A 57671-nucleotide genomic window follows, 5' to 3' on the forward strand; every position below is an offset into this window, starting at 1 on the left:
CTCAGACCCACCACTTCTTCTTAATGCTTCGTTGTAAGCTTCGTTGTTTAGTAAACTAAACGGCCTCAACTTACGCCTTGTCTTAAAAAGAAGTCGGTATACAAACAGTAAGACCAGCATATGTGGGGCTATAGCTCAGCTGGGAGAGCGCCTGCCTTGCACGCAGGAGGTCAGCAGTTCGATCCTGCTTAGCTCCACCACTTTACTTCTTAAAAATAAATATTCTTTTATCGGGTAGCACAATCACCTGAGAATAGAGTGTGTTTAATTTTGAGAAGTTTTTGATTCTCTGCTCTTTAAAAATTTGGAAAAGCTGATAATAAAATTCGTATGAATACAGTGTATTTGTACAGAGTTTTCAAAAGTAAAAAAGAATGATAGCAGTATCATTCAGTGCCATTTAATGAACGTTTACGTTTATTGATTGGTATCTACTTTAGTATTCAATATTAACTTCTGGCGAAGTTAAACTGTCACAAAACAAAGACCCGTTTGGGTTGTATGGTTAAGTGACTAAGCGTACACGGTGGATGCCTTGGCAGTTGGAGGCGATGAAGGACGTATTAACTTGCGATAAGCCTAGTCAAGCTAGTAAAAAGCACTTGAGACTAGGATTTCCGAATGGGGAAACCCACCTGCTTGCAGGTATCGTTAACTGAATACATAGGTTAACGAGGCGAACGCGGAGAACTGAAACATCTAAGTACCCGTAGGAAAAGAAATCAACCGAGATTCCGATAGTAGCGGCGAGCGAAATCGGAACAGCCCTTAAGCTTATTATGTGTTAATGGAAGGCTCTGGAAAGTGCCACGATACAGGGTGATAGTCCCGTACATGAAAACGCATTTTAAGTGAAATCGAGTAGGTCGGAGCACGTGAAACTTTGACTGAATATAGGTGGACCATCATCTAAGGCTAAATACTCCCAACTGACCGATAGTGAACCAGTACCGTGAGGGAAAGGCGAAAAGAACCCCTGTGAGGGGAGTGAAATAGAACCTGAAACCGTGTACGTACAAGCAGTAGGAGCCCACTTGTTGGGTGACTGCGTACCTTTTGTATAATGGGTCAGCGACTTATATTTTGTAGCGAGGTTAACCGATTAGGGTAGCCGTAGGGAAACCGAGTCTTAACTGGGCGAATAGTTGCAAGGTATAGACCCGAAACCCGGTGATCTAGCCATGGGCAGGTTGAAGGTTGAGTAACATCAACTGGAGGACCGAACCCACTAACGTTGAAAAGTTAGGGGATGACCTGTGGTTAGGAGTGAAAGGCTAATCAAACCGGGAGATAGCTGGTTCTCCCCGAAATCTATTTAGGTAGAGCCTCGGACGAATACTTACGGGGGTAGAGCACTGTTAAGGCTAGGGGGTCATCCCGACTTACCAACCCTTTGCAAACTCCGAATACCGTAAAGTAATATCCGGGAGACACACGGCGGGTGCTAACGTCCGTCGTGAAGAGGGAAACAACCCAGACCGCCAGCTAAGGTCCCAAAGTCATAGTTAAGTGGGAAACGATGTGGAAAGGCCCAGACAGCCAGGAGGTTGGCTTAGAAGCAGCCATCCTTTAAAGAAAGCGTAATAGCTCACTGGTCGAGTCGGTCTGCGCGGAAGATGTAACGGGGCTAAACTATGCACCGAAGCTGCGGATTCAAAATTTATTTTGAGTGGTAGGGGAGCGTTCTGTAAGCGGTTGAAGGTGTACCGGGAGGTATGCTGGACGTATCAGAAGTGCGAATGCTGACATGAGTAACGATAATGCGGGTGAAAAACCCGCACGCCGGAAGACCAAGGGTTCCTATCCCATGTTAATCAGGGTAGGGTAAGTCGACCCCTAAGGCGAGGCCGAAAGGCGTAGTCGATGGGAAACGGATTAATATTTCCGTACTTGGTATAATTGCGATGGGGGGACGGAGCAGGCTAAGCAAGCATGGCGATGGTAGTCCATGTGAAAGTGTGTAGGCTAGCGACTTAGGTAAATCCGGGTTGCTGTTAGGCTGAGACACGAGACGAGTCACCAAGGTGATGAAGTTGCTGATGCCATACTTCCAGGAAAAGCCTCTAAGCTTCAGATTATACCGAATCGTACCCCAAACCGACACAGGTGGTCAGGTAGAGAATACTAAGGCGCTTGAGAGAACTCGGGTGAAGGAACTAGGCAAAATCGTACCGTAACTTCGGGAGAAGGTACGCTCCGATTGGTGATGAGACTTGCTCTTTAAGCTGATTGGAGCCGCAGTGACCAGGTGGCTGGGACTGTTTATTAAAAACACAGCACTGTGCAAAATCGCAAGATGACGTATACGGTGTGACACCTGCCCGGTGCCGGAAGGTTAATTGATGGGGTTATCTTCGGAGAAGCTCTTGATCGAAGCCCCGGTAAACGGCGGCCGTAACTATAACGGTCCTAAGGTAGCGAAATTCCTTGTCGGGTAAGTTCCGACCTGCACGAATGGTGTAACCATGGCCACGCTGTCTCCACCCGAGACTCAGTGAAATTGAAATCGCAGTGAAGATGCTGTGTACCCGCGGCTAGACGGAAAGACCCCGTGAACCTTTACTACAGCTTGGCACTGAACATTGAACCTACATGTGTAGGATAGGTGGGAGACTTAGAAGCAGAGACGCTAGTTTTTGTGGAGTCGTCCTTGAAATACCACCCTTGTAGTTTTGATGTTCTAACGTTGGCCCCTGAATCGGGGTTACGGACAGTGCCTGGTGGGTAGTTTGACTGGGGCGGTCTCCTCCCAAAGAGTAACGGAGGAGCACGAAGGTTGGCTAAGTACGGTCGGACATCGTACGGTTAGTGTAATGGTAGAAGCCAGCTTAACTGCGAGACAGACACGTCGAGCAGGTACGAAAGTAGGTCATAGTGATCCGGTGGTTCTGAATGGAAGGGCCATCGCTCAACGGATAAAAGGTACTCCGGGGATAACAGGCTGATACCGCCCAAGAGTTCATATCGACGGCGGTGTTTGGCACCTCGATGTCGGCTCATCACATCCTGGGGCTGAAGTCGGTCCCAAGGGTATGGCTGTTCGCCATTTAAAGTGGTACGCGAGCTGGGTTTAGAACGTCGTGAGACAGTTCGGTCCCTATCTGCCGTGGGCGTTTGAGAATTGAGAGGGGTTGCTCCTAGTACGAGAGGACCGGAGTGAACGAACCGCTGGTGTTCGGGTTGTCATGCCAATGGCATTGCCCGGTAGCTACGTTCGGAACTGATAAGCGCTGAAAGCATCTAAGCGCGAAGCAGGCCTCGAGATGAGTTCTCACTAGACTTTTAAAGTCTCTGAAGGGCCGTTGAAGACTACAACGTTGATAGGCAAGATGTGGAAGTGGTGTGAGCCATTAAGCTAACTTGTACTAATTACCCGTGAGGCTTAACCATACAACGCCAAACGCGTTTTATGTGATAGTTTAAGCGCAGAAGTTAATATAACTAAAGTAGATTTACGATACTCTTTATTATCAGAATTCCAAATTTTAGTAAGCTCGATTAAATCGACCTTACACCAAATTTGCTTGGTGACAATAGCGTTTTGGACCCACCTGACCCCATGCCGAACTCAGTAGTGAAACGAAACAGCGCCGATGATAGTGTAGCATTTGCTATGTGAAAGTAGGACATTACCAGGCTCCAAATAAGAGAAACCCGTTACAGCGATGTGACGGGTTTTTTTACGTCTGCAGGAAAGTGAAAACGCAGGTGAAAGGTAAAAGGCATCAGGTAAAAGGAAAATAATAAGCGCCTAATGCCGACTCTATACATTTGCTATATGGCTCTCTACCGCTGTGGGCACTACGACATCACCAGGCTCCAAATTGAGAAAGCCCGACTAGAAATAGTCGGGCTTTTTTACGTCTGCAGAAAAGTAAAAACGTAGGTGAAAGGTAAAAGGCATCAGGTAAAAGTAAAAGAATAAGCGCCTAAAGACTACTCTAACGCTTTGGACGACACCACGACATCTTGCAATAGAAGGCCTGAGAATAAAGGCATTATGAAAATATATCCGTTTGGGGTAATACCAATCTGCAATAATACTCAATCATTTTGCGGGGCTAAACGTGTCGCTATCTGTGTTAAAAAATTCTCATTTAGAACAACTAAATAGCGAATTTTTTGCCTAGCTATCAACCCGTTTTTCCTGCCTCAAAATAGACCGCTTAATTAAGCGAATTGGTATAAGTCTGGATGATGAAGTGAAAAGTAAAGTTTAAAAACCGACTATGCTTGTGCGTAGTTTGATTTATTACCTAACCAGCGGTGAATAAGTGGGTCTATATGCTGAGGATATTGCTTAAGCATTTGTTGTGCGATGGGTCTTACTTGATTGAGTGTTTGTTTATCGCGTGTTAAATCAGCGATTTTGAATTCGGCTAAACCTGTTTGTTTAGTTCCAAGTACTTCACCTGGGCCGCGTATTTCTAAATCACGTTCTGCGATAACAAATCCATCGTTACTATCGCGCAGTACTCCTAATCGCTTCTGTGCAGTATGAGAAAGTGGCGCATGGTATAAAAGAACGCAATGCGATGCGGTTGCCCCACGTCCTACACGGCCTCGTAATTGGTGAAGCTGTGCTAAACCTAAGCGCTCTGGGTTTTCAATAATAATTAGGCTCGCATTGGGGACATCAACACCGACCTCGATCACGGTTGTTGCGACAAGTACATGAATGTTCCCCGTTTTAAACTCACTCATAATGGCTTGCTTTTCAGTGGCTTTCATTCTCCCATGGACTAAACCAATATTAAGTTCAGGTAAGGCTTCTTTTAATTGTAAAGCACTGTCTTCCGCTGCTTGGCATTGTAATACTTCAGACTCGTCTATAAGAGTACATACCCAGTAAACTTGTCGACCTTGTTCATTACAGGCAAGTTTCACCCGACTAATGATGTCATCTCTGCGGGTATCAGGGATGGCAACAGTGGTAATTGGTGTTCTTCCTGGTGGTAATTCGTCGATCACTGAGGTTTCTAAATCTGCATAAGCAGTCATCGCAAGCGTACGTGGTATAGGTGTTGCTGTCATTACTAGTTGATGTGGATAACAATCACCAAAGCGCCCTTTTTCACGCAGTGATAAACGTTGATGAACCCCAAATCGATGTTGCTCATCAATAATGATAAGTACGAGATTGTTAAATTTTACTTCATCTTGAAATAAAGCATGGGTACCCACAATCATCTGCGCTTCACCAGAGGCGATCATTGCAAGGGTATTAACTCGCTCTTTTCCTTTTGTTTTACCGCCTAGCCAAGCAACCGATATTCCAAGGTTTTCAAACCAGCTGGAAAAGTTAATTCCGTGTTGCTCTGATAATATCTCTGTTGGCGCCATTAATGCGACCTGATAGCCTTGTGCTATCGCAGTTAAAGCGCTCAGGGCTGCGACTAATGTTTTACCAGAGCCTACATCCCCTTGGACAAGTCGCATCATAGGGTAAGCGTGTTGCATGTCTGTTTTAATTTCTGATACTACACGGCTTTGTGCATTGGTTGGCGCAAAGGGTAATTGTGCTAGAAATTGCGCTTCTAATGGATTAGTGGGCTCAAGGGCAATAGCTTTAACTTGTTGTCCTTGTTCTCTTACTTTTAATAAACTGAGATTTTGCGCCAGTAATTCTTCAAATACGAGCCGCTGCTGAGCTGGGTGAGTCCCTTGTTCAAGCGCACTTATATCAACATCATTAGGAGGGCGATGCAGTAATAATAACGCATCACTTAACGGTAGTTGCGATGGTTGCCATTGTTGGGGAAGTAGCTCTTCTACTGCATACTTTTGAAGTAATTCTATTACCTGTTCACTCAACGCCCTAATAGAGAGCTGCTTTAACCCCTCGGTTGTTGAATAGACTGGCGTAAGTGTTGATGATGTTGGTTGTTGTTCAAAAGTGTCGCTAATACTGTATTCAGGATGACTCATTTCAAAGCCAATACGTCCGCGACGTATTTCGCCAAAGCAACGAATTATTTTGCCTGTGCTAAATGCATTTTTTTGTGCTGCGGTAAAATTAAAAAATCGTAGTGTTAACCTACCTGTACCATCATTTATTTGGCAAACCAGCATGCGCCGCTTTCCAAAGGTTATTTGACTGGTTTCAATGGTTGCTTGAACAGTTACGTGGCTATGAGGGGTCAACTCACTAATTGTATAAATACGGGTTCTGTCTTCATACCTAAGCGGCAAATGAAATAGCATGTCCTGTACTGTACTAATACCTAGCTTTAAAAGCCGTTCAGCCATTTTAGGACCAACGCCTTTAAGTTCTGTGATTGGGTATTGGCTTAAGCTAGGTTTAGACAATGTAGGCTCAATTATTATTATTTAGTAAGTTAAGTGTACTGATACACTGTATATGCATCAAGTATGTTTTAACGCCTGCCAAAACTGTTCATCAGCAACAATTTCGCCGTTTTCATCAAGAGTAGGGTAAGGTAGGTTTTTTTGTTTGCATTGCCTTGCAATAATTGGGTGGCAGCCTTCAAAGTACATTGGGTGCTTAATTTCTTCACTCAGCATATTTCTATTGTATAAACCAGCTAGATCACGTTGACGTTGTGCTTCGAATAAGATTAATGCTGCTGCAACAGATACATTTAACGATTGCACCATGCCTTGCATTGGAATAATAATGTTTTGATCTGCATATTCGAGCGCTTTTTCTGAGATCCCCGTTTTTTCTTGGCCGACAATAATTGCAGTGGGTTTAGTGTAATCAATTTCTCTAAAATCGACGGCATCTTCACTTAAATGAGTTGCCAAAATTTGTACATCAGGGTTATGAGCACGGATACTGGCTGCGGCATCATCTATATTTTTGTGAAGGTGTGTGTCTAACCAGTTCTTACTGCCACCTGAGGTATTATTGGTTAGCCACTTTTGCTTTTCTGGCCAGACTGCATGCACATGATGGCAACCAACAGCATCGGCCGTTCTGACTATGGCAGATAAGTTATGGTGTTTATGTACGTCTTCTAAACACACGGTAAGATCGGTTTGACGACGTGAAAGTACACTTTCAATTCTTTGATAACGAGTTTTCTGCATGGGAGTCCTCTTTTTCGGCAAATTATACGAGATTTTTCACCTTAAGGCACCACTGTTCGGCTAATCGGGTTTTGTAATGAGATAAGGGTTTCGGTTGACTGAATAGCTTCTATTGCTTGTATTTTATTGATCAACACATCTTGTAGATGATCGATCGAGCGAGTCATTACTTTAATAAAAATACTGTAATTACCGGTGGTGTAATATGCTTCAACAACCTCTTCTAATGATTCAAGCTTAATCAGAGTTTGTGGGTAGTCTCTGGCATTATTTAAATTAATGCCGATAAAACAACATACATCGTAGCCAAGCTGTTTGGTATTAATGGTTAATTGGGTACCTGTAATGATCCCCGCTTGTTTCATTTTTTCAATCCGCACATGAATTGTTCCTGCACTGACACCGAAACGCTTTGCTAATTCAGCATAGGGTGTACGTGCATTATCCATTAATGCATGCAGAATCTGTTTGTCTAGATTATCGATTTGATAATTTTCCATAGGTTTAGTTGCTTTGTATTGTTGTATTTAATGTTTTTATACCATTTTTTTAATGATTTTAATATCTTAAAGCTATTTTTGTTATGGGTTATTGAATTAAACCGTTTAATTGTTACGATAACCATATTGAAGCGCTACTAAGCGCTGAGTCGCCAATACAATAACTGGGAATGAGGCCAATTATTATGAGTTCACACTATGTGCAGCAGCAGCAGCAAATAAGTAAAGTTAAACAGTTTTTTTCACAGCAATTAGAGCAAAAGTTAGGCTTAATTGAAGTACAGGCACCTATTTTAGCTAAAGTAGGTGACGGTACTCAGGATAACTTAAGTGGACACGAGAACGCTGTTGCGGTGAATGTTAAAGCCATTACAGATAGCCGTTATGAAGTCGTGCATTCGTTAGCAAAGTGGAAACGTAAAACTTTGGGCGAGTATGGTTTCTCTAAAGGTGAAGGAATTTACACGCAAATGAAAGCGTTGCGACCTGATGAAGATTCATTAAGTCCAATCCATTCTGTGTATGTTGATCAGTGGGATTGGGAACAAGTTATTTGTGAAAGTACGCAGCGTTCTTTATCTACTTTGAAGCAAACGGTTGAAACTATTTACCAAGGTATTAAAGCTACTGAGAAATATGTTAGTGACAGCTTTGGTTTAACACCATTTTTACCCACAGAGATTACTTTTGTACATAGTGAAGCATTACGTAAAATGTACCCAGATTTTACAGCCAAGCAGCGTGAAAAGGCGATTACTCAAGAATATGGCGCTGTATTTTTAATTGGTATTGGGGGAGCATTGAGTGATGGCAAAATTCATGATGTGAGAGCGCCAGATTACGACGATTGGTCAACCCCGACATGCGAGCAGTACATGGGATTAAATGGTGATATTTTAGTATGGAACCCAGTGCTTGAAGACGCTTTCGAAATCTCATCGATGGGAATTCGTGTAAGCCCTGAAGTATTGCAAACTCAATTAAGTATTACGGGAGACGAAGACCGTTTAGAGTTTGACTGGCATAAGGCATTGCTAGAAAGTAAGCTTCCACAGACAATTGGCGGTGGTATTGGTCAATCTCGTTTAGCGATGCTGTTATTACAAAAACAACATATAGGGCAAGTGCAGGTAGGTGTGTGGCCAGCGCAAACCTATACAAGTGTAGACGGTTTACTATAAAAAGTTGGGGCTGTTACTAACAGCCCCTTATTATTAAGTTTTAAATTCAATTTCTATTTTATTATTTTCTAACTTAACACTACTCGGTGGGAAGTTACGGGTCGTTTTAAGCAGTTTATTGAAGATATGGATCTCTACACCCGAATGTAAAACGCTATTCACAGTCAACATGGCTTCATCGAGTAACGTATTCAGTTTTTGCTCTAAACCTGCTACCTGCTTTTCTAATTGTTCTGCTTGCTGACTATGGTGTAGCTGCGTGGTGCCAATTTTATTTATGAGTTCATTTTTTTTATCTGCATCTTTAATTAAATCTGCTTTTTCTAAAGCCGCTTGTAAACTATCAACTTGTTCATTTGTTGCTGTTAGTTCACTAAAAGATTTATCAATCTCTTTGGTCATTTCAGTGGCTGAAGCCGCTAAATTAATTACCATTTTAGCACCAGATTCATTACCTATCTCGCCGGCAATCAGTTTAGTGGCATCTAGAATTTCACCCCCAAATAGCTTTCCTTTAGGTAACTCTGATTGACCAATTTGTATTGTACTCTTTGCTTTCATTGAGCTGTGGCTAGCTTGACGTTCAAGCAGAATGTTATTAGCTTCAATGTAACAATATTGAGAGTGTGAGGCATGGACATCGCCTGCGCATATTATTCTACAAGACAGTGATTTATCTTCAGGCTTTTGATGGCCAATTACCCCTTGTTTTACAGTTATATCGCCTCCTGCGGTTAATTCGCCAGATTCAACCGTACCAAAAACGGTAATGTCGCCCGTTGCATTAATACGCATTCCTGGCTCTACATTTTTACTCACTATCACACTGCCTTCAAAGTCGATATGCCCTGTTTTTACCGACACATCGTTGACAGTAAAAATATCGTCAACACGCATGCCATTATTTATTTCAACCGGCACGCCAGCAATCGTAGAGAGTAATTCCATCGGATTATTTTTTGAGATTTCAGTGCCCTCACCTGCAATTAGAGTATGAACCTCTCCGGGTTTTGCAGGTAATACATCGCCTAACACGGTAAACCCTTCTTGGCCTGGTGTAGCGGGTTGTTGCTGTACTAGTAATTCACCTGGTTTTACACTTGCTAACTTACCAAAGTCACGCATATCTACACTGCCATCTTCTTTTAATTTAGGGGCTTTGAGACGATCTTTAAGTGTTTGAACCATTGCGTTAAATTTAGTTGGTTTACCGTCTATAGGTAAGCGCCCTTTGGCGAGTGGACCACTGACTACGGAGCCAGGTGGGAGTTCAGATTGCTTTTGTAAAAGTTGCTCTAAAAATGCTTGTTTATAACCTCTTGCGACGTGCGCTTTAACTAATTCTTTTTTAGCTTCATCAAAACTCAGTGTTGCTCCCCCTTTAGCAAGAGTGAGCGTGCCCGTGGCTAGCATTTTATCATCACTTATCTCCACGCTTAAGGTGGCATCATGACGTGTTGCAACAACTAATATACGTTCAGGTGTTGCACTGCTGAAATAGTTATTTATGGCGTCATGATTGATTTCACACTCGCTGTAAGGCGATTGTTCAATTGCTTCAATGATAAAAGCAGCACTGGCGGGTGCAGATTTACTCGTATCGAGCAATACATTGCCATTATGAGCAAGCTTAAACACAAGTTATCCTTTTCTACTACTAAAGTAAGGTTTAATAAAATAACGTGATTACAGAGTGCTAGAATTTTAGTTTTGAGTCAAGAATTCATCAAAGTGTAGTTACAGATTGGAATAAAAGCTATGAGCGGCGCTCATAGCTTATAGAGGTTAGTTTGTTGAAGGAAGTTCCATAATGCCGTCTATTTCTACTTGTACACCTTTAGGTAGTGCACGAACGCCAATAGCAGCGCGAGCAGGATAAGGCTGTTTAAAATATTGGCTCATTACTTCGTTAACAATGGCAAAATTTGAAAGATCAGTAAGGTAAATATTTACTTTTACTAAATCTTGAATGGTGCCGCCAGCTTCTTCACAAACCGCACAAATATTTTTAAATACTTGGTGTGTTTGCTCGCTAAAGTCTTCAGATATAACGTCCATTGTTTCAGGGACAAGTGGAATTTGCCCAGATAAATAAACCGCTGTGCCCACTTTTACTGCTTGGCTGTATGTGCCAATCGCTGCAGGTGCTTTATCCGTTGATATAAATGCTTTATTCATGATGTTCCTATTTTATTTTTTACGATAGACTTTTTGTACATCCGGCATCACACGTATACGACGCATGATATTAGCGACATGGATACGGTTTTTAACTGTGATCCCTAAGTCTATCACGTATAAATTACTTTCTTTTTCATCGGTAGCTATTTCTACAATATTGGCCTGTGTCGTTGCGACCACATTGGTTAATTTAGCCAGCGCACCTTGGTGGTTAATAATTTCTACTCGTAAAGCCGCAATGTATTCTTTTTCTGGATTATCATCCCATTTTACGACTAGGTATTTTGAACGATCATTTTCCCAGCCACGAATGTTCTTACACTCTTGGCGATGAACCGTTAAACCTTTACCCTGGCTTACGTGAGCTGTAATAGCGTCTCCAGGCACTGGACGACAACATTTAGAATAATTAACTAACATGCCTTCTGTACCAATAATGGTCGCTTTTGCACGTTTAGCAATATCGTTTAAATCATCGTTATCGTTTTGTAATAAGCGTTTGGCAATCAGCATGCTCATTAAATTACCTGAGCCAATTTCTACCAGTAGCTCTAAGGTTGAAGAGAGTTCATGCTCCTCAAGCACTCGCGTAATATTTTCAGCTGGCAGGTTATCAAACTTGTTTTCACCTAGGGCTGAATCAAGTAAGCGACGACCTAATAATAATGCTTCTTCATGCTGTTGGCTTTTAAGGTAGTTACGTACGCCCAGTCGCGCTTTACCAGTAACAATAAAGTTAAGCCATGTTGCGTTAGGATGAGCGCCTGAGCTAGTAATAATTTCTATTGTTTGCCCAGTATCAATGGCTTTACTTAAAGGATAAGGTTTACGATTAACGCGTGCGCCTACACAAGTATTACCTACATCAGTATGAACGGCATAAGCAAAATCAACCGCCGTTGCACCCATAGGAAGTTCAATAATCCGACCATCTGGGGTAAAGACATAAATTTCTTCAGGGAAGAGTTCGGTTTTAACGTTTTCAACAAACTCAAATGATGATCCCGCACTTTGCTGTAACTCTAGTAAGCTTTGCATCCATTGGCGAGCACGCTGCTGCGCAGTGTGACCCGCATTGTCACCAGACTTTTTATACATCCAGTGAGCCGCGACTCCTTTGTCTGCCATGTGATCCATATCGTGAGTACGGATTTGAATTTCAACAGGAATACCATGCGGGCCAACCAAAGAAGTATGAAGTGATTGATAGCCATTAGTTTTTGGCACGGCAATATAGTCTTTAAAGCGGGTTTCAATTGGCTTATATAAGTTATGAGCAACGCCGAGTACGCGATAACAGGTGTCCATAGAATCTACCGCAATACGAAAAGCGTAAATATCCATGACTTCGTTAAATAGTAACTCTTTGTTGAGCATTTTTTTATAAATACTGTATAGATGCTTTTCACGGCCTGATACGGTGGCCTTTATGCCAGACTCCTCAAGGCGTGCTTCAATTTCTGTTTGAATATTTGAAATAACTTCTTTGCGATTTCCACGCGCTTTAGCCACTTCAGATTTAAGTGCACGATGACGCATTGGATACAGCGCTTGAAAACCTAAGTCTTCTAGCTCATTTTTTATATCGTGAATACCTAAACGATTAGCAATCGGCGCATAAATTTCTAGAGTTTCGCGAGCAATACGGCGGCGTTTATCAGGACGAAGTGCGCCTAATGTTCGCATGTTATGCGTTCTATCAGCCAACTTGATTAAAATAACCCGAATATCTTGGGTCATTGCCATAATCATTTTTCGATAGTTTTCAGCTTGAAACTCTTTTTTATCTTTAAAGCTTAACTTATCAAGCTTGCTCACACCTTCAACGAGTTCAGCCACCGTTTCACCAAATATTTCAGCTAAATCTTGTTGGCTAAAATCGGTATCTTCAATCACATCGTGCATCAATGCTGCCATGAGCGTTTCATGGTCAAGGTGCATGCTAGCTAGTATCTGAGTTACTTCAACGGGGTGAGTAATGTAAGGCTCGCCACTTGAGCGAGTTTGACCTTCATGGGCCTCTCGGGCTACCACATAGGCTTTTTGAACTAGCTCAACATCGTCTGCTGGCAAGTATTTTGAGATTTTCTTTTTAAGACCTTCAAAAAGATACATTCACACTCCAATGTTCTCGTGAAGCAAATAAGTTAGGATAAGTTACGAATATACGATGAAAACAAAGGATTGCCAACGGCTATAGTTGAAATACTATGCCGTTAGCTAAATCAAACCGGGCGGTTGATTATTGGTTGCCACCAACAATGGCAGCAACAGCAGCTAGTTCTGCCGCTTCTTGGTGTTGTTGTTCTTCACGGTCAATAACATCCATTGAAGAATTATCAACTAAACCAAGTTCGATTTCACGTAAAGCAACAACTGTTGGCTTATCGTTCTCAGGATCTACTAGTGGATCTTTACCACCAACAGCAATTTGGCGGGCACGACGGGCCGCAACTAAAATTAAGTCAAAACGATTACCAATTGCATCTACTGCATCTTCAACTGTTACGCGAGCCATCTTAGCACTCCAAAATAATTTAAAAGCAAAGGCGTAGTTTACTGCACGCAGCAGGTTTCGCCAATAGCCAGTGGTTAATTTTTATCTGTTTTAGGGCATGAACACCTAATTTATCTTAATTTAGATTATTTGAGTAGCTCATTAATTAAAGTTTGATGACGTGTTGTTTGCGCTTTTAGCGTTAATCGCTGTGCAATAACAATACTTTCTATCTCACTTAAAGCAGTATCAAAATCATCATTCACAACAACAAAGTCATACTCATCGTAATGAGAGGTTTCTGATTGAGCTTGTGCCATACGCCCGGCAATAATTTCAGCTGAGTCTTGGCCACGGTTATTTAAACGTTGCTCTAACTCTTGCTTTGACGGCGGTAAAATAAAGATAGTTTTTACGTCATCCATTATTTCTCGAACTTGGCGAGCGCCTTGCCAATCAATATCTAAAAACACATCAATGCCAGCGGCGAGTTGCTCTTCAATAGCTTGCTTAGAAGTACCGTAATAATTGTCAAATACTTGTGCCCATTCAAAAAAGTCATCTTTGGCAATTAGTGCCTTAAACTCATCAACCGATACAAAATGGTAGTGTTCCGCATCGTTTTCACCAGGGCGCGGTGCGCGGGTGGTGTGTGATACCGATACTTTCATATCAGCATGTTTTTTCAGTAATGCATTTATTAAGCTCGATTTACCCGCCCCAGAAGGCGCAGATAAAATAAATAAGTTTCCGCGAGAGTGTGCCATTATTTTCTCTATCTAAAAATAAACAGGCTCGAACTATAAACAGCTCAAGCCTTCAATTATTATATTGTACTTTATTTAGCTAATTATGCTCAAGTGAGTGGTAAAGCCAAAAAAAGTTACTCAATATTCTGGATCTGAATGTTGACTTGTATTTATTAATTTATATATATCAGATGTTTGAAGTGTGTTGTTGTGCGTAATGTTGATTGTTAACCACCGATTTAACCACCAGCTGGTTGATCCTTAATGTATAGAGGCGTTCACTAAAACAAACACACTAAGAAATCTACTAGTTTGAAATATACCAGCTTTATACTCTTTTCTCCATAAATGCTCTTATCTTATAATAAATGGATATTACTGTATCTAAATACCGATTTTTTAAACTATAATAGACACTACTGTATCCATGAGGTTGAGTATGAAATTTTCACTTTTAGATGACACTGATGTTAGCCAAGCTTTTGCAGCGCACCTTCGTGGTTTACGTGAGCAGGCTAAACTATCGCGAGAAGCGCTTGCCCAGCGTAGTTGTGTGCCTGCGCCTACCATTAAAAAATTCGAACTCACTGGGCAAATTTCTTTTCGCCAGTTACTACTCTTATGGCAGTCACTTGACTCACTCGATAGGCTTTATCGGCTAACCCAAGTAAGCACAGAGCGCAATGCTTTACCCGCTAGTATAGAAGAGGTCCTTAAAGATGAGTTTTAAATCAATTCAAAAGCTCAATGTGCAACGAACGCTTGCAACGGGTGAGACTGTGTCGGTGGGCGTGTTAGCTCAAAACCGCCAGGGAGTATTCTTTCAGTACTTTGATGAATACATTAGTAAATTTGGAAATTTATCCCCGTTTACTTTACAAGCTAATGGACAGCTTCAACAAGCACCTAAAGAGCCTCACCAGGGGATTCATGGCGTTTTTGGTGATAGTTTACCTGATGGCTGGGGGTTGTTACTCCAAGACCGAATATTTCGCCAGCAAGGCGTTTTACCTGCGCAAGTAACAGCAATGGATCGTTTAGCTTTTGTTGGCAGCCAAGGGGTGGGGGGATTGTCTTTTACGCCCGTCTCAGAGTTTTCACCTGAACAACATCAAAATATTGATATAGCAACACTTGGGTTAGAAGCACAAACCTTATTTGATCAATCTTTATCTGAAGAGTTAGATGGTAATACCCAACACGTTTTAGCAACCTTGGTTGCTGTGGGGAGCTCAGGTGGAGCAAGGCCTAAAGCACAAGTTTATATGCCTGCTGGTGATGCAAAGCAATGCCGGACGTTTGCACAGCCAGGAGATGAGGCATGGTTGGTTAAGTTTACGTCGAAGAATTTGGCTCTAGGTCATGAAGAGGGCTTATGTGAAGCCGTGTATCTACAAATGGCTGAGCAAGCTAAATGCCAGCCACCGGTTTGGCAGTTAATTGATGCGCCACCAAATAGTGGCGCAAAGGCTTGGCTAGCACTGAAACGTTTTGACTATTTACCCAAAGAACAAGGACTACCGGCAAATAAAGCCGATAGTGTACATCATGCAGGGCGTTTGCATATGCATAGTGCCTGTGGCTTATTAGATGCCGACTTTCGTACTCCTAGCTTAGACTATAGTGATCTTATTAAAGCCAGTCGTCAGCTGTGTAAGTCTCCTGCGGCAGGGCAACTTCAGTTCCGCCGTGCCATTTTTAATTTATTTGCAGCTAACCAAGATGACCACAGTAAAAACTGGGGCTTTTTACAAGGGGATGATGGTAACTGGCAGCTAGCCCCCTTTTACGACGTTACATTTAGCCCTCATCCCTTTAATGAGCATGCAACAGCCTTTGCAGGGCATGGAAAAGCGCCGCCACTCAAAGTAATGCAAAAGTTGGCAGCAAGTGCAGGTTTTGCTAATTGGAAAGAGGCCCAGCAATGTATTCATGAAGTCGTTGATGTGATTGATAACTTTACATCTTTGGCAACAAAACAAGCGGTTAGTAAAACAACTGTACAAGCAATTGCAGAGACACTCGCCCAGCGAAAGCAAGAGAACGCAGCGCTACTTATCTAGCCAGTAAGTTAAATAAATACAGATATATTTCATTTTCCTGGTTCAACTAATAATCAGGAAAAACTATGGAAATTATGCAATATCAAAATGAACGCTTTCTTCGTTTGAATGAAGTAACCAGCATAACAAGCTTGTGTAAAAGCAGTATCTATAACCTTATTAAAGCGGGTAACTTTCCGAGCAATATAACTGTTATGGGTAAGCGTAAAGCCTGGGTAGAAAGTGAAGTTCAAAACTGGTTACTGGCAAGAATAAACGAGTCTCGCCAGTGCTAATATCAACTCATGACGCTATCAACAATAAATGTTGCTAGCGTTTATTTTTGTTTTCAATAAAGGTCTGTGCTGTTTTTTTTGATTAGTTATTTAAAATATAACTCATTAGGTGTTTAGCAAACTATAGGAAGTCCACTTCTTAATTGACTTGTTAGTTGCCCTTAGTTAATCTGTGTGTACAGTTGTGATGACGAGGTTGTTATGGATACTAGAATTCAATTCCGAATAGACGAAGATGTGAAAAAATTGGCGCAACAGATGGCTGAAAGTCAGGGCAGAACAATCAGTGACGCTTGTCGAGAGTTAACTGAGCAATTAGCTGACCAGCAAAGATTGAAGGCGTCACATGAAACTTGGTTAAGTGAACAAGTAAACCAAGCATTCGAAAAAATGGAGATGGGTAACTCCAAGTTTATCGCGCATGAAGCCGCTAAGACTGCAATGGAAAAAAGAAAAGCCAAAATTAGGTTGCGAGATTAAAAGTGATTTACTGGGAAGAGCAGTCTTTAGACGATAGAGAGAAGATTTTTGAGTTTTTGTATGAGTTCAATGCTCTGGCAGCAGAGGCTACAGATAAAGTCATTGAAGAAAAAGTTGAAAACTTATTATATCAACCAGAGATGGGTGTCGAACGTGAAGGGGTAAATGGCCGACTACTAATTATTCCAGAGATCTCAATGATCGTGTCATATTACTTCGACGGTAAAAATATAAGAGTTATGAGAATACTTCATACAAAGCAGAAGTTTCCAAAATGACTCTGTTGCCAAGACTTTGCTCAGCTGTGAGCCGAACAGGCGACAACTATCCTGACACAGGGGGTAGCACTTATTTTTTTTTCAATAAAAGTCTGCGCGGGTTATATATTTTGATTAGTTCTTTACAAGAGTAATTATTGGTGAAATTATTGCTGCCTTTACTATGTACCTCTCTGTTTACTATAAGGATGTTTAGAGTGTTGAACAAAAAATCTATTCTATTAGTCGCAAGCATTTTAACTATTGGCGGTTGTGCTTCTCCTGGGCCAATGCAAACAACGACCGGCCCAATAAATACCTCTGCTTTTGAACCCGTAATTTTAGATACAGTAAAAGATGGCTCAAAAAAAGTTCACTTTAAAGAGTGGACAACTATGTATGAAAATAAAGAGCTACAGCAATGGGGTGTATTTTTTATTACAGACAAAGGTGCCTACATGGCTGAATGGGATATGAGGGGGTATGAATATAACCTGAGATATAAACTACCTATTAATGAGCTCAATACAGTTTCAGATGATATGGTGGTTCGCGATATGTGGGTAGATTCAAACCTGTTAATCCTTAAAGATAAAAGTGGTCATGAAGTTGGCTTTGCTTTAAACGGAAAAAATGCTGCACGCGCAATTCTCAAAGAGATCAGCGCTAAATAAATACTTAAAAAGCGATTGATTATTTATCCGCTTAATGGGTCCATCTTAAGTTTCAGCCTTAATCAAACCTCAAAATAAAGCTTACAGACCAAGTTAATTTATGCACTTTATTGGCTTGTTGTAAGCTTTTCGATTGCCTGTGTTAAAACGGCATTTTGTTTTTCTAAAAACTCAATTTTCTTTTCCATCTTGACCAAGTCAGCTTTTAAATGGGCTTGGTTTTGTATTTTTTCTATCTGGCTTTTTAACGTTATATTTGCTTTTTCTAGTTGCGCCATCTCCCTACTTACTAGGCTACCGTCAAATAAGGAATCGATAGATTGTCCAATATTAGTAAACTGATTGCGCTCTTTGATTTTTGTGAGCTTGGCAAAAGTGTCTTTCTTGATATTAACCGTCAGTTGCTTGTGCTTGGCTTTTTTTCTTCTTTTGTATTGTCCCCAAGCTCGCTTCATTCTGATAAGAGTGTTTTCTTTATCGAGTATATTTTGAACATCTGAGCAGTACGCTTCTAATTGTTGAAGTAGGCTTTTTTCTGTATTACGAGTGAGTAAATGTTTCGGTGGATACCCTAGCTTTTTAAAATATTGCCCAGTCCAACGAGTCATTTCTTCGTCAGAAAAATCTATCCATTTTATAAATTCATCATTTAAAACAGTGCGCATAACTAACCTTAAAACTACTATGTTACATGAAGCTTTACATGTAATAGGATGCAAATCAAGTTATGATGTATTACACTTATAATAGGTATTATGTGTGAACTGGGGGAGTGATGCTAGATGCGTTTGAAGGAAAAAAAGAGATAAAAGCTCAAGATAGGCTTATCTACCTACGGTGGCTTTGGTTGGTTCACAAAGGTAAAAAGAAAGGGATGTCTATTGCTAAATTAGCCAGCACACTAATGCTAAGTGAATCGACAGTAAGAAACGCGATTGCTCGCTTAAATACCAATGACTATTTAGAGGTCACGAGGAATGAGGAGAAGACGTCAGAAAAGATCTATAAGTTAAAAAACACTCCTAGCATACCAGTATTTTTTTACGGTAAAAAAGCAAATTACATACAAGCCTTGTTAGGCGTTAATGATGATTTTACTAAACTATCGGCTGAAAGCTTGGCCCGAAAATTTATGAAAGCGGCTTTAGTCATGCTAAGTAATGATATTGGTCTGGTTTCAAATATAGGCCTTAATAAGTTAGCTGGCTTTACGGGGTTATCATTATCAAGGGTACGTAAATTTATAGATGAGCTAATCCATGAGGAGTTCATTTTAAAATTTATAGCAGGAGGCAATGCTCCAAATTTATACCCAAAATGTAAGTCAGTTTTAATTTTAAACCCTCGTTATTTTGGCGGCGCATTACTAAGGATAAATAACTTTCCAGAAGAGAGGCTGTTTGGCTTAAAAATAAATGAAAAGGTAAGTAGAGCGCTAAACGGGCGTAATCGTAAAACGGGAAAAATTATTCTTGAAGCTGAAGTGATGGCACTAAACAAACACAGATTAGCGCATCGAATGTATCACTATTTTTATGAGTTAGTAGCTGAGAGTGTTGCTGAACGCGCTCCATTTAAAAATAAGCAATTAATTACTTATATGTTAGTGCAATCAACTAACACTGAAGTGAATGCAGCTATTAAGTCATCTTGTAGTGAAGCTGTAAATCAATACGCTGACTTTTTACTTGCGCTTATTACCCAGCTAGAAAAAAGCATGCATTTGCTAAATAAAAAAATACAGTTTTATTGCTTTAAAAGTAATGGTGATTTTTTCGTTGTTTCGAATGCGAATAAGTCATTTGAAGGCGAGCTAGAATGGACAGCTAAAACAACCATTAACTTTCAAGGTGCAGGCGTTTCTTGGGAGTTACACAAGTAATATAACTTTACAGTGGTTTTAAAGCACCATTCACATACATGGCGGTGCTTTGCGGCACGTTTTATATTCTGTCTGTTTAATATACCAATATCATCTCTTAGTTATTACACCCATTAGGTAGCTAAAACCACTGTAGTCGTTAAGCAATAAATCTATAAAAAATAACAGCAATAGCCTTTCTATGAATCAAACATAGGAAGGCTTAAAGTGCATCATAACAACCAACGTTCTAAACAAAATAAAAACTTAAAACTAACTACTAAAAATACCTTTAGGGGAATGCCTATACTTACAAGCCATGGAGCGCTGTGTATTCCATACTTAGATAAAATCTATAATACGATTGAAATAGCTTTAGATAACCACCCTAGGTTAATGGCTATACGTGTAGACCTAAGGTTTCCTAAGTTAAAAGCGCATCAAGAGTGGGGTAATGTCATTCAGCTGTTTATCCGCTCGTTACAGTCGCAAATCGATTGCACTACACGAAGAAAGCAAAGGCTTGGGGAAATGGTTCATCCATGTAAAGTTCGCTATGTATGGGTAAAAGAACGCTCTACATCGGTAGCAGATCATTACCACTTGCTGCTACTTTTGAATAAGGACAGGTTTAATTGGGTAGGTACAACTAAAAATAAAAAGAATAACTTAGGCTCACTAATAGTTGAGGCGTGGGCCCGTGTGGTGGGTATTGATTACAACGAAGCTATTGGCCTAGTGTTTTTCTCTAAAGATAAAAAAACGAAAAGTGTTGTTATCCATCGACTTGATAGTGATTCAAATAGCTTTGATGGTGATTTTGCAGAATTATTTAAACACGTAAGCTATTTGGCAAAAGAAAAAACAAAGCACTATGGCGAAGGTAGTCGTTGTTTTGGCGCCAGTATTCGATAAGCACAGCAGGGGCCATGTGGCCCCATTACCTATCGTTTAGTTAAATCCCATGCTCGCCACTGACTCGCTTTAATATACTCACGTGCATCATGTTTGAGTTGGGCTAAAGTAAAGGTATTGGTATGTATATTCCCTGTAATACAGTAACTACAAAACTGATGACAGTTTTTACTTAATACAGAATAAGCTTGTTGAGTACCAAGCAGTGTTTCAGCATCGTTAGCAATATCATCAAATCCAACAGAGGTTCCATTAGCATCACAACTTATATAAATGGTTATGGCACTGGTTCCAGCTAAAAACTGGTACACAGAAACAGTCTCAATTAATCCCATGGCATTTTTATGGATAATTTGATTGTTGCCTAAGTAAATGCCTGAATGCTCAGCAACACCAAAGGCTAAGTCACAGTACACAATGCTCCCTCTAACAGGACCATCGGTTTTCCAAAATAGGTTATGCGCTAAGCTTTTAGATAAGTTGCCAATTAAAAAGTGTCCTATCACGTTATATAGATTCATGCTATTTGCTCTAAAGTAAGATATTTATAAAACTAAAACAGGCGTTGAGCCTATTGTTTATAAGGGTTTAGCTATCCCGCCCCCTTAGTAAATGAAATGGTTTAAAGCTCAAGAGAAACAAAGTCTTGATCAACTTCATCTTGCGTTATACCAATATAACGAAGCGTGACGCCCTCAGATGTGTGACGAAGCATTTTCATGACTCGGCCTATATCTTTTGTAGACTGATAGAGAAAGTAGCCCCGCGTTTTTCGCATTGAGTGAGTGCCTAACGCAATATTCAGCTCTTGGCCTACTTGTTGAAACGCCATCGATACCGCACGCCGCGTTATTGGCTGTGGTGGTTTATTTTTAAGTTGTTGGCACTTGTAAGACTGAAACAAATAAATATGCTCAGGGTGTTCAGCTCTCACCCTTGCAATATGCTCACGTGCTTTCGTATTTAATTGAATATTAGCCAGCTTGCCGGTTTTGCGTTCACGGATGATAAGCCTATCATTGTGTATATCTTCAAATCGTATCGACAGTAAGTCAGATATGCGTAAGGCAAGGTTTAACCCTATGTGCCACACATCTGCCATTTGTGGGTTACATCGAATACTTAATAAGTGACCAACCAGGCGAATAGTATCTTCATTTTTTATTGCATGGACCTCAGCCATTGTCTGCTTCCTTTTTTGTTTGTAGAAGAGGGTTTTGAGTAGCACAGAGTGGTGAATATCAAGGAGCCCTTATGGCATAAGGGTTGAAAGCTTCCCGTTTTAACAATATGGGAAGCAGCTATAAATTGCTCTGTGCTGGTGGGGGTTATTAAAATGCTAAGCGTGGTTTTAAAGCGTTAGCTAAACCCAACTTGAATTTGGTCGTATACCTCCATATCTACGTAGCCAACAAAGTTCGCCTCCCATAACTCATAAAGCTCTGCCATGGCGGGTAGTCGAATGTTTTGCCAGCCGGTATAGCGAGAAAACACCATTGAGTTGCTAATATCAAAATCGGTATCTCTTTCAAGCTCAGGGTAAGCGTTACCGCAATAACTAAAGTCAGTAATATAAATTATTGAATAGTTACCATCCGAAAGCTTAGTTAAAGCGATTTCAACAGGATGATAGCCACCATTTTCAGCACTATAGCTTTTATCTCTAAAGTTAATCGTAATGTGTTTAGCGCCATAGCTATCGGGGTACAGGGTAAGTACCTGGTTTAAAATAGTATGAAGGCTGTTAGATATAGGTAAAAAGGAAGGGCTAAAGGTAATAGCAGGTTTATTTAAAACGGGCATGAGAGCTCCTAAGTGTTATAAATTAATTCGGTTGATTGTTTTTGCTGTAAAGTGATCGAAGTGTTGTTGATTAAACGTGTTAACTAGGGCACCTTGCCAGCAGTGGAAAAGCTCAATAACGTGGGGTTGGTTTAACTCACAGCGTTTTATATCGGGTTGATAAAACCACTGATGCCTAAAGTTAAAGTAAAGCTCTACCTCTAAACGTTCAGTATCTTTGTCGGTAAAGGCAAAGCTCGTCATGGTGGCTATTTGCCAAGGCTTAGCGGGCTGGCTTCTAAATAAATGCACTTCTAGCGGGCGTGGGCCTGTTCTATTAGTAAGGTAGGGTGAATGTTTAAAGTTAAGCGCAATAGCGTGCGTTGTGTCAGGAATAGCGCATAAACTAATTGATGCTGCTAAGTATCGCTGTAGTGCTGGCAGTAAACTCACATAGGCGCAAGGCGAAGTAATGCTATTCATCATATCCACCCCTTTTCGGCAAACGACACACAACTTTCGCCAACCACTATGTGGTCTAGCACACGAATATCTACCAGCTTTAGCGCCTCTACTAAGCGTTCTGTAATGCGCTTATCGGCTTGGCTAGGTTCAGGAACACCTGAAGGATGGTTATGCGCAAATATTACCGCAGCGGCATTATGGCTTAATGCCATCTTTAACACCTCACGCGGGTAAACTGACGCGGCATCGATTGTGCCAAAAAACATTTCTTCAAAACTGATCAGCTGATGCTGGCTATCTAAAAACATCACTGCAAACACTTCACGCTCATGCGCACCCAGCTTTAAGGTCAAATACTCTTTTACATTTGCAACGTCGGTAAAGGTGCCTTCTCGTTTGTATTTAAGAGCTAGGGCTTCAGCCGCTCGCTCTAGCAGCTCATTCAGTCCAGACGTTTTAAAGGGATAGTGGTGATTGCTTTGGTTTGTTGTACGCATAGTAAGCTCCTTAAGTAATTTGTATGGCTATGCGTATTAATGAAATATATCTAAAACTGTTTTCAATAAGGCCTGTTACTTGGTGGCATAAGGGCGTGCGTATCCAACTATTAAAAGTAAAAAATAACTTTCCCGTGTTTGTTATGTAGCGATTGCTATTAATCGCCTATCAATAATTTAAACCAGTAGCCGGAGTAGCAAAGCATCGGCTTATTACGTTTTAGGAAAAACAATGAATACAGAAATTTATGTAGAAGCCGCCCTAGTCGAAACACAAAGAGACCGCTTTGTAGGTGGTATTGGCTTTATAGCACTGGATGACAATGCATGTATTGGAAATGAAAACTGGGAGTATTTTGGTTATACCAGCAACAGATTGGAACTAGAGCTTTCGGCCCTTGCTTTTGGGTTAAAGCATGCCAGTGATGGCGATATTATCTATTCAAGTAGCGACTATTGCGTAGATGGTTTTAATGACTGGCTAGCAGGCTGGAAACGCCGAGATTGGCGAAAAGCAAATAAAAAGCCAATTACCAATGAAGACCTTTGGCGGCTGGTGGATAAACTTAGCGCGAATAAGCACATTGAAGTAAAAAAAGCAGATAACCGCTTAGCAGGAAAGCATGCCGCTTATAGGTATGCACTAGCAGCGGCAAACCGTCAATTGTAATTTGTATAACTCACAAGCTGGCAGTACCAGCTTGTGAGTTATATGTGTGTTGCCTTAAAAAAGCATCGTTAGCTGTGCTCATTGAACAGACAAAAGTAAAAAATAACACGGCGGCCTTTGTTATGAGTTAAACAACATAACAGGGTTCAAAATGATAAATTTCCTTAGCCTAGGGCAAGTAATAAACAAAACAACATTGTGTAAAAGCAACATATATAAACTAATGAGTAACGGAGAGTTCCCAAAAAACTTTACCGTATCAGGTAAGCGAAAAGCTTGGCTTGAAAGCGACGTTGAAGAGTGGATGTTAAGTAAGCTAGAAGCCACAGAAGAGTAACTACAACTAAGTAAACTAAACGTATATTGAGCCAGGTCGTTAACGGCCTGGTGCTTTATGCGCTCATAATGCCTTTTAGCTTAGAGCAATTGGCGAGTTGTATTGACCATTCCGCAATTTTCTCATACTCTACTTTTGTTCACAGTCAGAGATAAATCAATGAGTGACGAAATACTAACAATTCAAGAGCTTGCTCTTTACTTAAAGCTTAATGAAAAAACAGCTTATCGCTTAGCGGGTGAAGGTAAACTACCAGGGTTTAAAGTAGGCGGTTCATGGCGCTTTAAACGTGAAGATATAGAACAATGGATAGAGCAAAAAAAACAAGGAGTGTAAGTGAATATAACCCCCTATCATGCAAAATACTTTGCACATGAATTATCAATTCTTCATGCCAATAATGGCGTAGACAGGCTTTCACAATCATTATTCGATGCAAGTGTTGATTTAAATCCACACCAAATTGAAGCTGCCTTATTTGCGCTAGATAACCCTTTAAATAAAGGTGTAGTGCTAGCAGATGAAGTAGGCTTAGGTAAAACCATTGAAGCAGGTTTAGTACTTTGCCAATACTGGGCCGAGCGCAAACGTAAACTACTTATTATTTGTCCTGCATCACTGCGCCGTCAATGGGCACAGGAGCTTCAAGATAAGTTTAACCTACCATCACAAATACTCGATGCTAAGACTTATAATCAACTGCAAAAATCAGGCATATATAACCCGCTAAATAATAAGCAAGTCGTAATAATGTCCTATCACTACGCTGCGAGGCTAGAAGATAAGCTAGTCGGGCAAATGTGGGATCTTGTAGTTATAGACGAAGCGCATAAACTTCGTAATGCTCACCGCGAAAGTAACAAAATGGGCCAAGCGTTAAAGCGTGCTTTATTTGGAAGAAAGAAACTTTTACTTACAGCAACACCACTTCAAAACTCCCTTATGGAGCTTTACGGCATGTCTACGTTAATAGATGAGCATATTTTTGGTGATGACAAAGCATTCAGAAAACAATTTATGCAAGGCGATAGTGACCAACAAGAGCTCAAAGAGCGTCTCGCAGGCTTTGTTAAACGCACACTACGTAAACAAGTACTTGAATATGTAAAGTATACTCAACGTAAAGCGTTAACCGTTCCTTTCACTCCATCAGATCAAGAACAAGCCTTATACGATGCTGTTTCAACGTTTATTGAAAAAGACCACAGCTACGCATTACCTAAACGACAAAAGCACTTAACAGGTCTGATATTACGCAAGCTGCTTGCCTCAAGCTCTCATGCTGTATTGAACACACTTCAAGTCATGAAGCGCCGCCTAGAACAGCTGAAAGAGCAACGAGATGATCATGAAGATGATTTGCTGCGCACTATAATTGAAGATGACGATTTAGAAACTGACTACTTAGACGAAGAAGACATCGATGAGCTATTAGATCAAGACGCGGCAAAAGAAGTCATTGATGACAAGCGCTTAGAGGATGAGATTAAAGAGCTTGAAGGATTTATCTCGCAAGCAGAAGGCATTAATAATGACGAAAAAGCAAAAGCCTTATTACAAGCCTTAGAACTTGGTTTTTCTCAAATGGCTGAAATGGGCGCGGCCCAAAAAGTTATCATATTTACAGAATCCAAAAGAACACAAGCCTATCTTGCAACGTTCCTTGCACAACATGGTTTTAAAGACAAAATAGTCACATTTAGTGGTTCCAATACACACATTGAAGCAACCGAAATATATAAATCATGGCGCGATAAACACGCAGGTTCAGATGTAGTCACCGGCTCCCCACAAGTAGACAGAAGAACAGCATTAATTGAGCACTTTAGAGATAGCGCCGAAGTAATGATTGCAACAGAAGCTGCCGCAGAAGGTGTTAACTTACAATTTTGTTCATTACTTATTAATTACGACTTACCCTGGAATCCACAGCGCGTAGAGCAACGCATAGGCCGTTGCCATCGTTACGGCCAAAAGTTTGATGTGGTTGTTATTAACTTCATGAATCAACGTAACTATGCAGATCAACGAGTACTTGAATTGCTCACTCATAAATTCACTTTATTTGATGGTGTATTTGGCGCATCCGATTCAGTACTAGGTAGCCTTGAAAGTGGTGTTGATTTTGAAAAGCGTATTCAGCAAATTTATCAAGAATGTCGTTCACCAGCAGAAATTGAAGCAGCCTTTGAAACACTGCAAAAAGAACTTGAAGCCGATATCAACGTTAAAATGCAGCAAACACAAGAGGCGCTATTAGAGCATTTTGATGAAGACATACATGATTTACTCAAAATAAAGTTAGACCAAGCAAACGAGCGCTTAGATAAAGTATCTAGGTGGTTTTGGGCCGTTACTCAGCACCAACTACAAGAGCAGGCTTATTTTAACGAGCAAGACTATACCTTTACGCTAACTAACAAAGTAGCCGAACAAGCTCAAGGTAAGTACCAGCTTATCCGAAAAGGCACACCACCTGAAAATACAGCTCAACAAGCTATTGACAGTCATGCGCACAAATACCGTATTACACACCCCCTAGGAGAGTATGTAATCGATAATGCAAGAGTGACTGACACGCCTAAGAATGAGATAATATTTGACTATAAAAACCACCCTACAAAGGTATCGGTTGCAGAAAAACTACAAGGACAGTCAGGCTGGCTATCGTTAAACTTGCTAAGAATAGAAGCTTTTCAAACAGAAGAGCACTTAGTTTTTACTGGTATTACCGATAAAGGCCAGTTAATTGATGCTGAGGCGTGTAAGGCACTGTTTAATGTTGGTGCTACAAATGGGAGTGGTATCGCATCTGATATCCCAGAAAAGTTCCTTGAAAACCAAACAAGGCAACTTGATGCCAAACTTGCAGAGGCGATGGATTTAAATAACCAATACTTTCAGGAAGAAAGAGACAAACTTGAAAAGTGGGCTGACGATAAAGTACTGGCAGCAGAACAAGCCCTTGTAGATACCAAAAACCAAATAAAGTCGCTTAAAAGAGAAAGCCGCCATGCTACTTCTGTAGAAGAGCAACAACAAATGCAAAAACAACTAAAGGATTTAGAGCGTAAACAACGACAGCAACGCGCTGAAATATGGGATGTTGAGGATGAAATTGCAGAAAAGCGTGATGCACTCATTAAAGCTTTAGAAATACGCATGAAGCAAAAAACAGAAGTTAATGAGTTATTTACAATTCGTTGGAGTGTTAAATAGTGATAAAAAACAAATCAGCATCTAACGCTATTAAAGAGTTGGCAAAAAAAATTGAAATGTCAAAATGGGGAGGACCCAACTCCCTCTTCGCTGATGAAATAAATAATGGTTTCAGATCTGCTCTCAAACTCTTTGGCGAGTGCGGTGACTATACTTTATTTAATAACTTACTTAATGCTTTTGATTATAAATATCGGCAAGTAATAGTAAAATACATTACCGATTGTTTACCACTAAAGTATTCATCTCTTAAAAATGGCTTCATTATTGATAAAACAAAAAGTAAATGGAGTGAGTGTGTACCTCAGATAGATGCAACCAACTTTTCTCCTATAAAAGATATAAGCCTTTCAAAAAATGCCTCTTCTGGAGTAATCAGTGTGGATAGAACAAAAATGGAGCTCCCTGAATTACACAGCTTTATGTTAGACGCACTCGTTCTTTTTCGTAACGAATTTAATGAAATGCAGATAGATGAGTTATTCCAAACAATTACAAAAGTGCGTGCTAAACGTATCGATTAAGATAAATTACATATATTGAGAATTTAAATGAGCAAGTACAACGAACTAGTAAAAAAATTAAAAGAGATTTTTCAGATAGACAGACCAGAGCTAGATTTTGGTATCTACCGCATTCTTAATGCTAAAGCTGATGAGATAAATAACTACCTAGAAAACACGCTTAAGCAAAAAATAAGTGATGCATTAGCAACTGCTGGCAATGCCAATAAAGAAGAGCTTGAGAAGCAACTCACCTCAGCTATTAAGGCAGCAGAAGATGCAGGCTTTAATCCTGAGGATAGTCCCAAAGTAAAAGACTTACGCCAACAAATAATAGCAACGTCTCAAGGTGCCAATGAGCACGAAAATGCTGTGTTTACTCACCTATTGTCATTTTTCTCTCGCTACTACGACAGTGGTGATTTTGTAAGCAAACGCCGCTATAAAGGCGACACCTATGCCATCCCCTATGCTGGTGAAGAAGTGATGCTGCACTGGGCTAACAAAGATCAATACTACATTAAAAGCGGTGAGAACTTCGCAAACTACTCGTTTAAGCTTGTTGATGGCCGCAAGGTTAGCTTTAAGTTATTGGCCGCCGATACAGCTAAAGATAACCGAAAAGACAATGACGCAGATAGGCGCTTTGTTTTAATTGAACCACATACGCGTACTAAATTTGACGAAGAAGGTAATGAGTACGATGAAGAGTACCAGCCAGTAACCGTTGTTAAATCAGACGGCACCGAAGAGCTAGTTATTCAGTTTGAGTACAAAGCCGTTAAAAAAGGTACTAAGCAAGATGCGTTAGTTACAGATGCACTACAAAAAGTATTGAGTCATGATCTAGTTCAAAGTAGCTGGGCAGATATTACCAAACGTGAGCCTACCGAAAAGAATCCTAATAGAACGCTGCTAGAAAAACATTTAACGACTTATACCCAACGTAATACCGCTGATTACTTTATTCACAAAGACTTGGGTGGGTTTTTATCTAATGAGCTTGATTTTTATATTAAAAATGAAGTGATGAATTTGGATAATGTACAAAACGCAGAAGTTTTTGCTGATATCGAAAAGCAACTTAGAATGATTCAATGCTTACGCTCTATTTCGTCAGATATTATTACATTTCTCGCCCAATTAGAAAATTTTCAAAAGAAGCTTTGGACAAAGAGAAAATTTGTAACTAAATCAGACTACTGCATCTCCCTTGATATGCTTTCAAAGGCTCTACAGGATAAGGTGTTAGAGTGCTCTGAATTGTGGGCTGACTGGATTAATTTAGGTTTAGTTACTAAACGAAATGAAAAAGACTTGGATGAATTAAAGGCTTTAAATTTACCTGTAGATACAAAATATTTAGACTCTACTATTAAAAATCAATTATTAGAAGAAATTGAGGATATAGATAGCAAAGTTAAAGGTGTAATTGTTGGAAGTGATAATTACCATAGCCTAAAATTACTTTCGAAAAAATATGAAAAGAAAGTAGACTTGGTACACATAGACCCTCCATACAATACTTTTTCTAGTGGGTTTCTATATAAAAACTCATTCCAGCATTCAAGTTGGCTTTCTCTCATGGAGAGTCGTATAAATGCATCCCTGCCAATGTTAGCTAACAATTTTGTTTATCAATCACATATCGATGAAAACGAATATGAAAGATTATTCAATTTATTTGAAGATAAAAACTTAGGTTATTTGTCTTCAATTATATGGAATAAACAAAACCCTATGATGGGAGGAAAAGGATTAGCTTTTCAACATGAGTATATCATTTGGGGATCTGATTCTAATGAACCTTTCCCGATGAAAAATGAAAATGTACTTGAAATGATAAAGTATAAAGACTCTTTAATTTCGCAATACAATGGAGTCACTGATGAAGTAAGACTTAAGTATTCCAAATGGGTCAAATCAAATAAGAAGTTGTCCGGAGGAGAACTAGCAAATCAATATATTGAAGATGATGGAAGAATTTATCAATCTGTTGGGATGTCATGGCCAAATCCAAAACCAGCACCAGAACAGTTTTTTAGACCATTAGTTCATCCTGTCACAGGTGAGAATTGTCCTATTCCATCAAGAGGTTGGTCAAGATCTCCTGATAAAATGGATGAATTAGTTTCAAGTAATGAAATCATTTTTGGTAAAGATCATAATACTCAACCAAGAAGAAAAATTTACTTAACAACAGAATCTAAAAAACCAATACCATCAGTTATTACCAGTGGTGCTAAAGGTAAAGTTGAACTTGATCATATGGGTTTAGGTTTTAGTTACTGTCACCCAACATCTCTTTACGAAACTCTTTTTTATGCAGGTCTACGAGGAAAACGTGACGGCATCATTTTAGACTATTTCGGAGGATCTGGTACAACAGCACATGCAACCTTAAAGCTTAATAAATTTGATAATGGAAATAGAACATATATTTTATTTGAACAAGGCCAACACCTCGAAAGTGTGCTACTCCCGAGAATAAAAAAAGCAATGTTTTCAGAGAGCTGGAAAAACGGGGTTCCAAAATTAGATGATTCAGGAAGCTCTCATTGCTTTAAATATATGTATTTAGAAAGTTACGAAGATACATTAAACAACCTCAAGCTTAAAAAAGCCCAACAAACATCTGATTTGTTTGAAATGATGAATGAAGAAGGCAAATCTGATTATCTGCTAAACTATATGCTTGAAACTGAAAGCAAAGGCTCTCTATTAAGTACAGATGATTTCAAAAAACCGTTTGATTATAAAATGAAGATTGCGGTTGATTCGGCAGGTGCAAGTGAAGAACAAAATGTTGACTTGGTTGAAACCTTTAACTATTTGATTGGCCTGCACGTGAATACTATTGAGTCAAACCTAGATAGGGGTTATGTGCGTATTGAAGGTAAGCTCCCCTCTGGTGAACGCGCGTTAGTGTTATGGCGTGACTGTGAAAAAATTCAATATGATGACTTTACTAAATTTGCTAACCGCTTTGATTTGTTCGCCAAACAAAAAACCTTTGATGTGATATACGTAAATGGTGATCACAACTTACCTACAGCTTTCACAGATGAAGGTGCTGATGGTGTAGAAAGCACAAGGACACTGAAACTACGTCAAATCGAACCTGAGTTTTTAGAGCAAATGTTTGCTCCTGACGAACTAGTGTAAGGAGTAATAACATGGCTATAGGTAAAGCAACTAAAAAGAAAACCAATAAAAAACTTAGTTTTCACCAACAACTGGTGCTAAACCGCTTTATGTACCGTTTTTTTACTGATGGTACATTACAAGGATTAAAGTCACGTTTGGGTGAAGACCGCTTTGAAGGCATTCATGATGATGGGCAAAGTAATTACTTTCATGAACTCTGTAACAATTACTTTAACGCTGAGCTTATTAACAGTGATGATTTAAGACGGTATGACTTAAATATTGTTACTCATTGGCAGCAAATTACTGAGCACCGCAATCGTAAAGAAGATACTGTGATGAATATGAAGTACTTTCAGTATTTGTCGCTACTGTTTACTGAAATCTACTTAGACTTTTACTTTAATAAAAAGCAGTTGCTACTTGATGGTTTAAACCAAGAATTAACTGTTTTTAATAAAGAACAAAAAGCGGCTGATAACTTTCAAGAGTATATTTTAGACGAACTAAATAAGCTTGCTTTTTGGAATGCCACAGGCTCAGGTAAAACACTACTTTTACACGTAAATATATTGCAGTACTTGCATTACTATCAGGCAGGTAATTCGCACAACTACCCGGATAAAATAATATTACTAACCCCTGATGAGCGCCTATCCGCACAGCATTTAAAAGAGTTACATGACTCAGGCTTTGACCATGTAAGGCTTTTTGATAAAAACGGTAATACGCCATTTAGAGGCACAATAGAAGTTATTGATATCAATAAGCTTGCCGATGATATGGGTGATAAAACTGTTGCAGTAGAAGCCTTTGAAGGCAATAACCTGGTACTTATTGATGAAGGCCATAAGGGCACAGGTACAGCTGCAGGTGCTTGGATGCGACGCCGCGACACCTTGACAAAAGACGGCTTTGCGTTTGAGTACTCGGCAACCTTTGGTCAAGCAGTGGCTGACGGTAAAACCGTTGAAGCTGTAAAAACAGATATTCAAAAGAAAAAAGCTAAAATGCTTTTTGAAACAACTGCGCTGAATAAACTAGACGAAGAGCAATTAGCCAAGCTTGAACTTGATTATGCAGAGCTGCGCGATGCCCGTATTCAAGCAACGCGTGAAGTGTATGGTAAGTCGGTACTGTTTGATTACTCATATAAGTTTTTCTATGAGGACGGTTACGGTAAAGAGTCGTTAATACTCAACTTAGGCGATGATAAAAGCGAAGAGCGCCGCTATGAATACTTTACAGCTTGCTTGTTAAGCTTTTATCAACAGCAATTTTTGTATACTAAAAGCGAAGAGCAGCTAAGCGAGTTTAATATTGAAAATCCGCTTTGGGTTTTTGTGGGGAGCTCGGTTTCTAAAGAAGATTCTGATATTCAGCAAGTGGTTAAGTTTTTAGCGTGGTTTTTAAATAATGAAAACCAAGCGAAAGCGTGGATTAAGGACCTAGTTGCAAATAAAGCAAGAATACTTGATACCAAAGAGCGTAATATTTTTCATAACCGCTTTACGCCATTAATGGGTACAGGCAAAGACGAAGCGCAAATCTATTTAGATATTTTGAACAGATTATTCAATACCACTTACACTGGCCAGCGTTTAATTGTTGCGAATTTAAAAGGCAGCAAAGGTGAGTTGGCACTACGTGTAGGTACATCGAAGCCGTTTGGCCTAATTAACGTTGGTGACTCCTCTAAGCTTTACAAAGCGTTAGATGAGGAACAGTCATTTGATTATATAACCGATGACTTTGCTAAAACCTTATTTAATTCCATCAATGATAAAGATTCTAAGCTAAATATTTTGATTGGCTCTCGTAAGTTTACCGAGGGGTGGTCTAGCTGGCGCGTTTCGACAATGGGCTTGCTTAACATTGGCCGTGGCGAAGGCTCTCAAATAATTCAGTTATTTGGCCGTGGTGTACGCTTAAAAGGTAAAGGTTACTCTTTAAAACGCAGTACACCAGCACAAAGACCTAAAGGCTTGCACTTAGAAAAACTTGAAACACTGAATATTTTTGGTGTGCGTGCAGATTACATGGCCACATTTAAACAATACCTTGAAGCAGAAGGCATTACGCCCAGCGATGAAATTCTTGAGCTAGACTTTGAAACTAGACCAAGTTTACCAAAAACAAAGTTGAAGACCTTAAAACTTAAAGACGGTTATAAAGATAACCAAAAGAAAGGCTTTAAACGTGTACACTTTCCTAATTTATACGAAGTGCCAGCAGAGTTTAAGGGAAAAATTAAAACGCCTCATATTAAGCTTGACTTATATCCAAAACTTGAGGCATTAAGCACGACTGATACGGGTGATAAAACGCCAGCATCTGATCGCATACCAAGAAACATAGATTATAAGGTGATAGCGGCGTTTGATTTTGAGCGTATTTATTTAGCACTTCAAGATTTTAAATTGCAACGAGGCTGGAGTAATTTAAGGCTCGAAAAAAAGCGTTTAGAAGACTTTTGCTTAGGGAAAACTGATGCAGGCAACTCTTGGTATACTTTGCTTATACCAGCGCAAGACTTAGAGATAAAGCTCTATAGTGATATCCAAAAGCAAGAGGATATTATGATCCGCTTGTTAGAGGACTACACAGATAGGTTTTACAAAGCCTTAAAAAATGCCTATGAGGGGCAGTTTTTTGAAGTGACTCATGTTCATGAAGATGATCCTGGTATGCTCAAAGTTTATAATTTTGAAATAGATGAATCAGATGATGGATTTGAGTATTCTGCTAGGCTGGAAGAGCTACAAAAAATAGTTGCAAGTGGCGATGTTGGTGAAGCTAAAAAATGGGAAGCTCCTGGGGTAGTTGCTGTGACATTTGATAAGCACTTGTATTACCCGTTAATGTCGATAGACAAAGATGCTGGCCTGCCACTAAAAATGCGCCCAATGGCATTTGATGCGCCAAGTGAAATACAGTTTGTAACAGAGCTGCAAGAGTTTGTTGATTCAAAACGAGGCCAGGAAGTAATTGGCGACAAGAGTATTTATTTGCTCCGTAATGCTGATACTAAAGCTAAAGGTTTAGGGTTTGCGCTAGCAGAGAACTTTTATCCTGACTTTTTATTATGGCTGGTGGACGACGCAACGGGCGAGCAATGGCTTAGTTTGATTGACCCTAAAGGTATACGCCAAATTGATTTAAATAGCGGTAAATTTGGCTTGTATAAAGAAATCAAGAACTACGAGCAAGACAACCTAAATCTCAGCTCATTTATTCTATCAGGTACATCATTTAATGATTTATTAAATGTCAGTTTATCTAAAGACGAACTAGAAGATGCCAATGTGGTATTTATGGAAGATGGAAAGGATGTTTATTTAGAGAAAATAATTAGAGGCATGGTTGCTTAAGTAAGTACTTAAAGTAAATGCCAGCACTAGCGTTTATACCTTATGAGTATAAACGCTAGTGCTATTTTTAATTGCTAGAAGGCTCACTGTTTAGTTTTCAAAGCCAATGTTGTGGTATTTGTAGATCAAAGGTTTTAGCAGCATACCTGAGCATTGAGAGGAGCTCATTATACCGAGCCTGATCAAACGATTGATTAGAATTTCTTTTTTCAAGAAGGCCTTTTAGCTCAACAAGATTAAACATATCTAATTTATAAAAATTTCCCCAAGTAGCTTCACCAAAGAGGTTATAGATGACTTCTGTGCTGTCACGTTCACTAGCTAAGCGTTTTGGCTCATTTATTTTTGCCAGAGCAGCTTCGCCTTCTTCTTTTGTATCGTAGGTGTTTAATTGTTTCATTTTTGTGCTTCTCTTGAGACTATATTTTTTACTGTTAGGGCTAGTTTTTCTAACGCAATTTTGCGCTCTTCAAAGTAATCGTACTTATCATAAATACCTTCTACTCCTTTTAACTTATGATTTAAGCATCTCTCGGCTACATAGCCGGGGGTGCCTTGCTGTGCGAGTAAAGTACGACAGGTGCGGCGTAAGTCATGAACAGTAAAGTGAGGCATATCCCCCATTAAGTTTGGTGGCTGTTTCTTTTTACCTGGCTCATGGCCAAATAACTTAGTGATAGCGCGATTAAGCGTATCAGGCCCCATATGCGGATTTTTACTGGCTCGACGGCTAGGAAACACATAGTCAGAACCACAACTTCTCATTTTTAGCTCTTCAAACCACTGTATTACTGGTGGGGCCAAAGGAATACTAAGGCCTACATTGGTTTTACTGCGCTCTTTGGGCAGCTCCCACACCGCTTTTTCTAAGTCAAATTCCTCCCACTTTGCTTCGCATAATTCAGACTTACGAACCCCTAAACATACTAATAAAGTACAGGCTAAGTGGTTGTCACGAGTGAAGCTCATTGGATTTTTTTTGGCGGTATCAAAAAATTGCTTAAGTTCGCTGGTGGTTAATGCTCTGTCTTTACTTTTTTCTACACCGCCTGCGTCACGCACTGTAAATGCAGAGGCTGGATTTCCTGCTATTAGGTCTAGTTTTATTGCATGGTTAAATAATTGCTTACAATAGCCAAGCGCATCGTTTGCAATTGTAGGTTTACCTGCGGCTGTTATGGCATTAATAGTGGTGCGTATATCACGTGCGCTTATTTGGTCGAGCTTTATATCACCAATTACCGGAGCAATATCTTTAGTGTAAACGCGCTTTGGGATCTCAGGGTATTTTAAACGCTTTACTAAGGTGGGATACCAGTCATTAAATAAGTCATTAACTGTTTTAATGCTTTCTTGCTCTGCTCGCTTTCGTTGTATTAATGGGTCAAAACCATCGCGTACTTGTTTCATTTTAGTGGCGGCTTCAAGACGGGCGTTTGCCAGGGTTAGATCTTTTACTTTAGCTAACGTCATTTCGCGGCGTTTTTTATTTGAGGTAAAACGCAGCATCCAACTAGCCGTGCCTGAAGACGGAACCACCAAGTACAAGCCATCACCGTCAGCGTAGCGTTGTGTTTTATTGCCACCTGTTTTTATAAGTGATTCTACTTTTTTTACCGTTAGTTTAGCCATAATCCACCTTTAACAGCCATGATACCGGTGGGTAAGATTTTACCCACCACTTAGGTTTTAAGTAAGTGTACCATACCCACCATATTAACCACCACTTGGTGGTGGTTTTATGTAGAAGTTAATGGACTTGTGTAGAGTTTTATTTAGTTAACTTGTTGATTTTTAGTTTCTTTAAATCTTATTGAGGCTCGTGTGGAGCTTATTCAATATTCTGGATCTGCTCACGCATTTGCTCAATCAGGACTTTTAGCTCTACAGCTGCGTTGGTGATGTCACTATTGATAGATTTAGATGCTAACGTGTTTGCTTCACGATTAAACTCTTGCATCATAAAATCTAAACGACGACCACAAGCACCACCTTTACTCAGGATTTTGCGAGTTTCTTTAACGTGCGACTTTAAACGGTCTAGCTCTTCGGCAACATCTTGCTTTTGTGCAAGATAAATCAGTTCTTGCTCAAGGCGTGACTCATCAATATTTGTTGTTAAATCTTCAAGCTTTTGTACTAACTTTTCACGTTGCCACTTAGTAATTTCTGGCATATGTGCTTCAACAATATCAACTTGCTCTAAAATGGCGGTTAATCGTGTAGTTATCATTTCTTCAAGGTTTGCACCTTCATCGCCACGCGCAGATTTAAAGTCTTCAATTACTTGGTCAAGACCACTAATAAGAGCTGTATTTACACTATCCATATCAATTTCTTGTGCTTCCATAACACCAGGCCAACGTAAAATATCCACAGGGTTAATGTCACCACTGCTTTGTTGCTGAACCCACTTAGCACTATTAATTAACTGCTCCGCCAGCGACTGATTAATTGATAATTCACCAACATGTGCTGGATTTGCGACAAATTTTAAGAAGACTTCTACCTTACCACGCTGTAAGTGCTTACGCAGACGCTCGCGAATAACGGGCTCCATGCCACGAAATTGCTCTGGTGCACGAATAAATGTTTCAAGGTAACGTTGGTTCACTGAACGAACTTCCCACGTGCCAGTGCCCCATTCGCCTTTAATTTCGCGACGCGCATAAGCTGTCATACTGTGGATCATGGATGATTTCCTACATTTTTAAATACAATAGTGTAATGATTATACCGTAACACTGCTTAAGCTCTAAAGAAAATTTAGCCTACTGAGTGTTTTTTAAACACACTTTAATCTAAATCAACATGGCATCTGTATTCACATCCACATATAATGTGGCAAATTCAGAATTAAGGGGATCGTCAATGCGTCCAAGCGAAAGAACACCTAATCAAATTAGACCGGTTACGTTTACACGTAACTATACTTTGCATGCTGAAGGCTCAGTATTAGTAGAGTTTGGTAACACTAAGGTACTTTGTACCGCGACAGTTGAAGCTGGCGTGCCACGCTTTATGAAAGGCCAAGGTAAAGGTTGGGTAAACGCAGAATATGGCATGTTACCGCGCGCAACACACACACGTAACAGTCGTGAGGCAACGCGAGGTAAACAAGGCGGTCGTACAATGGAAATACAGCGTCTGATTGCTCGCTCTTTACGTGCAGCAATAGATCTAAAAGCACTCGGTGAAAACACAATTACTATTGATTGTGATGTAATTCAAGCTGATGGTGGTACACGTACAGCATCAATTAGTGGTGCATGTGTCGCACTCGTTGATGCACTTACTTACATGCGTGCAAAAGGGATGATTAATTCAAATCCACTTAAGCATATGATCGCGGCTATTTCAGTTGGTATATATAAAGGCCAAGCGATTAGCGATTTAGAATACCTTGAAGACTCTGACGCTGAAACCGACATGAATGTAATTTTAACTGAAACAGGTAAAATTATTGAAGTACAAGGGACTGCTGAAGGCGAGCCTTTCTCGTTTGACGAACTTGATGAGCTACTTACACTCGCTAAGCACTCAATTCGTGAAATTATAGATGTACAAAAACAAGCACTAGCATAAATAGGTAATCAGCGATGAAAGAATATCAAAAAGAGTTTATTGAATTTGCTTTAGAAAAGCAGGTATTAAAGTTTGGTGAATTTACCTTAAAATCTGGCCGTACAAGTCCATACTTTTTTAATGCAGGTTTGTTTAATACCGGTCGTGATCTTGCTCGCTTAGGTCGCTTTTATGCAGCGGCACTTGAAGATGCAGCAATTGAATATGATGTACTATTTGGTCCCGCTTATAAAGGTATTCCAATTGCAACAACTACCGCAGTTGCGTTAGCTGATCATTACAACAAAGATGTGCCTTACTGCTTTAACCGTAAAGAGAAAAAAGCACACGGTGAAGGTGGCAGCTTAGTAGGTTCGGATCTTAAAGGTAAGATAATGCTAGTTGATGATGTGATCACTGCAGGTACTGCAATTCGCGAATCTATGGAAATTATTGCTGAAAATGGCGCAGATTTAAGTGGTGTTTTAATCGCACTTGATCGCCAAGAAAAAGGTAAAGCTGAGCTTTCAGCTATACAAGAGGTAGAGCGTGACTTTAATACTCAAGTAACTTCTATTGTTAAATTGGCTGATCTAATCAGTTACCTTGAAAATCAAGGAACCATGGATGAGCATTTAGCGGCAGTAAAAGCATACCGAGATCAATACGGTGTAGCATAAGTAAGAGCCTCGCAAAAGCGGGGCTTTATTTTGTTTAAAATTTAGCAGAACTCGCACGAATAGTTAAAGCGAGTTAATTCTCATAGTCGAGTGATTAAATCCAACTATAGCCATAAAAGCATTAGCAGATCGTATAAGTACAGAGATTAATGTTCCATCGGATCAAGCTAAAGATATAAGATCTGCAGAGGTTACTCTCCTATTGGTGATCATGATGATCATTCTTTCACACATTTAAGGGCTACCTCACAGTTAAGCGCTTAAATACCGCGTTTATTGTTAATAAATTGATAGTTATGTTGTGTTTTTAGTATCTATCGTTCAAATATCCAGCGAACAGTCATTTATTTCAAGTTTTCTTCAAAAAAGGGTTGATCTGTTTTCGGATCTCCCTATAATGCGACCCCACTGAGACGGCAGAGCGCAACGCATAGCGAGGCACGAGCTAATCAGTCAGTCGAGTAAAACTTAGTTTCGAGAACTTTCAAGTTTTAAAAAATTAAGTGTTGACAAAAAAATAGGAAAGCGTAATATGCGCAGCCCTAGCGAGATAAAGTTAAACGCTTTAATCGCAACGTTCTTTAACAATATAAAGCAATCATCTGTGTGGGCACTCGTACAGATTGAGTTCTAACAGCCAAGCTACTTAGGTAGTGAGGCAAACAAATTTAGAGTCTCAATTGAAACTGAGTGACCAACAGAATAGTTACTTCGGTAATTATTCAGCACAGTCAATTCAATATCGAAAGATATTAAATAAATTCAGAATTCATTGAGCTGTCGAAAGACATAAAACTTTTTAATTGAAGAGTTTGATCATGGCTCAGATTGAACGCTGGCGGCAGGCCTAACACATGCAAGTCGAGCGGTAACATTTCTAGCTTGCTAGAAGATGACGAGCGGCGGACGGGTGAGTAATGCTTGGGAACATGCCTTGAGGTGGGGGACAACAGTTGGAAACGACTGCTAATACCGCATAATGTCTACGGACCAAAGGGGGCTTCGGCTCTCGCCTTTAGATTGGCCCAAGTGGGATTAGCTAGTTGGTGAGGTAATGGCTCACCAAGGCGACGATCCCTAGCTGGTTTGAGAGGATGATCAGCCACACTGGGACTGAGACACGGCCCAGACTCCTACGGGAGGCAGCAGTGGGGAATATTGCACAATGGGCGCAAGCCTGATGCAGCCATGCCGCGTGTGTGAAGAAGGCCTTCGGGTTGTAAAGCACTTTCAGTCAGGAGGAAAGATTAGTAGTTAATACCTGCTAGTTGTGACGTTACTGACAGAAGAAGCACCGGCTAACTCCGTGCCAGCAGCCGCGGTAATACGGAGGGTGCGAGCGTTAATCGGAATTACTGGGCGTAAAGCGTACGCAGGCGGTTTGTTAAGCGAGATGTGAAAGCCCCGGGCTCAACCTGGGAACTGCATTTCGAACTGGCAAACTAGAGTGTGATAGAGGGTGGTAGAATTTCAGGTGTAGCGGTGAAATGCGTAGAGATCTGAAGGAATACCGATGGCGAAGGCAGCCACCTGGGTCAACACTGACGCTCATGTACGAAAGCGTGGGGAGCAAACAGGATTAGATACCCTGGTAGTCCACGCCGTAAACGATGTCTACTAGAAGCTCGGAACCTCGGTTCTGTTTTTCAAAGCTAACGCATTAAGTAGACCGCCTGGGGAGTACGGCCGCAAGGTTAAAACTCAAATGAATTGACGGGGGCCCGCACAAGCGGTGGAGCATGTGGTTTAATTCGATGCAACGCGAAGAACCTTACCTACACTTGACATACAGAGAACTTACTAGAGATAGTTTGGTGCCTTCGGGAACTCTGATACAGGTGCTGCATGGCTGTCGTCAGCTCGTGTTGTGAGATGTTGGGTTAAGTCCCGCAACGAGCGCAACCCCTATCCTTAGTTGCTAGCAGGTAATGCTGAGAACTCTAAGGAGACTGCCGGTGATAAACCGGAGGAAGGTGGGGACGACGTCAAGTCATCATGGCCCTTACGTGTAGGGCTACACACGTGCTACAATGGCGCATACAGAGTGCTGCGAACTCGCGAGAGTAAGCGAATCACTTAAAGTGCGTCGTAGTCCGGATTGGAGTCTGCAACTCGACTCCATGAAGTCGGAATCGCTAGTAATCGCGTATCAGAATGACGCGGTGAATACGTTCCCGGGCCTTGTACACACCGCCCGTCACACCATGGGAGTGGGTTGCTCCAGAAGTAGATAGTCTAACCCTCGGGAGGACGTTTACCACGGAGTGATTCATGACTGGGGTGAAGTCGTAACAAGGTAGCCCTAGGGGAACCTGGGGCTGGATCACCTCCTTATACGATTTAGAACTTATTTGTTCGTAGTGTCCACACAGATGATTGTTAGTTAGCTAAGCCACTGGCTTAACTAATTAATATGCTCTTTAAAAATTTGGAAAAGCTGATAATAAAATTCGTATGAATACAGTGTATTTGTACAGAGTTTTCAAAAGTAAAAAAGAATGATAGCAGTATCATTCAGTGCCATTTAATGAACGTTTACGTTTATTGATTGGTATCTACTTTAGTATTCAATATTAACTTCTGGCGAAGTTAAACTGTCACACAACAAAGACCCGTTTGGGTTGTATGGTTAAGTGACTAAGCGTACACGGTGGATGCCTTGGCAGTTGGAGGCGATGAAGGACGTATTAACTTGCGATAAGCCTAGTCAAGCTAGTAAAAAGCACTTGAGACTAGGATTTCCGAATGGGGAAACCCACCTGCTTGCAGGTATCGTTAACTGAATACATAGGTTAACGAGGCGAACGCGGAGAACTGAAACATCTAAGTACCCGTAGGAAAAGAAATCAACCGAGATTCCGATAGTAGCGGCGAGCGAAATCGGAACAGCCCTTAAGCTTATTATGTGTTAATGGAAGGCTCTGGAAAGTGCCACGATACAGGGTGATAGTCCCGTACATGAAAACGCATTTTAAGTGAAATCGAGTAGGTCGGAGCACGTGAAACTTTGACTGAATATAGGTGGACCATCATCTAAGGCTAAATACTCCCAACTGACCGATAGTGAACCAGTACCGTGAGGGAAAGGCGAAAAGAACCCCTGTGAGGGGAGTGAAATAGAACCTGAAACCGTGTACGTACAAGCAGTAGGAGCCCACTTGTTGGGTGACTGCGTACCTTTTGTATAATGGGTCAGCGACTTATATTTTGTAGCGAGGTTAACCGATTAGGGTAGCCGTAGGGAAACCGAGTCTTAACTGGGCGAATAGTTGCAAGGTATAGACCCGAAACCCGGTGATCTAGCCATGGGCAGGTTGAAGGTTGAGTAACATCAACTGGAGGACCGAACCCACTAACGTTGAAAAGTTAGGGGATGACCTGTGGTTAGGAGTGAAAGGCTAATCAAACCGGGAGATAGCTGGTTCTCCCCGAAATCTATTTAGGTAGAGCCTCGGACGAATACTTACGGGGGTAGAGCACTGTTAAGGCTAGGGGGTCATCCCGACTTACCAACCCTTTGCAAACTCCGAATACCGTAAAGTAATATCCGGGAGACACACGGCGGGTGCTAACGTCCGTCGTGAAGAGGGAAACAACCCAGACCGCCAGCTAAGGTCCCAAAGTCATAGTTAAGTGGGAAACGATGTGGAAAGGCCCAGACAGCCAGGAGGTTGGCTTAGAAGCAGCCATCCTTTAAAGAAAGCGTAATAGCTCACTGGTCGAGTCGGTCTGCGCGGAAGATGTAACGGGGCTAAACTATGCACCGAAGCTGCGGATTCAAAATTTATTTTGAGTGGTAGGGGAGCGTTCTGTAAGCGGTTGAAGGTGTACCGGGAGGTATGCTGGACGTATCAGAAGTGCGAATGCTGACATGAGTAACGATAATGCGGGTGAAAAACCCGCACGCCGGAAGACCAAGGGTTCCTATCCCATGTTAATCAGGGTAGGGTAAGTCGACCCCTAAGGCGAGGCCGAAAGGCGTAGTCGATGGGAAACGGATTAATATTTCCGTACTTGGTATAATTGCGATGGGGGGACGGAGCAGGCTAAGCAAGCATGGCGATGGTAGTCCATGTGAAAGTGTGTAGGCTAGTGACTTAGGTAAATCCGGGTTGCTGTTAGGCTGAGACACGAGACGAGTCACCAAGGTGATGAAGTTGCTGATGCCATACTTCCAGGAAAAGCCTCTAAGCTTCAGATTATACCGAATCGTACCCCAAACCGACACAGGTGGTCAGGTAGAGAATACTAAGGCGCTTGAGAGAACTCGGGTGAAGGAACTAGGCAAAATCGTACCGTAACTTCGGGAGAAGGTACGCTCCGATTGGTGATGGGACTTGCTCCCTAAGCTGATTGGAGCCGCAGTGACCAGGTGGCTGGGACTGTTTATTAAAAACACAGCACTGTGCAAAATCGCAAGATGACGTATACGGTGTGACACCTGCCCGGTGCCGGAAGGTTAATTGATGGGGTTATCTTCGGAGAAGCTCTTGATCGAAGCCCCGGTAAACGGCGGCCGTAACTATAACGGTCCTAAGGTAGCGAAATTCCTTGTCGGGTAAGTTCCGACCTGCACGAATGGTGTAACCATGGCCACGCTGTCTCCACCCGAGACTCAGTGAAATTGAAATCGCAGTGAAGATGCTGTGTACCCGCGGCTAGACGGAAAGACCCCGTGAACCTTTACTACAGCTTGGCACTGAACATTGAACCTACATGTGTAGGATAGGTGGGAGACTTAGAAGCAGAGACGCTAGTTTTTGTGGAGTCGTCCTTGAAATACCACCCTTGTAGTTTTGATGTTCTAACGTTGGCCCCTGAATCGGGGTTACGGACAGTGCCTGGTGGGTAGTTTGACTGGGGCGGTCTCCTCCCAAAGAGTAACGGAGGAGCACGAAGGTTGGCTAAGTACGGTCGGACATCGTACGGTTAGTGTAATGGTAGAAGCCAGCTTAACTGCGAGACAGACACGTCGAGCAGGTACGAAAGTAGGTCATAGTGATCCGGTGGTTCTGAATGGAAGGGCCATCGCTCAACGGATAAAAGGTACTCCGGGGATAACAGGCTGATACCGCCCAAGAGTTCATATCGACGGCGGTGTTTGGCACCTCGATGTCGGCTCATCACATCCTGGGGCTGAAGTCGGTCCCAAGGGTATGGCTGTTCGCCATTTAAAGTGGTACGCGAGCTGGGTTTAGAACGTCGTGAGACAGTTCGGTCCCTATCTGCCGTGGGCGTTTGAGAATTGAGAGGGGTTGCTCCTAGTACGAGAGGACCGGAGTGAACGAACCGCTGGTGTTCGGGTTGTCATGCCAATGGCATTGCCCGGTAGCTACGTTCGGAACTGATAAGCGCTGAAAGCATCTAAGCGCGAAGCAGGCCTCGAGATGAGTTCTCACTAGACTTTTAAAGTCTCTGAAGGGCCGTTGAAGACTACAACGTTGATAGGCAAGATGTGGAAGTGGTGTGAGCCATTAAGCTAACTTGTACTAATTACCCGTGAGGCTTAACCATACAACGCCAAACGCGTTTTATGTGATAGTTTAAGCGCAGAAGTTAATATGACTAAAGTAGATTTACGATACTCTTTATTATCAGAATTCCAAATTTTAGTAAGCTCGATTAAATCGACCTTACACCAAATTTGCTTGGTGACAATAGCGTTTTGGACCCACCTGACCCCATGCCGAACTCAGTAGTGAAACGAAACAGCGCCGATGATAGTGTAGCATTTGCTATGTGAAAGTAGGACATTACCAGGCTCCAAATTTAGTCGAAAGACTTTAAATTTAAAAATAAATAATAAGAAAATTGAAAAGAATTTTCTTGGTGACAATAGCGTTTTGGACCCACCTGACCCCATGCCGAACTCAGTAGTGAAACGAAACAGCGCCGATGATAGTGTAGCATTTGCTATGTGAAAGTAGGACATTACCAGGATCCAAATAAGAGAAACCCGTTACAGCGATGTAACGGGTTTTTTGCTGTCTGGGATTTAATAAATAGCCAAGAGCCCATGCCGAACTCAGTGGTGGCCGTTCTCGTATATCCTGTGCTCCACGGCATTCGTATTCCTAAACAGCTCGAAGGCGAGCCCCGCAAAAGGCCGCCCCGACACAATGATAGTGTCGCATTTGCTATGTGACTTTCTACTGCTGTGGGCACCATGACATTACCAGGATCCAAATAAGAGAAACCCGTTACAGCGATGTGACGGGTTTTTTTTTGTCTGAGATAAAGAAAAACATCAAGCCAAGACTGTATATGGAACTTAGTAGTGGCCGCTCTTGCATATCTTGTGCTCCATGGCATTCGTATTCCTATACATCAAACAAAACAGCTTGGATCTAAACAAAAAAGTGGGATGTTCTATTGTATTGTCGCTATAAGGCTCCAAATAACAGAACCACGTTACAGCAAAATGCTGGTTTTTTATTGTTTTAAATTTGAAGATGAATTACGCAATATCTTAAAAAAAGAGACTGCCAGCCAATCTCATCATGTATATGCTTCCTATCAGATTACTAATAACTTATAGACTTAACATTCTCATGCAGTTATAGATCCTACGTGTTAAAATTTGATTTTAACTTTGCATATTATTGAGGTGTCTATTGCCAACCAGTGATTATCAACGAGTGCTAAATGAGATAACTCAAGAGGTTAAACCTTTATTGAGCCAAGGTAAGGTTGCTGATTATATCCCTGCTCTTGCTGAAGTTGATCTTGAGCAGTTTTCTATTGCCATTTACACCACTGAGGGGGAGATATTTTGCGCGGGTGATTGTGAACAGCGTTTTACTATTCAATCTGTTTCTAAAGTAATGACTCTTACATTAGCGCTGCAACGTTATGGCGATGAACTATGGAGTAGAGTGGGTAAAGAGCCCTCTGGAACAGCATTTAATTCACTGACACAGCTTGAGTTTGAAAAAGGCATACCCCGTAACCCATTTATTAATGCGGGTGCCATAGTTACCTGTGATGCTTTATATAGTCGTTTATCAGCACCCATGCACTCTATGCTGGAAACATTTCGCGATTTATCTGGTAATCGAAGTATCGTAATAGATAAACAAGTGGCTAATTCAGAGTATGAGTTTAGGCATCGAAATGCGGCAATGGCACACTTAATGAAATCATTCGGTAACTTTGAAAATGAAGTGGATGATGTGCTGTGGTCATACTTTAATTTTTGTGCCATAGAACTTAATTGTATTGAACTTGCTAAGGCTTACAACTTTTTAGCTAATAAAGGGATAGATTACAGCTCTTCTAAACGAGTGCTTTCTAGCCGTCAAAATAAGCAACTAAACTCGTTGTTATTTACCAGTGGTTTATATGATGCGGCGGGTGATTTTGGTTATCGAGTGGGGATGCCTGGAAAATCAGGGGTTTCTGGGACTATATTGGCGGTATTACCGAATAGGTTTACTGTGGCAGTGTATTCCCCAGGATTAAACTCTTTTGGTAACTCGGTGGCAGGAATAGCAGCATTAGAGCTGCTATCTAAAAAGCTTGATATATCGATATTTTAAATACGCTGAGTGCATTGGGATTTTATTGATCCCAATACACTTGCTCTAAACAATCTTCTCGCTCTGGTAAGCCACGTGATAAGCGTGGAGAATGCTGAACCAGCACTTCGTAACTTGCACGGTTGGCGTATTTACTAATTTGAGCGAGCGAAGAGTAGGTAATCGCTTGTTGCTGATGTTTTGCTGAATTAGCAACGTTCAACTTATGATAAACATTCGCTGATAAGTCATGCAATACAGCGGCTAAAGCACAATCACCAGCGCCGTTGGTATTTTTAATCGAGTCAGGCCCGCCCATAAACGGAGCAGTATGACTATATGCCTTTATTGGGTTTTCACAGTCAACTTTACGCATTGCACGTGAAAACTCATAACGATTAAAATCAGGGATAGCACCAGGCAAAAGTGGATACTCTGTTTCGCGTTTGAAACTGTCATCAACAAAACCAGCCATAAATAAGCCTTTTTCACCGGCAGTACAAATTACTAAATCAACCCAGTCTAATGCTTTGTCGGCAGCTAGTAATGGATCTTCAAATCCAGTAATTGCTTGGCCTTCTTCTTCGTTCATAGCAAGGATATCAACATGCTTTTCTACAAAGTTAGCCCACCATGTCGGATCCTGCTCGATAAGAAACTTAGTACCGAGTGTTAATACAACCGGTACATCTGCATCGTTAGCATACTTGATTGCTTGCATGGTCGCTTCGGTCATGGTTTCATCGCCTTGAGTACGCATTAAATAAGCGCTAATCACTAATGCCGATGAGCCTTCGATTAGCTCTTTATCAATTGACTCAGGCTTTAGATAATTCATCAGGCCAGCACTAATGGCAAAGGTGCGTTCACCTGTTTCATCAATCAATGTGAAACAGCGGCCTATAGGACCATCTACAGGCTGTAAGTAGTCTAAGTCTACGCGACTTGAGTTATTACATAAGAAGCGATAAGCATAACTGCCTATTTTTATGTTTTCACTCATTACACCTAATAGCACCGAACGGTCATCAGCAAGTACGGAATAGTTGTGCATTGTGTTGCCAACGGTTCCGCCTGCGAATTCGTAATCGACCATGTCGTTCAGTTTTAAGCGATCGTATAAAGCATTGGTGATGTCATTATCTATAACTTGCGACATCCCTCGGCGCAATTGAAATTCATCGAGAAAAGCTTGGTCAACCTTAGCTTCTATATCAACAACGATTTGATCGATCCCCGTAATATAGCTGCGGTGTAATCGCTCAGTGGCGTTAAGTTGATTGGTCAGTGGATCTTTGGCTTCCACTGGAAAATAATGTTTATGCCTGCGGCGTCCAGGAAATTTCATTTGCTACCCGTGTTGTGAGCTAAATAAAAAAAGCGTGAGATTATAGCGTAAATCCTGCCTTATGAGCCATGACAAACCACTTAAATTTGTTTTATTTTTGCAATAAAGTGATCAATGACGCATTTTATTGCGCTAAGTTGGTATAATTACGGCATAAAAAATAGTTAAGTAATAATAATGATAGAGCCATTTGACGACCAATATTGGATGGAACAAGCGCTTGTGTATGCAAAACAAGCGGAGCAGCTAGATGAGATCCCGGTAGGGGCTATAATTGTTAAAGATAATCAGCTTATTAGCGCAGGCTATAATCGCTCAATTACTGATAACGACCCGTCGGCTCATGCTGAGATGATAGCGGTACGTGAAGCAGGAAAAGTACTTAATAATTACCGCTTAATTGACTGTACTCTTTATGTCACATTAGAGCCATGCTCTATGTGCGCAGGTTTATTAGTACATAGCCGAATTAAACGCTTAGTATTTGGTGCAGCCGATGCTAAAACGGGTTCTGCTGGTTCAATTATGAACCTTTTACAAGAACCTCGTTTAAACCATCAGGTAGAAATAACGGGTGGGGTATTAGAAACACAATGTGCAGAGACTATTTCTAGTTTTTTTAAGCGTCGCCGAACACAAATAAAGGCGGCAAAGCAAGCCGCTCGTAATAGTAACAGCGATTAGTCAGCTGCTGCTATTAAGGCGTCTAATTCAGCCATTTGCTGCATAGCAAACATGCGGCGGCGCCAAATTATTTTTTTATGTAAATTTCTTAACATCACTCGACGGCGAGTGGCGGTTGAGTGCTTTATACAACGTTTAAGTTGATGTGTACGTCTACGTTTAAGCATGACTTATCCTTATGTGCTTGATAATGACACAAAATTTTATACAATTAAGCCAGATTATTGAATAATTGATTACAAGTAAACAACTATTTGATTTTCTGATGTTCAGTTAATTACTAAGCAGCGTATTTATTTTTTTTCCTCAGCGGAATTACTTTTACGTTGCTCTGAATCATCTGGTTTAACGATTTTCTCTTCTGTTTCATTTGTTGAGGTAATCGGCGCCATTGCATTATTTTCATCAAGCCAAACAAGCGCATCGTAATAGCGACGTATATTATCAACATAGGTCACTGCTACATCACCGCGAGCATAGCCATAACGGGTATTACGATAGTGACGTTTTTTTACTAACAATGGTAAGCGCTTTTTAACGTCAGCCCATTTATCAGGGCTAGCTCCCTGTTGCTCGGTAATAATACGGGCATCGTTAACGTGTCCCCAACCTACATTATAGGCGGCAAGTGCAAGCCAAGTACGATCCGGTTGAGGGATTCGATCCGGGACGCGTTTAATTAACTTTGCTAAGTATTGTGCACCACCGCGTATATTTTGCTCTGGTTCTAAGCGGTTTGTTACATCGACTTGTTTTGCTGTACGTCTTGTTAGCATCATAATACCACGCACACCGGTTGGTGACTTAGCACGCGGGTTCCACATCGACTCTTGATAACTTAATGCCGCCAGTAAGCGCCAATCTAGACTACCTGCATATTGCATAAACCAAGGTTGATATTTAGGCAGTGTTTCTTTAATTGCATCTATATAGGCCAAGGTATTAACGTAATTAAACTGGCGGACATGACCGAAGTACTTTTCTTCGAGCACATAAAGTTGATTATTTTGTTTTGCTTCACCAAAAAAGGGGACTAATAATGCGTATAGGGAATCATCATTCGACTTTCTTAGTATCCATGCAATTGAATCATTTCGGGTAACTGAAAAGCCAATACTTAAATTAGGGTGATAGCGACGAAACAGCGCTAAAGTATGAGAATCCGCTAAGGTGTAATCTATTTCGCCGTCAATAACTGCTTGCAGTAATTCTTCTTCATCAAACTCTTCGGTTTCATTCCAGCTTAAGTTTGGGTTGGTTTGTTGAATTTCTTCTAATGTTAATGAATGGCTACTTTTAGCGATAACGGTGAAGTTTCCGGTTAAATCATCAAAATCACGAGGACGTTCACGGCCTTGTTTAAAGACTAATTTTTGGCTAATTGTTCTGTATGTAGGGCCATAGCGATAGCGCTCAGCACGTACTTTATTGTAGGTAAGCCCTGAGGCAATTAAATCGAGGTCACCACTGTCCAAGCGAGCAAACATTTCGGATAAATTAAAAAAGGGTACAATTTCAAGCTCTACCCCTAAGTAGTCTGCAAACGCTTGAGAGAGCTCAAATTCAAATCCTTGCTCCCCTTGAACGGCTTGATAGTAATTACTTGCACTGGCAAGTGTACCAATACGAATTTTGTTTTCAGATTTGATTTGGGCAAGCTGTGTTGATTGCTCTTGTGTATTACATGCACACAAAAGTATGACTAACGTAATGATTGTTATTAGCTTTATCTTCAACATATTCGCCTCTTTAGCATCGTATCTCCTGTTATAACAAAACTTACTGATTACGTCACTTATCGTTTAATCGCAGTGAGTAAAAAATAGGTGTAAACAAAAAGAAAAAGTTAATTTAATGAAAAGCGCATTTTTGAGTTAAATCTGAGAGTAATTTGGACTATAATACGCGCCTAAAATATCGTTCAATCCCTAACCCCGGGTGAAATTACTTATGTTGATCCTTCGTGGTGCACCAGCACTTTCAGAGTTCAGAGTTAATAAAATTTTAGCGCGTTGCCAACAATCGCAACTTCCTGTCACCAATGTATATGCCGAATACGCTCACTTTGCCGATTTAACATCGCCATTAAACGCTGATGAGCACACCAAACTTGAAAAGTTATTAACCTACGGCCCAACAATTGCTGAGCATGCGCCAGCAGGTCAGTTGGTATTAGTAACGCCTCGTCCTGGTACAATTTCGCCATGGGCTTCAAAAGCGACTGATATCGCTCATAACTGTGGGCTTAAACAAGTTCATCGCGTAGAGCGCGGTATTGCTTACTATGTTGAAGGTGATTTAAGTGCAGAACAGTTAGCACAAGTTGCAGCACTTCTTCATGACCGCATGACTGAAGCTACTCACAGTAAATTAGAAGATGCCGCGCAGTTATTTCGCAGCGATGCACCTCGTCCAATGTCATCAGTTGATATTTTAGGTGGCGGCCGTGAAGCATTAGCCACAGCAAATATAGAGCAAGGGTTTGCGCTTGCTGATGATGAAATTGATTATTTAGTTGAAAACTTTATTAAGTTAGGGCGTAACCCTAACGATATTGAACTGTTTATGTTTGCTCAAGCGAACTCAGAGCATTGTCGTCATAAGATATTTAATGCTGATTGGACTATTGATGGCATTGAACAACCAAAGTCGTTGTTCAAAATGATTAAAAACACCTTTGAGCATAATCCTGAAAATGTATTATCTGCTTATAAAGATAATGCAGCCGTAATGAAAGGCTCAAAGGCGGGTCGCTTCTTCCCGGATGCACAAGGTGAATATGCGTATCACCAAGAAGACATTGAAATATTAATGAAGGTTGAAACCCATAACCACCCAACGGCTATTGCTCCTTTCTCTGGTGCGGCAACAGGGTCGGGCGGTGAGATTCGCGATGAGGGCGCAACTGGTCGTGGTTCAAAACCAAAAGCGGGTTTAGTGGGCTTTACTGTATCTAATTTACGTATTCCTGGTTTTGAACAGCCTTGGGAAAGTGATTTTGGTAAGCCTGGCCGTATTGTTAATGCTCTAGATATTATGACTGAAGGCCCATTAGGTGGTGCTGCGTTTAATAACGAGTTTGGCCGTCCTAATTTATTAGGTTATTTCCGTACTTACGAAGAAAAAGTGACCAGTCACAATGGTGAAGAGGTGCGTGGTTACCACAAGCCAATTATGCTTGCCGGTGGTTTAGGTAATATCCGTGCTGATCATGTTCAAAAAGGCGATATTCCAGTTGGTGCAAAACTCATTGCACTAGGCGGCCCTGCAATGAACATTGGCTTAGGCGGCGGTGCTGCATCAAGTATGGCATCGGGCCAATCAAATGAAGATTTAGATTTTGCCTCTGTACAGCGTGAAAACCCAGAAATGGAACGTCGTTGCCAAGAAGTGATCGACAAATGTTGGCAGCTAGGTGATGCAAATCCAATTGCGTTTATTCATGATGTGGGTGCAGGTGGTTTATCTAACGCATTCCCTGAACTTGTTAGTGACGGTGGACGTGGCGGTAAATTTCAGCTTCGCAATATCCCAAATGATGAACCGGGCATGGCACCACACGAAATTTGGTGTAATGAATCGCAAGAGCGCTATGTACTCGCTGTCGCTGTTGAAGATTTTGATCGTTTTGAAGCTATTTGTAAGCGTGAAAGAGCGCAATATGCTGTTATTGGTGAAGCAACTGCAGAGCCTCATTTAACGGTTGCTGATAGTCACTTTGAAAATAACCCTGTTGATTTACCGCTCGATGTTTTATTAGGGAAAGCACCTAAAATGCATCGTGATGTAACATCACAACAAGTGTTAGGTAAAGCACTCGACGTTGAAAATATCAGTGCTGCTGATGCTGCAGAACGTTTATTACGTTTACCAACCATTGCTGAAAAAACCTTCCTCATTACTATTGGCGATCGTTCGGTAACAGGTTTAGTAGCACGCGATCAAATGGTAGGCCCATGGCAAGTACCAGTAGCTAACTGTGCAGTAACCGCAGCAACGTATGACACTTACCATGGTGAAGCAATGTCACTGGGTGAACGTACGCCTGCAGCACTACTTAACTATGGCGCTTCAGCGCGTTTAGCAGTGGCAGAATCGTTAACGAATATTGCCTGTGCAAACATTGGCTCTCTTGAAAATATTAAGTTATCTGCAAACTGGATGGCCGCAGCGGGACACCCAGGAGAAGATGCCGGTTTATACGAAGCGGTAAAAGCGGTGGGTGAAGAGTTATGTCCGGCACTTGGGTTAACAATTCCTGTAGGTAAAGATTCTATGTCGATGAAAACGACATGGAAGAACGAAGATGATGCTACAGAGCAATCTGTAACATCACCGTTATCGCTTATTATTACTGCTTTTGGTCGTGTTGAAGACGTACGTAAAACAGTGACCCCACAGTTACGAACAGATAAAGGCGATACATCGCTCATTTTAGTTGACTTAGGCGCGGGCAAAAACCGACTGGGCGCATCAAGCCTTGCTCAGGTTTATAAGCAATTAGGTGATACAACACCTGATGTAGATAGCCCAGAGCTACTAAAAGGTTTTTACAACGCAATGCAAGCGCTAGTCGCTGATAGCAAGTTGCTTGCGTACCATGACCGTTCAGACGGTGGTTTATTTACCACTATCGCTGAAATGGCGTTTACCGGTCACACCGGTGTTACCGTTGATTTAGCGACTTTGACCGGCTCTGATATTGAAGCGCTTTATAACGAAGAGCTAGGTGCTGTAATTCAAGTAGCGAATAGCGATTTAGAGGCTGTAAATGCGGTATTTGAGCAGCATGGAGTTGCCGCAATTAGTCATGTGATTGGCTCGCTAAATAACGACGATAACATCGTGTTTAATCGTGGTGAGCAAACAGTACTTAATCATACTCGTACTGAACTTCGTACAATTTGGGCCGAAACAACGTATCAAATGCAAGCGCGTCGTGATAACCCAGATTGCGCTAAGCAAGAGTTTGACGCCAAGTTTGACGCAAAAGATCCTGGCTTAAATGTAAAACTTAACTTTGATTTAAATGAAGATGTTGCAGCTCCATATATTGCAACCGGTGCTAAACCGCAAATGGCTATTTTACGTGAGCAAGGTGTAAACTCTCATTTAGAAATGGCAGCTGCATTTAACCGTGCGGGCTTTGCAGCGGTTGATGTGCATATGAGCGATATTTTAGAAGGTCGTTTAACGCTTGAACAGTTTAAAGGTTTAGTGGCGTGTGGTGGCTTCTCTTACGGTGACGTATTAGGTGCGGGTGAAGGTTGGGCTAAGTCAATACTGTTTAATGACATGGCACGCGATCAATTCCAAAGCTTTTTCCATCGTGAAGATACCTTTAGCTTAGGGGTATGTAACGGTTGTCAAATGCTATCAACATTAAAAGAGTTGATCCCAGGTACTGAGCATTGGCCACGCTTTGTAACGAACAAGTCAGAGCGTTTTGAAGCACGCTTTAGCTTAGTTGAAATACAAGAGAATCCATCGGTATTCTTTAATGGTATGGCGGGCTCGCGGATGCCAATTGCGGTATCTCATGGTGAAGGCCATGCAGAGTTTGCAAACGACGCAGCAACAAAAGCAGCGCTTGCAAGTGGTACTGTAGCGGTTAAATTTGTTGATAACTACGGCAACCCTACAACGCAATACCCAGCGAACCCGAACGGCTCGCCAGAAGGTATCACAGGTATTACATCAACAGATGGCCGTGCAACTGTAATGATGCCACATCCAGAGCGTGTATTTCGTACTGTTGCTAGCTCTTGGCACCCAGATGAGTGGAAAGAGGATAGCCCATGGATGCGTATGTTCCGTAATGCGCGTAAAAATGTAGGTTAATATACACATTAGATTCATGATCTGGATGTAAAATAAAAAAGGCTGCCTTGTGCAGCCTTTTTTGATTATAGTGATTAAAAAACATGTAAGGATAATATGTTTAAGCGCATTGGTTTAATTGTTGGCACTCTTTTACTGAGTCTATTATTACTCGGGTATGTATTTCGCTTGCCTTTACTACAATGGGCCATTGCCCCTGAACTTAAAAAAGCAGGTGTCACATTAAGCTGCCTCGATTTTTCAATTACCTCAAAGTTAAATATACATGCCGACACTGTGTGTTTAAATTACCAAAACCAACAATTACAACTCTCTGATATTACTGCAAATACAAAGCATGTCAGTGTTCAAAGTGCAATATTAACGCTCAATCCATTACCTAAAAGTGATAACGCTAATCAACCGGCTAAACAGCTTAAGATAACGCTACCTTCAAATCGCCCACTCATTAATATTAAACAGCTTGTAGTAAACAGTAATCAGCTCAGTAAACCATTAAAATTTAGTGTATTAGAACCTGCGCTAAATCAATTTAATGTAACGGGCGATATAAATGCGCGTGCGATTTTAACCACCAATAAAATAAGTGGTCAGCTAGCAGTTGATGACATTCTGTTAAAACAGGTAATAAACACTAAAAACACCTTACTCGATGCTGTTAACTTTAATACTCAACAAGTGTTTAGTTTTGACGGGATTGAGCTTAAGTTGAACGGGGGGATTAGCGCTCAATTTGCTCATACGTTTGAGCAATGCCAATTTAATTTATTAACCACTGGCCAGATGGCTACTCGCTTTAATTTAAATAACCAAGCGTTAATCCTAGATACCGGTTCACTTAATAACAAAATTAATTTAACTCCTCGCTGTACTGAGTTAATTCCACCAAGTAAATACGCAGATTTTGTAAGCAAACAAGTTGCTTTAAATTGGCAGGTTAAGCTTTCTCAAGCTCTTCGTTTAGAACAGGGGGAGCTGAGTATTCCAGTAATTAATGTGATGAGTGAAGGTAATAAACACTTTGATATTTTAATAACAGACACCGCACTCTCTATTAACGCTTTGCTTGATAATATGCAGGCAAAGGTGTCTGCTCAAATAAGCACGCCAGATATAAACAGCATTAATATAAGCGCTCAGCTAAATGGTACTAAAGTTAAAGGTGATTACAACGTTGAGCTTGAAAGGCTACCCGCATTTATCCCTGTTACTGCTAATATGCTTAATTTCAGTGGTTACTTTGAATTGAGTGAATTTATTGACTCAAAACCCATCGGGTACACACAGAGTAAATTTTCCGTTGCTAGCTTTGAAGCTTTTGATGTAAAAGCAGTGCATTATCAAGGTGGTTTAACCGCGAAAATGGATAAACAACTAAATGCAGAAATTACATTAACTAATCAGTTAAAAAATGCGGCATATAAAGAATTTAAACTTACCAATATAAATAATAGTCTCACGGCAAAAGCAAACCTAGGTGTAGGTGAGTTATTTGCTCATTTAACTGCGAAAACGCAAATTAAGGCTCTTAATAGCGCTGATATAAGACTGAATAATATAAAAATAGACTCGAGTGGATTACAAAGCCGTGCACTTAAAGCGTCGCACCATGCGTTTATAGATGATATTGAGTTGGTGGTAAATCATCATATATCGTCACAGGCGCATCCGTTTGAGGTGATTGTGCCAGCGCAAAGTGTGTTGCCATTAAACACCTTTATTAATCAGTTTTATCCACTTGCTAAGCTGACAAAAGGTACTTTTAACGGCAATATTAGTGGCGATGTCAATTTACAAAGGGCATCCTTTGATATAGATATTCGCCAATTAAGTGGACTTTATAATGACTACCTTGCAAGTGATTTTAGTAGTGTATTTAGCGGGGAGTTTAATTCAGGTAGGCTTAATGTAAAACCGACTACCTTTCATTTAAATGAGTTTAGAGCGGGCGCAGTTATCAAAGGCCTTAAAGGGCAATGGCTCGTCAATAACAATAATGTGCTTGTTAGTAATGTTGAAGGTAATGTGCTTGGCGGTACATTTTTATTAGATAACTATACGCTTGGACAAGAAACCCAAGTTAGCACTGTAACGTTTAATAATATTGATGCAAGTAAGCTGATCACCCTTGATGATAAGTCGGGTATTACTTTAACAGGACGTTTGGCTGGTACACTGCCGGTGAGCGTTAATAAAAATGGTGTGCACATTAGCCAAGGCAGTCTGTTTAGCCAAGGCGAGGGCAATTTAAAAATTAGCAATAATGCTGCATTTGATTCTGTGATGCAGCAACAGCAAGAGTTGCAACCTGTACTGGGGTTATTGACTGATTTAGATATTCAAAAACTCAATAGCAGCGTTGTACTTAAAAATGATGGTTGGTTAAAGCTTGGAGTTAATTTACAAGGTTATAATCAGCAAGCGCAGCAGCAAGTTAATTTTAATTACAACCATGAAGAAAACATATTTACGCTTTTACGGGCACTGCGTTTAAGTGATGAAATTACACAAAAAGTTGAGCAACAATTTTCACAAAAAGGAAATGGGCAATGAGACAGTCGTTATCGATAAAAGTGCTGCTCGCGTTAGCAGCAATATCAGCGCTAAGTGCGTGTACGCATCGTGTTGAGGTGTCGGCTAAAGAGCCAATCACTATTAATTTAAATGTTAAGGTTGATCATGAAATTCGTGTCAAAGTAGATAAAGAGCTCGATAATTTATTTAGCGATGACAGTGAGTTATTTTAAGGAGCTAGAATATGAATATTAAAAATAAATTAAATATAGTAACCCTAATTAGTGCCGTTTGTATGTCATTTTCAGTTTGGGCTATGAGTTTAGATGAAGCTAAAAGCCAAGGCTTAGTTGGTGAAAACAGCTCAGGCTACCTTGGATTAGTTGTACAAAATACAGAAGCAAAAGCGGTTGTTGATGACGTTAACGAAAAACGTAAGGCACAGTACTTAAAATTAGCTAAAAAGAATAACTTGTCACTTGCACAAGTTGAGGCATTGGCAGCGGCAAAAACAATCGAAAAAACGCAAAGCGGCCACTACATTGAAGTAAACGGTAGCTGGGTCAAAAAATAAAGTTAATGGGTTAACTAGGGTCTGTTGATCTTTCAAGGTTAAATTTGCAGCAGTCTGTTTGGTATTTAGGCAAGGCAGAGCCTATGTAGTGTGGTTATTCCCCATAAATAGGCGATAACGCAGCATCAATGCCAAACAGGCGCTGCCCTTCGGGTTCTGCCTAGGGGTGATTTACTCTTTGTTGCCTACATGGATGTAGGTAAGGGGCGTGAGCAGGACGCGGAAACTTTGCTCGGTTTTTACTTAGCCCACTAGGTTACAAACCTCGCGCC

Annotated in this window: 46 protein-coding genes, 1 tRNA gene and 6 rRNA genes; 33 read left to right on the forward strand and 20 right to left on the reverse strand. The window is 40.9% G+C overall.

Annotated elements, in window-relative coordinates; genetic code table 11:
* The first annotated feature begins 124 nt into the window (after positions 1 to 124).
* From PTET_RS03655 to rrf (PTET_RS03665), 3 genes are all read left to right on the forward strand, one after another.
* A tRNA-Ala gene (locus tag PTET_RS03655) sits at positions 125 to 200 on the forward strand.
* A 303-nt stretch (positions 201 to 503) separates the two neighbouring features.
* A 23S ribosomal RNA gene (locus PTET_RS03660) occupies positions 504 to 3390 on the forward strand.
* Positions 3391 to 3523: 133 nt separating this feature from the next.
* A 5S ribosomal RNA gene (gene rrf, locus PTET_RS03665) occupies positions 3524 to 3638 on the forward strand.
* Between the two features lie 589 nt (positions 3639 to 4227).
* Here the strand turns inward: rrf (PTET_RS03665) and recG are convergent.
* The 3 genes from recG to asnC are packed head-to-tail and all read right to left on the reverse strand — an operon-like array spanning position 4228 to position 7553.
* Complete coding sequence (gene recG, locus PTET_RS03670) at positions 4228 to 6309, reverse strand: ATP-dependent DNA helicase RecG (protein WP_096038205.1); 2082 nt, start codon at positions 6307 to 6309, stop codon at positions 4228 to 4230.
* 57 nt (positions 6310 to 6366) lie between these two features.
* Positions 6367 to 7053, reverse strand: coding sequence for a tRNA (guanosine(18)-2'-O)-methyltransferase TrmH (gene trmH, locus PTET_RS03675; protein ID WP_096038206.1), 687 nt, complete (start codon positions 7051 to 7053; stop codon positions 6367 to 6369).
* Between the two features lie 41 nt (positions 7054 to 7094).
* The gene (gene asnC / locus PTET_RS03680) at positions 7095 to 7553 is read right to left on the reverse strand and encodes a transcriptional regulator AsnC (protein ID WP_013466068.1); all 459 of its coding nucleotides are present in this window, start codon (positions 7551 to 7553) and stop codon (positions 7095 to 7097) included.
* Between the two features lie 185 nt (positions 7554 to 7738).
* Between asnC and asnA the strand changes: the two genes are divergently transcribed.
* Positions 7739 to 8734, forward strand: coding sequence for an aspartate--ammonia ligase (asnA, locus tag PTET_RS03685; RefSeq protein ID WP_013466066.1), 996 nt, complete (start codon positions 7739 to 7741; stop codon positions 8732 to 8734).
* A gap of 33 nt (positions 8735 to 8767) precedes the next feature.
* Here the strand turns inward: asnA and PTET_RS03690 are convergent, their stop codons facing one another.
* The 5 genes from PTET_RS03690 to gmk form a co-directional block, all read right to left on the reverse strand.
* Entirely contained in the window at positions 8768 to 10372 is a 1605-nt protein-coding gene (locus PTET_RS03690) for a DUF342 domain-containing protein (RefSeq protein ID WP_013466065.1), read from the reverse strand.
* 147 nt (positions 10373 to 10519) lie between these two features.
* The gene (locus tag PTET_RS03695; protein WP_013466064.1) at positions 10520 to 10912 is read right to left on the reverse strand and encodes a RidA family protein; all 393 of its coding nucleotides are present in this window, start codon (positions 10910 to 10912) and stop codon (positions 10520 to 10522) included.
* A gap of 12 nt (positions 10913 to 10924) precedes the next feature.
* Entirely contained in the window at positions 10925 to 13030 is a 2106-nt protein-coding gene (gene spoT / locus PTET_RS03700) for a bifunctional GTP diphosphokinase/guanosine-3',5'-bis pyrophosphate 3'-pyrophosphohydrolase (protein WP_096038207.1), read from the reverse strand.
* A 127-nt stretch (positions 13031 to 13157) separates the two neighbouring features.
* On the reverse strand, positions 13158 to 13433 hold the full coding sequence (gene rpoZ, locus PTET_RS03705; RefSeq protein ID WP_008108220.1) for a DNA-directed RNA polymerase subunit omega: 276 nt from the start codon (positions 13431 to 13433) through the stop codon (positions 13158 to 13160).
* A gap of 125 nt (positions 13434 to 13558) precedes the next feature.
* Positions 13559 to 14179 (reverse strand): guanylate kinase, encoded by a 621-nt coding sequence (gmk, locus tag PTET_RS03710; RefSeq protein WP_013466062.1) that lies wholly within the window; start codon positions 14177 to 14179, stop codon positions 13559 to 13561.
* A 421-nt stretch (positions 14180 to 14600) separates the two neighbouring features.
* Between gmk and PTET_RS03715 the strand changes: the two genes are divergently transcribed.
* The 6 genes from PTET_RS03715 (at position 14601) to PTET_RS03740 (ending at position 17910) form a co-directional block, all read left to right on the forward strand.
* Positions 14601 to 14891 carry a helix-turn-helix domain-containing protein gene (locus tag PTET_RS03715; RefSeq protein WP_024598676.1) on the forward strand — a complete coding sequence of 97 codons (291 nt, stop codon included), beginning with the start codon at positions 14601 to 14603 and terminating at the stop codon, positions 14889 to 14891.
* Positions 14881 to 16224, forward strand: a complete 1344-nt coding sequence (locus PTET_RS03720; RefSeq protein ID WP_096038208.1) for a type II toxin-antitoxin system HipA family toxin — start codon at positions 14881 to 14883, stop codon at positions 16222 to 16224. The genes PTET_RS03715 and PTET_RS03720 overlap by 11 nt, the downstream gene beginning before the upstream one ends.
* A gap of 65 nt (positions 16225 to 16289) precedes the next feature.
* Positions 16290 to 16499, forward strand: coding sequence for a helix-turn-helix transcriptional regulator (locus PTET_RS03725; RefSeq protein ID WP_024598678.1), 210 nt, complete (start codon positions 16290 to 16292; stop codon positions 16497 to 16499).
* 201 nt (positions 16500 to 16700) lie between these two features.
* On the forward strand, positions 16701 to 16979 hold the full coding sequence (locus tag PTET_RS03730; RefSeq protein ID WP_096038209.1) for a type II toxin-antitoxin system RelB/DinJ family antitoxin: 279 nt from the start codon (positions 16701 to 16703) through the stop codon (positions 16977 to 16979).
* A gap of 2 nt (positions 16980 to 16981) precedes the next feature.
* Positions 16982 to 17257, forward strand: coding sequence for a type II toxin-antitoxin system RelE/ParE family toxin (locus tag PTET_RS03735; RefSeq protein ID WP_096038210.1), 276 nt, complete (start codon positions 16982 to 16984; stop codon positions 17255 to 17257).
* A gap of 197 nt (positions 17258 to 17454) precedes the next feature.
* Positions 17455 to 17910: a hypothetical protein gene (locus PTET_RS03740; protein WP_096038211.1), complete on the forward strand. Its 456-nt coding sequence runs from the start codon at positions 17455 to 17457 to the stop codon at positions 17908 to 17910.
* A 107-nt stretch (positions 17911 to 18017) separates the two neighbouring features.
* On the opposite strand, the gene PTET_RS03745 is transcribed toward PTET_RS03740, so the two are convergent.
* On the reverse strand, positions 18018 to 18575 hold the full coding sequence (locus PTET_RS03745) for a hypothetical protein (RefSeq protein ID WP_096038212.1): 558 nt from the start codon (positions 18573 to 18575) through the stop codon (positions 18018 to 18020).
* A 110-nt stretch (positions 18576 to 18685) separates the two neighbouring features.
* Here PTET_RS03745 and PTET_RS03750 point away from each other — a divergent pair, with 110 nt between their 5' ends.
* Positions 18686 to 19792 (forward strand): helix-turn-helix domain-containing protein, encoded by a 1107-nt coding sequence (locus PTET_RS03750; protein WP_096038213.1) that lies wholly within the window; start codon positions 18686 to 18688, stop codon positions 19790 to 19792.
* Positions 19793 to 19999: 207 nt separating this feature from the next.
* A complete protein-coding gene (locus tag PTET_RS03755) occupies positions 20000 to 20686 on the forward strand; it encodes an inovirus Gp2 family protein (protein ID WP_096038214.1) in 687 nt (228 codons plus the stop codon).
* 29 nt (positions 20687 to 20715) lie between these two features.
* Here the strand turns inward: PTET_RS03755 and PTET_RS03760 are convergent, their stop codons facing one another.
* From PTET_RS03760 to radC, 5 genes are all read right to left on the reverse strand, one after another.
* Positions 20716 to 21207 (reverse strand): lecithin retinol acyltransferase family protein, encoded by a 492-nt coding sequence (locus PTET_RS03760; protein ID WP_096038215.1) that lies wholly within the window; start codon positions 21205 to 21207, stop codon positions 20716 to 20718.
* Between the two features lie 101 nt (positions 21208 to 21308).
* The gene (locus PTET_RS03765) at positions 21309 to 21869 is read right to left on the reverse strand and encodes a tyrosine-type recombinase/integrase (RefSeq protein WP_096038216.1); all 561 of its coding nucleotides are present in this window, start codon (positions 21867 to 21869) and stop codon (positions 21309 to 21311) included.
* A 176-nt stretch (positions 21870 to 22045) separates the two neighbouring features.
* Positions 22046 to 22489: a DUF2787 domain-containing protein gene (locus PTET_RS03770; protein WP_096038217.1), complete on the reverse strand. Its 444-nt coding sequence runs from the start codon at positions 22487 to 22489 to the stop codon at positions 22046 to 22048.
* A gap of 15 nt (positions 22490 to 22504) precedes the next feature.
* Positions 22505 to 22954, reverse strand: a complete 450-nt coding sequence (locus PTET_RS03775; protein ID WP_208619160.1) for a DUF2787 family protein — start codon at positions 22952 to 22954, stop codon at positions 22505 to 22507.
* The gene (gene radC / locus PTET_RS03780; RefSeq protein WP_096038218.1) at positions 22951 to 23430 is read right to left on the reverse strand and encodes a RadC family protein; all 480 of its coding nucleotides are present in this window, start codon (positions 23428 to 23430) and stop codon (positions 22951 to 22953) included. Before radC ends, PTET_RS03775 begins: the two co-directional genes overlap by 4 nt.
* Positions 23431 to 23662: 232 nt before the next feature.
* Here radC and PTET_RS03785 point away from each other — a divergent pair, with 232 nt between their 5' ends.
* The 7 genes from PTET_RS03785 to PTET_RS03815 all read left to right on the forward strand — a co-directional run bounded on the left by PTET_RS03785 (position 23663) and on the right by PTET_RS03815 (position 34677).
* A complete protein-coding gene (locus PTET_RS03785; RefSeq protein ID WP_096038219.1) occupies positions 23663 to 24100 on the forward strand; it encodes an RNase H family protein in 438 nt (145 codons plus the stop codon).
* Positions 24101 to 24251: 151 nt separating this feature from the next.
* Complete coding sequence (locus tag PTET_RS03790; protein ID WP_096038220.1) at positions 24252 to 24437, forward strand: helix-turn-helix transcriptional regulator; 186 nt, start codon at positions 24252 to 24254, stop codon at positions 24435 to 24437.
* A gap of 159 nt (positions 24438 to 24596) precedes the next feature.
* Entirely contained in the window at positions 24597 to 24773 is a 177-nt protein-coding gene (gene mads1, locus PTET_RS03795) for a methylation-associated defense system helix-turn-helix domain-containing protein MAD1 (RefSeq protein ID WP_096038221.1), read from the forward strand.
* The gene (locus tag PTET_RS03800; protein WP_096038222.1) at positions 24774 to 27656 is read left to right on the forward strand and encodes an SNF2-related protein; all 2883 of its coding nucleotides are present in this window, start codon (positions 24774 to 24776) and stop codon (positions 27654 to 27656) included.
* Positions 27656 to 28180, forward strand: coding sequence for a hypothetical protein (locus PTET_RS03805; RefSeq protein ID WP_096038223.1), 525 nt, complete (start codon positions 27656 to 27658; stop codon positions 28178 to 28180). Before PTET_RS03800 ends, PTET_RS03805 begins: the two co-directional genes overlap by 1 nt.
* A 27-nt stretch (positions 28181 to 28207) precedes the next feature.
* Positions 28208 to 31324 carry a site-specific DNA-methyltransferase gene (locus tag PTET_RS03810; protein ID WP_096038224.1) on the forward strand — a complete coding sequence of 1039 codons (3117 nt, stop codon included), beginning with the start codon at positions 28208 to 28210 and terminating at the stop codon, positions 31322 to 31324.
* A gap of 11 nt (positions 31325 to 31335) precedes the next feature.
* Positions 31336 to 34677, forward strand: coding sequence for a DEAD/DEAH box helicase family protein (locus PTET_RS03815; RefSeq protein WP_096038225.1), 3342 nt, complete (start codon positions 31336 to 31338; stop codon positions 34675 to 34677).
* 97 nt (positions 34678 to 34774) lie between these two features.
* On the opposite strand, the gene PTET_RS03820 is transcribed toward PTET_RS03815, so the two are convergent.
* The 3 genes from PTET_RS03820 to PTET_RS03830 form a co-directional block, all read right to left on the reverse strand.
* Positions 34775 to 35077, reverse strand: a complete 303-nt coding sequence (locus PTET_RS03820; RefSeq protein WP_096038226.1) for a hypothetical protein — start codon at positions 35075 to 35077, stop codon at positions 34775 to 34777.
* Entirely contained in the window at positions 35074 to 36309 is a 1236-nt protein-coding gene (locus PTET_RS03825) for a tyrosine-type recombinase/integrase (protein WP_096038227.1), read from the reverse strand. The genes PTET_RS03820 and PTET_RS03825 overlap by 4 nt, the downstream gene beginning before the upstream one ends.
* A gap of 199 nt (positions 36310 to 36508) precedes the next feature.
* Complete coding sequence (locus PTET_RS03830) at positions 36509 to 37369, reverse strand: YicC/YloC family endoribonuclease (protein WP_013466042.1); 861 nt, start codon at positions 37367 to 37369, stop codon at positions 36509 to 36511.
* Positions 37370 to 37548: 179 nt separating this feature from the next.
* Between PTET_RS03830 and rph the strand changes: the two genes are divergently transcribed.
* The 9 genes from rph (at position 37549) to glsB (ending at position 46459) form a co-directional block, all read left to right on the forward strand.
* Positions 37549 to 38262 carry a ribonuclease PH gene (rph, locus tag PTET_RS03835; protein WP_008111261.1) on the forward strand — a complete coding sequence of 238 codons (714 nt, stop codon included), beginning with the start codon at positions 37549 to 37551 and terminating at the stop codon, positions 38260 to 38262.
* A gap of 14 nt (positions 38263 to 38276) precedes the next feature.
* Positions 38277 to 38921, forward strand: a complete 645-nt coding sequence (pyrE, locus tag PTET_RS03840) for an orotate phosphoribosyltransferase (protein ID WP_013466041.1) — start codon at positions 38277 to 38279, stop codon at positions 38919 to 38921.
* Between the two features lie 112 nt (positions 38922 to 39033).
* The gene (locus PTET_RS19335) at positions 39034 to 39159 is read left to right on the forward strand and encodes a diacylglycerol kinase (protein ID WP_356946137.1); all 126 of its coding nucleotides are present in this window, start codon (positions 39034 to 39036) and stop codon (positions 39157 to 39159) included.
* Between the two features lie 562 nt (positions 39160 to 39721).
* Positions 39722 to 41255, forward strand: a 16S ribosomal RNA gene (locus tag PTET_RS03845).
* 293 nt (positions 41256 to 41548) lie between these two features.
* Positions 41549 to 44435 (forward strand): 23S ribosomal RNA (locus tag PTET_RS03850).
* 133 nt (positions 44436 to 44568) lie between these two features.
* Positions 44569 to 44683, forward strand: a 5S ribosomal RNA gene (gene rrf, locus PTET_RS03855).
* Positions 44684 to 44746: 63 nt separating this feature from the next.
* A 5S ribosomal RNA gene (rrf, locus tag PTET_RS03860) occupies positions 44747 to 44861 on the forward strand.
* Together the 16S, 23S and 5S rRNA genes form the textbook arrangement of a ribosomal RNA operon.
* Positions 44862 to 45198: 337 nt before the next feature.
* The gene (locus PTET_RS03865) at positions 45199 to 45459 is read left to right on the forward strand and encodes a hypothetical protein (RefSeq protein ID WP_096038228.1); all 261 of its coding nucleotides are present in this window, start codon (positions 45199 to 45201) and stop codon (positions 45457 to 45459) included.
* 76 nt (positions 45460 to 45535) lie between these two features.
* Entirely contained in the window at positions 45536 to 46459 is a 924-nt protein-coding gene (glsB, locus tag PTET_RS03870) for a glutaminase B (protein ID WP_028835530.1), read from the forward strand.
* A 22-nt stretch (positions 46460 to 46481) separates the two neighbouring features.
* On the opposite strand, the gene PTET_RS03875 is transcribed toward glsB, so the two are convergent.
* A complete protein-coding gene (locus tag PTET_RS03875; RefSeq protein WP_013464270.1) occupies positions 46482 to 47786 on the reverse strand; it encodes an inosine/guanosine kinase in 1305 nt (434 codons plus the stop codon).
* A 177-nt stretch (positions 47787 to 47963) separates the two neighbouring features.
* Here PTET_RS03875 and tadA point away from each other — a divergent pair, with 177 nt between their 5' ends.
* Positions 47964 to 48470, forward strand: a complete 507-nt coding sequence (gene tadA, locus PTET_RS03880; protein WP_096038229.1) for a tRNA adenosine(34) deaminase TadA — start codon at positions 47964 to 47966, stop codon at positions 48468 to 48470.
* On the opposite strand, the gene PTET_RS19030 is transcribed toward tadA, so the two are convergent.
* Positions 48467 to 48637 carry a hypothetical protein gene (locus tag PTET_RS19030; RefSeq protein ID WP_008468235.1) on the reverse strand — a complete coding sequence of 57 codons (171 nt, stop codon included), beginning with the start codon at positions 48635 to 48637 and terminating at the stop codon, positions 48467 to 48469. The genes tadA and PTET_RS19030 overlap by 4 nt on opposite strands.
* A gap of 126 nt (positions 48638 to 48763) precedes the next feature.
* Complete coding sequence (gene mltF / locus PTET_RS03885) at positions 48764 to 50209, reverse strand: membrane-bound lytic murein transglycosylase MltF (protein WP_096038230.1); 1446 nt, start codon at positions 50207 to 50209, stop codon at positions 48764 to 48766.
* 211 nt (positions 50210 to 50420) lie between these two features.
* On the opposite strand from mltF, the gene purL reads away from it, so the two are divergent.
* From purL to PTET_RS03905, 4 genes are all read left to right on the forward strand, one after another.
* Positions 50421 to 54311, forward strand: a complete 3891-nt coding sequence (gene purL / locus PTET_RS03890) for a phosphoribosylformylglycinamidine synthase (protein WP_096038231.1) — start codon at positions 50421 to 50423, stop codon at positions 54309 to 54311.
* A gap of 96 nt (positions 54312 to 54407) precedes the next feature.
* Positions 54408 to 56864, forward strand: a complete 2457-nt coding sequence (locus PTET_RS03895; RefSeq protein WP_096038232.1) for a YdbH domain-containing protein — start codon at positions 54408 to 54410, stop codon at positions 56862 to 56864.
* Complete coding sequence (locus PTET_RS03900; protein ID WP_028835526.1) at positions 56861 to 57058, forward strand: YnbE family lipoprotein; 198 nt, start codon at positions 56861 to 56863, stop codon at positions 57056 to 57058. Before PTET_RS03895 ends, PTET_RS03900 begins: the two co-directional genes overlap by 4 nt.
* Positions 57059 to 57069: 11 nt before the next feature.
* Positions 57070 to 57399 (forward strand): YdbL family protein, encoded by a 330-nt coding sequence (locus PTET_RS03905; RefSeq protein WP_008468219.1) that lies wholly within the window; start codon positions 57070 to 57072, stop codon positions 57397 to 57399.
* Positions 57400 to 57671 lie beyond the last annotated feature (272 nt).

The sequence above is a fragment of the Pseudoalteromonas tetraodonis genome (genome assembly GCF_002310835.1).
GTDB lineage: Bacteria > Pseudomonadota > Gammaproteobacteria > Enterobacterales > Alteromonadaceae > Pseudoalteromonas > Pseudoalteromonas tetraodonis.

What these genes read in the sequence shown, in the direction of transcription:
- PTET_RS03750 (WP_096038213.1), top strand. Translation starts at nt 18,686, where the DNA reads ATGCTAGATGCGTTTGAAGGAAAAAAAGAGATAAAAGCTCAAGATAGG.
- spoT (WP_096038207.1), bottom strand. Translation starts at nt 13,030, where the DNA reads ATGTATCTTTTTGAAGGTCTTAAAAAGAAAATCTCAAAATACTTGCCA.
- tadA (WP_096038229.1), top strand. Translation starts at nt 47,964, where the DNA reads ATGATAGAGCCATTTGACGACCAATATTGGATGGAACAAGCGCTTGTG.
- PTET_RS03810 (WP_096038224.1), top strand. Translation starts at nt 28,208, where the DNA reads ATGAGCAAGTACAACGAACTAGTAAAAAAATTAAAAGAGATTTTTCAG.
- PTET_RS03905 (WP_008468219.1), top strand. Translation starts at nt 57,070, where the DNA reads ATGAATATTAAAAATAAATTAAATATAGTAACCCTAATTAGTGCCGTT.
- PTET_RS19030 (WP_008468235.1), bottom strand. Translation starts at nt 48,637, where the DNA reads ATGCTTAAACGTAGACGTACACATCAACTTAAACGTTGTATAAAGCAC.
- gmk (WP_013466062.1), bottom strand. Translation starts at nt 14,179, where the DNA reads ATGGCACACTCTCGCGGAAACTTATTTATTTTATCTGCGCCTTCTGGG.
- PTET_RS03875 (WP_013464270.1), bottom strand. Translation starts at nt 47,786, where the DNA reads ATGAAATTTCCTGGACGCCGCAGGCATAAACATTATTTTCCAGTGGAA.
- mltF (WP_096038230.1), bottom strand. Translation starts at nt 50,209, where the DNA reads ATGTTGAAGATAAAGCTAATAACAATCATTACGTTAGTCATACTTTTG.
- pyrE (WP_013466041.1), top strand. Translation starts at nt 38,277, where the DNA reads ATGAAAGAATATCAAAAAGAGTTTATTGAATTTGCTTTAGAAAAGCAG.
- purL (WP_096038231.1), top strand. Translation starts at nt 50,421, where the DNA reads ATGTTGATCCTTCGTGGTGCACCAGCACTTTCAGAGTTCAGAGTTAAT.
- PTET_RS03775 (WP_208619160.1), bottom strand. Translation starts at nt 22,954, where the DNA reads ATGATGAATAGCATTACTTCGCCTTGCGCCTATGTGAGTTTACTGCCA.
- asnA (WP_013466066.1), top strand. Translation starts at nt 7,739, where the DNA reads ATGAGTTCACACTATGTGCAGCAGCAGCAGCAAATAAGTAAAGTTAAA.
- PTET_RS03790 (WP_096038220.1), top strand. Translation starts at nt 24,252, where the DNA reads ATGATAAATTTCCTTAGCCTAGGGCAAGTAATAAACAAAACAACATTG.
- PTET_RS03770 (WP_096038217.1), bottom strand. Translation starts at nt 22,489, where the DNA reads ATGCCCGTTTTAAATAAACCTGCTATTACCTTTAGCCCTTCCTTTTTA.
- PTET_RS03815 (WP_096038225.1), top strand. Translation starts at nt 31,336, where the DNA reads ATGGCTATAGGTAAAGCAACTAAAAAGAAAACCAATAAAAAACTTAGT.
- PTET_RS03820 (WP_096038226.1), bottom strand. Translation starts at nt 35,077, where the DNA reads ATGAAACAATTAAACACCTACGATACAAAAGAAGAAGGCGAAGCTGCT.
- PTET_RS03725 (WP_024598678.1), top strand. Translation starts at nt 16,290, where the DNA reads ATGGAAATTATGCAATATCAAAATGAACGCTTTCTTCGTTTGAATGAA.
- PTET_RS03715 (WP_024598676.1), top strand. Translation starts at nt 14,601, where the DNA reads ATGAAATTTTCACTTTTAGATGACACTGATGTTAGCCAAGCTTTTGCA.
- PTET_RS03900 (WP_028835526.1), top strand. Translation starts at nt 56,861, where the DNA reads ATGAGACAGTCGTTATCGATAAAAGTGCTGCTCGCGTTAGCAGCAATA.
- PTET_RS03895 (WP_096038232.1), top strand. Translation starts at nt 54,408, where the DNA reads ATGTTTAAGCGCATTGGTTTAATTGTTGGCACTCTTTTACTGAGTCTA.
- PTET_RS03695 (WP_013466064.1), bottom strand. Translation starts at nt 10,912, where the DNA reads ATGAATAAAGCATTTATATCAACGGATAAAGCACCTGCAGCGATTGGC.
- radC (WP_096038218.1), bottom strand. Translation starts at nt 23,430, where the DNA reads ATGCGTACAACAAACCAAAGCAATCACCACTATCCCTTTAAAACGTCT.
- PTET_RS03720 (WP_096038208.1), top strand. Translation starts at nt 14,881, where the DNA reads ATGAGTTTTAAATCAATTCAAAAGCTCAATGTGCAACGAACGCTTGCA.
- rpoZ (WP_008108220.1), bottom strand. Translation starts at nt 13,433, where the DNA reads ATGGCTCGCGTAACAGTTGAAGATGCAGTAGATGCAATTGGTAATCGT.
- PTET_RS03785 (WP_096038219.1), top strand. Translation starts at nt 23,663, where the DNA reads ATGAATACAGAAATTTATGTAGAAGCCGCCCTAGTCGAAACACAAAGA.
- mads1 (WP_096038221.1), top strand. Translation starts at nt 24,597, where the DNA reads ATGAGTGACGAAATACTAACAATTCAAGAGCTTGCTCTTTACTTAAAG.
- rph (WP_008111261.1), top strand. Translation starts at nt 37,549, where the DNA reads ATGCGTCCAAGCGAAAGAACACCTAATCAAATTAGACCGGTTACGTTT.
- PTET_RS03765 (WP_096038216.1), bottom strand. Translation starts at nt 21,869, where the DNA reads ATGGCTGAGGTCCATGCAATAAAAAATGAAGATACTATTCGCCTGGTT.
- PTET_RS03830 (WP_013466042.1), bottom strand. Translation starts at nt 37,369, where the DNA reads ATGATCCACAGTATGACAGCTTATGCGCGTCGCGAAATTAAAGGCGAA.
- trmH (WP_096038206.1), bottom strand. Translation starts at nt 7,053, where the DNA reads ATGCAGAAAACTCGTTATCAAAGAATTGAAAGTGTACTTTCACGTCGT.
- PTET_RS03745 (WP_096038212.1), bottom strand. Translation starts at nt 18,575, where the DNA reads ATGCGCACTGTTTTAAATGATGAATTTATAAAATGGATAGATTTTTCT.
- PTET_RS03730 (WP_096038209.1), top strand. Translation starts at nt 16,701, where the DNA reads ATGGATACTAGAATTCAATTCCGAATAGACGAAGATGTGAAAAAATTG.
- asnC (WP_013466068.1), bottom strand. Translation starts at nt 7,553, where the DNA reads ATGGAAAATTATCAAATCGATAATCTAGACAAACAGATTCTGCATGCA.
- PTET_RS03825 (WP_096038227.1), bottom strand. Translation starts at nt 36,309, where the DNA reads ATGGCTAAACTAACGGTAAAAAAAGTAGAATCACTTATAAAAACAGGT.
- PTET_RS03760 (WP_096038215.1), bottom strand. Translation starts at nt 21,207, where the DNA reads ATGAATCTATATAACGTGATAGGACACTTTTTAATTGGCAACTTATCT.